The sequence below is a fragment of the Micromonospora sp. NBRC 110037 genome (assembly GCF_001652995.1).
GTDB classification, from domain to species: Bacteria; Actinomycetota; Actinomycetes; order Mycobacteriales; family Micromonosporaceae; genus Micromonospora; species Micromonospora chalcea.
On record NZ_BBVA01000009.1, the window covers coordinates 1 to 57,421 of the forward strand.

52 protein-coding genes (1 of these 52 cut by a window edge) are annotated in these 57,421 nt (G+C 73.0%); 32 read left to right on the forward strand and 20 right to left on the reverse strand.

Translation table 11 applies throughout. From position 1 onward, the window contains the following. The 7 genes from A4R25_RS31245 to A4R25_RS23960 all read right to left on the reverse strand — a co-directional run. Positions 1-639 (reverse strand): helix-turn-helix domain-containing protein (locus A4R25_RS31245; protein WP_197494960.1); only part of this gene is annotated, 639 nt, incomplete at its 3' end. Between the two features lie 175 nt (positions 640-814). Then, the gene (locus A4R25_RS23935; protein WP_064448142.1) at positions 815-1,420 is read right to left on the reverse strand and encodes a hypothetical protein; all 606 of its coding nucleotides are present in this window, start codon (positions 1,418-1,420) and stop codon (positions 815-817) included. 52 nt (positions 1,421-1,472) lie between these two features. Next, positions 1,473-1,775: a metalloregulator ArsR/SmtB family transcription factor gene (locus A4R25_RS23940; protein WP_030503145.1), complete on the reverse strand. Its 303-nt coding sequence runs from the start codon at positions 1,773-1,775 to the stop codon at positions 1,473-1,475. 43 nt (positions 1,776-1,818) lie between these two features. Then, positions 1,819-2,694, reverse strand: coding sequence for a metal ABC transporter permease (locus tag A4R25_RS23945; RefSeq protein ID WP_043329036.1), 876 nt, complete (start codon positions 2,692-2,694; stop codon positions 1,819-1,821). Position 2,695: 1 nt separating this feature from the next. Then, positions 2,696-3,460, reverse strand: a complete 765-nt coding sequence (locus tag A4R25_RS23950) for a metal ABC transporter ATP-binding protein (RefSeq protein WP_064448143.1) — start codon at positions 3,458-3,460, stop codon at positions 2,696-2,698. Continuing rightward, entirely contained in the window at positions 3,457-4,404 is a 948-nt protein-coding gene (locus tag A4R25_RS23955; protein WP_064448144.1) for a metal ABC transporter substrate-binding protein, read from the reverse strand. Before A4R25_RS23955 ends, A4R25_RS23950 begins: the two co-directional genes overlap by 4 nt. 88 nt (positions 4,405-4,492) lie before the next feature. Continuing rightward, positions 4,493-4,756, reverse strand: a complete 264-nt coding sequence (locus A4R25_RS23960; protein ID WP_030503149.1) for a DUF6703 family protein — start codon at positions 4,754-4,756, stop codon at positions 4,493-4,495. 27 nt (positions 4,757-4,783) lie between these two features. Here A4R25_RS23960 and A4R25_RS23965 point away from each other — a divergent pair, with 27 nt between their 5' ends. The 3 genes from A4R25_RS23965 (at position 4,784) to A4R25_RS23975 (ending at position 7,186) form a co-directional block, all read left to right on the forward strand. Continuing rightward, positions 4,784-5,125, forward strand: coding sequence for an antibiotic biosynthesis monooxygenase (locus A4R25_RS23965; protein WP_030503150.1), 342 nt, complete (start codon positions 4,784-4,786; stop codon positions 5,123-5,125). A gap of 94 nt (positions 5,126-5,219) precedes the next feature. Then, a complete protein-coding gene (locus A4R25_RS23970) occupies positions 5,220-5,693 on the forward strand; it encodes a hypothetical protein (RefSeq protein ID WP_043329042.1) in 474 nt (157 codons plus the stop codon). Positions 5,694-5,806: 113 nt separating this feature from the next. Next, positions 5,807-7,186, forward strand: coding sequence for a glycine--tRNA ligase (locus A4R25_RS23975; protein ID WP_064448145.1), 1,380 nt, complete (start codon positions 5,807-5,809; stop codon positions 7,184-7,186). 56 nt (positions 7,187-7,242) lie between these two features. On the opposite strand, the gene A4R25_RS23980 is transcribed toward A4R25_RS23975, so the two are convergent. Further along, positions 7,243-8,214, reverse strand: coding sequence for a type IV toxin-antitoxin system AbiEi family antitoxin domain-containing protein (locus A4R25_RS23980; protein WP_064448146.1), 972 nt, complete (start codon positions 8,212-8,214; stop codon positions 7,243-7,245). A 178-nt stretch (positions 8,215-8,392) separates the two neighbouring features. Between A4R25_RS23980 and dusB the strand changes: the two genes are divergently transcribed. After that, positions 8,393-9,556 (forward strand): tRNA dihydrouridine synthase DusB, encoded by a 1,164-nt coding sequence (dusB, locus tag A4R25_RS23985; protein WP_064448147.1) that lies wholly within the window; start codon positions 8,393-8,395, stop codon positions 9,554-9,556. A 59-nt stretch (positions 9,557-9,615) separates the two neighbouring features. Here dusB and A4R25_RS23990 read toward each other — a convergent pair whose 3' ends face one another. Further along, the gene (locus A4R25_RS23990) at positions 9,616-10,272 is read right to left on the reverse strand and encodes a C39 family peptidase (RefSeq protein WP_064446171.1); all 657 of its coding nucleotides are present in this window, start codon (positions 10,270-10,272) and stop codon (positions 9,616-9,618) included. Positions 10,273-10,992: 720 nt separating this feature from the next. Further along, a complete protein-coding gene (locus tag A4R25_RS23995) occupies positions 10,993-12,753 on the reverse strand; it encodes a beta-N-acetylhexosaminidase (RefSeq protein ID WP_064448148.1) in 1,761 nt (586 codons plus the stop codon). Positions 12,754-13,063: 310 nt separating this feature from the next. On the opposite strand from A4R25_RS23995, the gene ppdK reads away from it, so the two are divergent. The 10 genes from ppdK to A4R25_RS24045 all read left to right on the forward strand — a co-directional run bounded on the left by ppdK (position 13,064) and on the right by A4R25_RS24045 (position 24,782). Beyond that, the gene (ppdK, locus tag A4R25_RS24000; RefSeq protein ID WP_043329053.1) at positions 13,064-15,772 is read left to right on the forward strand and encodes a pyruvate, phosphate dikinase; all 2,709 of its coding nucleotides are present in this window, start codon (positions 13,064-13,066) and stop codon (positions 15,770-15,772) included. 117 nt (positions 15,773-15,889) lie between these two features. Then, the gene (locus A4R25_RS24005; RefSeq protein ID WP_064448149.1) at positions 15,890-16,237 is read left to right on the forward strand and encodes a VOC family protein; all 348 of its coding nucleotides are present in this window, start codon (positions 15,890-15,892) and stop codon (positions 16,235-16,237) included. Then, positions 16,234-17,463: a deoxyguanosinetriphosphate triphosphohydrolase gene (locus tag A4R25_RS24010; protein WP_064448150.1), complete on the forward strand. Its 1,230-nt coding sequence runs from the start codon at positions 16,234-16,236 to the stop codon at positions 17,461-17,463. Before A4R25_RS24005 ends, A4R25_RS24010 begins: the two co-directional genes overlap by 4 nt. 38 nt (positions 17,464-17,501) lie before the next feature. Next, on the forward strand, positions 17,502-18,338 hold the full coding sequence (locus A4R25_RS24015; RefSeq protein ID WP_064448151.1) for a siderophore-interacting protein: 837 nt from the start codon (positions 17,502-17,504) through the stop codon (positions 18,336-18,338). Between the two features lie 172 nt (positions 18,339-18,510). Continuing rightward, positions 18,511-20,145 carry a BCCT family transporter gene (locus A4R25_RS24020; RefSeq protein ID WP_064448152.1) on the forward strand — a complete coding sequence of 545 codons (1,635 nt, stop codon included), beginning with the start codon at positions 18,511-18,513 and terminating at the stop codon, positions 20,143-20,145. A gap of 44 nt (positions 20,146-20,189) precedes the next feature. Continuing rightward, on the forward strand, positions 20,190-21,164 hold the full coding sequence (locus A4R25_RS24025) for an ABC transporter ATP-binding protein (protein WP_064448153.1): 975 nt from the start codon (positions 20,190-20,192) through the stop codon (positions 21,162-21,164). Continuing rightward, on the forward strand, positions 21,161-22,012 hold the full coding sequence (locus A4R25_RS24030) for an ABC transporter permease (protein WP_043329061.1): 852 nt from the start codon (positions 21,161-21,163) through the stop codon (positions 22,010-22,012). The genes A4R25_RS24025 and A4R25_RS24030 overlap by 4 nt, the downstream gene beginning before the upstream one ends. 10 nt (positions 22,013-22,022) lie before the next feature. After that, positions 22,023-22,268: a helix-turn-helix transcriptional regulator gene (locus A4R25_RS24035; protein WP_013287928.1), complete on the forward strand. Its 246-nt coding sequence runs from the start codon at positions 22,023-22,025 to the stop codon at positions 22,266-22,268. A 73-nt stretch (positions 22,269-22,341) separates the two neighbouring features. After that, complete coding sequence (gene dnaG / locus A4R25_RS24040; protein ID WP_043329063.1) at positions 22,342-24,240, forward strand: DNA primase; 1,899 nt, start codon at positions 22,342-22,344, stop codon at positions 24,238-24,240. Continuing rightward, entirely contained in the window at positions 24,240-24,782 is a 543-nt protein-coding gene (locus A4R25_RS24045) for a hypothetical protein (protein ID WP_043329065.1), read from the forward strand. The genes dnaG and A4R25_RS24045 overlap by 1 nt, the downstream gene beginning before the upstream one ends. A gap of 3 nt (positions 24,783-24,785) precedes the next feature. Here A4R25_RS24045 and A4R25_RS32120 read toward each other — a convergent pair whose 3' ends face one another. The 5 genes from A4R25_RS32120 to A4R25_RS24065 form a co-directional block, all read right to left on the reverse strand. Beyond that, positions 24,786-24,878 carry a type II toxin-antitoxin system VapC family toxin gene (locus A4R25_RS32120; protein ID WP_166456724.1) on the reverse strand — a complete coding sequence of 31 codons (93 nt, stop codon included), beginning with the start codon at positions 24,876-24,878 and terminating at the stop codon, positions 24,786-24,788. After that, the gene (locus A4R25_RS24050; protein WP_064448312.1) at positions 24,875-25,102 is read right to left on the reverse strand and encodes a type II toxin-antitoxin system Phd/YefM family antitoxin; all 228 of its coding nucleotides are present in this window, start codon (positions 25,100-25,102) and stop codon (positions 24,875-24,877) included. Before A4R25_RS24050 ends, A4R25_RS32120 begins: the two co-directional genes overlap by 4 nt. Before the next feature lie 62 nt (positions 25,103-25,164). After that, the gene (locus A4R25_RS24055) at positions 25,165-25,716 is read right to left on the reverse strand and encodes a TetR/AcrR family transcriptional regulator (RefSeq protein WP_064448154.1); all 552 of its coding nucleotides are present in this window, start codon (positions 25,714-25,716) and stop codon (positions 25,165-25,167) included. Then, the gene (locus A4R25_RS24060; protein WP_064448155.1) at positions 25,713-26,504 is read right to left on the reverse strand and encodes an ABC transporter permease; all 792 of its coding nucleotides are present in this window, start codon (positions 26,502-26,504) and stop codon (positions 25,713-25,715) included. The genes A4R25_RS24055 and A4R25_RS24060 overlap by 4 nt, the downstream gene beginning before the upstream one ends. 46 nt (positions 26,505-26,550) lie before the next feature. Beyond that, complete coding sequence (locus tag A4R25_RS24065) at positions 26,551-27,474, reverse strand: ABC transporter ATP-binding protein (RefSeq protein ID WP_064448156.1); 924 nt, start codon at positions 27,472-27,474, stop codon at positions 26,551-26,553. 77 nt (positions 27,475-27,551) lie between these two features. Between A4R25_RS24065 and A4R25_RS24070 the strand changes: the two genes are divergently transcribed. Then, positions 27,552-28,091, forward strand: a complete 540-nt coding sequence (locus tag A4R25_RS24070) for a GNAT family N-acetyltransferase (RefSeq protein WP_064448157.1) — start codon at positions 27,552-27,554, stop codon at positions 28,089-28,091. A 16-nt stretch (positions 28,092-28,107) separates the two neighbouring features. On the opposite strand, the gene A4R25_RS24075 is transcribed toward A4R25_RS24070, so the two are convergent. The 5 genes from A4R25_RS24075 to A4R25_RS24095 all read right to left on the reverse strand — a co-directional run bounded on the left by A4R25_RS24075 (position 28,108) and on the right by A4R25_RS24095 (position 35,128). Further along, positions 28,108-29,079: a TAXI family TRAP transporter solute-binding subunit gene (locus A4R25_RS24075; protein WP_064448158.1), complete on the reverse strand. Its 972-nt coding sequence runs from the start codon at positions 29,077-29,079 to the stop codon at positions 28,108-28,110. After that, positions 29,076-29,468, reverse strand: coding sequence for a roadblock/LC7 domain-containing protein (locus A4R25_RS24080; RefSeq protein ID WP_030503989.1), 393 nt, complete (start codon positions 29,466-29,468; stop codon positions 29,076-29,078). Before A4R25_RS24080 ends, A4R25_RS24075 begins: the two co-directional genes overlap by 4 nt. Next, positions 29,465-31,828, reverse strand: a complete 2,364-nt coding sequence (locus A4R25_RS24085; RefSeq protein ID WP_064448159.1) for a nitrate- and nitrite sensing domain-containing protein — start codon at positions 31,826-31,828, stop codon at positions 29,465-29,467. The genes A4R25_RS24080 and A4R25_RS24085 overlap by 4 nt, the downstream gene beginning before the upstream one ends. Before the next feature lie 64 nt (positions 31,829-31,892). Next, on the reverse strand, positions 31,893-32,912 hold the full coding sequence (locus A4R25_RS24090; RefSeq protein ID WP_043329078.1) for a TAXI family TRAP transporter solute-binding subunit: 1,020 nt from the start codon (positions 32,910-32,912) through the stop codon (positions 31,893-31,895). Continuing rightward, complete coding sequence (locus tag A4R25_RS24095; protein ID WP_064448160.1) at positions 32,888-35,128, reverse strand: TRAP transporter fused permease subunit; 2,241 nt, start codon at positions 35,126-35,128, stop codon at positions 32,888-32,890. Before A4R25_RS24095 ends, A4R25_RS24090 begins: the two co-directional genes overlap by 25 nt. A gap of 898 nt (positions 35,129-36,026) precedes the next feature. Between A4R25_RS24095 and A4R25_RS24100 the strand changes: the two genes are divergently transcribed. From A4R25_RS24100 to A4R25_RS24180, 17 genes are all read left to right on the forward strand, one after another. Next, on the forward strand, positions 36,027-37,043 hold the full coding sequence (locus A4R25_RS24100) for a YihY/virulence factor BrkB family protein (RefSeq protein ID WP_043329080.1): 1,017 nt from the start codon (positions 36,027-36,029) through the stop codon (positions 37,041-37,043). Between the two features lie 211 nt (positions 37,044-37,254). Then, complete coding sequence (locus A4R25_RS24105; RefSeq protein WP_064448161.1) at positions 37,255-38,433, forward strand: ROK family protein; 1,179 nt, start codon at positions 37,255-37,257, stop codon at positions 38,431-38,433. Continuing rightward, the gene (locus tag A4R25_RS24110; protein ID WP_064448162.1) at positions 38,430-39,998 is read left to right on the forward strand and encodes a sugar ABC transporter ATP-binding protein; all 1,569 of its coding nucleotides are present in this window, start codon (positions 38,430-38,432) and stop codon (positions 39,996-39,998) included. Before A4R25_RS24105 ends, A4R25_RS24110 begins: the two co-directional genes overlap by 4 nt. Beyond that, a complete protein-coding gene (locus A4R25_RS24115; protein ID WP_064448163.1) occupies positions 39,995-41,083 on the forward strand; it encodes an ABC transporter permease in 1,089 nt (362 codons plus the stop codon). The genes A4R25_RS24110 and A4R25_RS24115 overlap by 4 nt, the downstream gene beginning before the upstream one ends. Positions 41,084-41,176: 93 nt before the next feature. Beyond that, the gene (locus A4R25_RS24120; RefSeq protein WP_043329088.1) at positions 41,177-42,229 is read left to right on the forward strand and encodes a substrate-binding domain-containing protein; all 1,053 of its coding nucleotides are present in this window, start codon (positions 41,177-41,179) and stop codon (positions 42,227-42,229) included. 53 nt (positions 42,230-42,282) lie between these two features. Beyond that, on the forward strand, positions 42,283-43,455 hold the full coding sequence (locus A4R25_RS24125) for a Gfo/Idh/MocA family protein (RefSeq protein WP_373888016.1): 1,173 nt from the start codon (positions 42,283-42,285) through the stop codon (positions 43,453-43,455). 206 nt (positions 43,456-43,661) lie between these two features. Beyond that, positions 43,662-44,810: an inositol-3-phosphate synthase gene (locus A4R25_RS24130; protein WP_064448165.1), complete on the forward strand. Its 1,149-nt coding sequence runs from the start codon at positions 43,662-43,664 to the stop codon at positions 44,808-44,810. Continuing rightward, positions 44,807-45,715 (forward strand): SCO3242 family prenyltransferase, encoded by a 909-nt coding sequence (locus A4R25_RS24135; protein ID WP_064448166.1) that lies wholly within the window; start codon positions 44,807-44,809, stop codon positions 45,713-45,715. The genes A4R25_RS24130 and A4R25_RS24135 overlap by 4 nt, the downstream gene beginning before the upstream one ends. Continuing rightward, entirely contained in the window at positions 45,712-46,587 is an 876-nt protein-coding gene (locus A4R25_RS24140; protein ID WP_064448167.1) for a sugar phosphate isomerase/epimerase, read from the forward strand. Before A4R25_RS24135 ends, A4R25_RS24140 begins: the two co-directional genes overlap by 4 nt. Positions 46,588-46,621: 34 nt before the next feature. Then, positions 46,622-47,227: an EboA domain-containing protein gene (locus tag A4R25_RS24145; protein ID WP_064448168.1), complete on the forward strand. Its 606-nt coding sequence runs from the start codon at positions 46,622-46,624 to the stop codon at positions 47,225-47,227. Position 47,228: 1 nt separating this feature from the next. Next, positions 47,229-48,080, forward strand: coding sequence for a TatD family hydrolase (locus tag A4R25_RS24150; RefSeq protein ID WP_043329100.1), 852 nt, complete (start codon positions 47,229-47,231; stop codon positions 48,078-48,080). Further along, positions 48,080-49,267, forward strand: coding sequence for a metabolite traffic protein EboE (gene eboE / locus A4R25_RS24155; RefSeq protein WP_064448169.1), 1,188 nt, complete (start codon positions 48,080-48,082; stop codon positions 49,265-49,267). Before A4R25_RS24150 ends, eboE begins: the two co-directional genes overlap by 1 nt. 58 nt (positions 49,268-49,325) lie before the next feature. Then, a complete protein-coding gene (locus A4R25_RS24160; RefSeq protein ID WP_064448170.1) occupies positions 49,326-50,720 on the forward strand; it encodes an alkaline phosphatase family protein in 1,395 nt (464 codons plus the stop codon). Further along, positions 50,717-51,784, forward strand: coding sequence for a polyprenyl synthetase family protein (locus A4R25_RS24165; RefSeq protein WP_064448171.1), 1,068 nt, complete (start codon positions 50,717-50,719; stop codon positions 51,782-51,784). Before A4R25_RS24160 ends, A4R25_RS24165 begins: the two co-directional genes overlap by 4 nt. Positions 51,785-52,006: 222 nt before the next feature. Continuing rightward, complete coding sequence (locus A4R25_RS24170; protein ID WP_064448172.1) at positions 52,007-54,841, forward strand: RICIN domain-containing protein; 2,835 nt, start codon at positions 52,007-52,009, stop codon at positions 54,839-54,841. A 20-nt stretch (positions 54,842-54,861) separates the two neighbouring features. Continuing rightward, entirely contained in the window at positions 54,862-56,958 is a 2,097-nt protein-coding gene (locus A4R25_RS24175; protein ID WP_064448173.1) for a ThuA domain-containing protein, read from the forward strand. A gap of 174 nt (positions 56,959-57,132) precedes the next feature. Beyond that, a protein-coding gene (locus tag A4R25_RS24180; protein ID WP_043329109.1) for a sugar phosphate isomerase/epimerase crosses the window boundary here: on the forward strand, positions 57,133-57,421 show its beginning. It continues 719 nt past the right edge of the window; the window shows 289 of its 1,008 coding nt (coding positions 1-289); the start codon lies at positions 57,133-57,135; its stop codon lies beyond the right edge, outside the window.

The window sequence follows — 57,421 nt, forward strand, 5'->3', positions numbered from 1 at the left end:
GGACACGTGCGTGATCTTCGCGGCCCGCTCATCGCCGAGCAGGTCGAAGAACGCGTTGAGGGTCGCCGCGCTCTTGCCGGGCGAGGCCCAGACCAGCCAGCCGGTGTCATGATCGACCACCACGGTCAGGTAGCGGTGGCCCTTCTTGTAGCTGATCTCATCGATGCCGATACGGCGCAGTCCCTCAAGGCGGTCCACCGCGGCACCGGTGTCGGCCCACACCCGCGCCACGATCGCCCCGACGGTGCGCCAACTGATGCGCATCAGCTGCGACACCGCCGACTTCGCGGTATGCACCGCCAACCACGACACCATCTGGTCAAACGCCCGGGTGTGCCCTGCCCCATGCCGAGCCCACGGCACTGCCGCGACCACAACCCCGTGCTCCGGACACGACACCCGCGGCACGTGCGCCTCGATCACCGCTCGCACCACGCCCAGATCCAACGCCCGCCACCGACGACGAACCCCAGCGTCATAGCGGGCACACCGCCGACGACAGTGCGGACACCGCCGCGACGCGCCCTTACGCACCCGCACCCGAGCCACCACCACCGACTCGACCGGATCGAACTCCACGCCCTCGACAACCGCCTGCTCGACCCCGAGCAGCCCAGCCCATACCCTGGCAGAACGCACGCCGTTCTCCCGCCCATCAAGTTCTGACCTTCGACAAGCCAGAACCTAGGCAGGACAACGGCGTGCGCCATCAACGACGCGCCCAACCACCCACAGACACGTCACAAGACCCATAAATATGACTCAGAGGCATAACGCCGAGAAGTGCATCAGCCGGGAGCCGGGAGCCGGGACGTCAGCGGCCGCCGCGCAGCCCCAGCCCGCGCAGCTCCAGCGCGGCGAGCGCGTCGACAGTCGCGTCGTCGCCGCGCCGCCACGCCTCGGCGACGTCCGGCGCGATCCGGTTCAGCTTCGACAGCGGCTGACCGGCCAGCGCGCGCAGCGCCAGCAGGTCCCGGCCGGCCGGCGCGCCGGCCAGGGCCTTCGCCGCGCCGGCCCGGCGCATCCAGCGCACCCGCAGCGGCAGCCAGCCGAACAGCACCAGGCCGAGCGGAAACACCAGCACCGCGATGGTCAACCCGAGCGCCAGCTGCCCGACCAGTTCCTGCTGGTCGCGGCCGGCCTCGGCGACCGCGCGGGCGGCGTCGGCGGCCCGGGTGAACGGCGCGGTCAGCTCGTCGCCGACCAGCGGCACGCGGCCGACCTTGCCGCCGGCGTCGGCCAGGTTGTCGGCGAGGCCACCGCCGGCCCCCTCCAGCTTCTGCCCGGGTACGGCGAGCTTCTCGACCACGTCGTGCAGCCACAGCGCGAAGCGGATCGCCGCGTACACCCAGACGACCACGAGCAGGTCGGTGAGGAACTGGCGGGCGGCGGTGGGAAAGCGGTCGGCGTAAATCTTCACGCCGGACAGCCTGCCACGGCTCGGCCCTGCCGGCACGAGACAGTTTCGCGCCTCAGGAGGGCCCTTCACCGGCGTGGCTGACCGCGTCCGCCACGATGTGCGCGACGTGGTCGTCCACCAGGGCGTACGCGATCTCCCGGCCGCGCCGCGACCCGCGTACCACCCCGGCGCCGCGCAGCACCCGCAGGTGCTGGGAGACCAGCGGCTGTGGCGCGCCGAGCTTCTCGACCAGCTCGTGCACGCAGCGCTCGCCCTCGGCCAGCTCGCTGACGATCGCGAGCCGGATCGGGGCCGAGAGCGCGCGCAGCAGGTCACCCGCGCCCTCGAAGGCGTCGTACCCGTTCGTGCCGGTCACCCTGTAACGGTAACCAATCCCAGCTGCGTCAGCCGGTAGGGCCTCATCCGAGCAGCACCTCGTGCTCGGCGGGCTCGACCGGCGGCGCGGCCCGGTCGCTCCCGCTCCGGCGTCGCAGCGCCCGCACACCGGCCGCGCCGAGCGCGACCAGCAGGAACGAGCCGATCGCCACCAGCACCACCGACGCGCCGGGCGCGGTGTCCGCGGTGGCCGCCACCCAGACCCCGGCGCCGGCGGCGAACAGCCCCAGGGCCATGGCCGCCGCCATGGTGGACCGGAAGCCCCGGGTCACCTGCTGCGCGGTGGCCACCGGCACCACCATCAGCGCGCTGATCAGCAGCACCCCGACCGCCCGCATGGCGATGGTCACCGTGATCGCGGTGCCGACCGCGATGATCAGGTTCAGCGCGCGTACCGGCAGGCCGGAGACGCGCGCGTACTCCTCGTCGTGGCAGACCGCGAACAGCGCCGGGCGCAGCACCAGCATGGTCACCAGCAGCGCCGCGCCGAGCACGCCGATGGTGACCAGGTCGCCCTGCGAGGTGGTGGTCAGCGACCCGAACAGGTACGCGTTGAGCGCCCCGCTGCTGGCGTCGGAGAGCCCGACCAGCACCACGCCACCGGCGATGCCGCCGTAGAACAGCAGCGCCAGCGCCAGGTCGCCGGAGGTGCGCCCGTACGCGCGGACCAGCTCGATGACGATCGCGCCGAGCGTCGCGGCGATCACCGCCACCAGCACGGGGGAGCGGTTGAGCAGCAGGCCCGCGCCGACGCCGGTGAGCGCCACGTGCCCGATCCCGTCGCCGATCAGGGCCAGCCGCCGCTGCACCAGGTAGATGCCGAGCGCCGGCGCGGCCAGCCCGATGATCAGCGCGCCGACCAGGGCGCGGAGCATGAAGTCGTACTGGAAGAGGTCCATCTCAGATGCCTGTCCAGAGCCGGGCGGGCTCCTCGTCGCAGTGCGGGTGCACGTGCTCGTGGTCGGGGTCGGCGTGGTGACCGGCGGGTTCCGGCACGGCGCCGTCGTGGGCGATGCCGCCCTGGTGCACCACCACGGCCCGGCTGATCAGCGGGCGCAGCGGGCCCAGCTCGTGGGCGACGAGCAGCACCGTGCCGCCGCCGTCCCGGAACGAGCGCAGCGCCCCGGCGAACGCCTCCTGGCTGGCCGCGTCCACCCCGGCGGTCGGCTCGTCGAGCACCAGCAGCTCCGGCCCGCCGGCGAGCGCGCGGGCGATCAGGGTGCGCTGCTGCTGGCCGCCGGAGAGCGTGGACACCGGGTCGCCGGCCCGGTCGGCGAGCCCGACCGCGTCCAGCGCCGCCGCCACCGCCTCCCGGTCCGCCCGTCCGGCGGGCCGCAGCACGCCGCGGCGGGCCAGCCGCCCGGACGCCACCACCTCGCGTACGGTGGCGGGCACTCCGCTGCCCGCGCCGAGCCGCTGCGGCACGTACCCGATTCGGTGCCACTGCCGGAAGCGGCGCTGCGGCGCGCCGAACAGGGCGACCGACCCGGCGCCGACCGGCACCAGGCCGAGCGCGGCGCGCACGAGCGTCGACTTGCCGGAGCCGTTGGCGCCGAGCACGGCGACCACCTCGCCGGCGGTCACTGTCAACGAGACGTCACGCAGCACCGGGCGGCCGTCGTAGCCGACTGTGGCGTGCGCGATCTCGATCACGGGTGGGGTCATGAACAGTCCAGAGCGGTTCGCAGGGTCTGCAGGTTGGTACGCATCGCGGAGAGGTAGTCGCCGTCGGCGGGCGGGCCCTCCAGCGGGTCCAGCACCGCCGTCTTCGCGCCCACCTCACGCGCGATCGTCTCGGCGACCTTCGGGCTGACCAGCGTCTCGAAGAAGATCGTGCCGGCCTGGTGCTCCCGGGCCTCCTCGGCGACCTCGGCGAGGCGCTGCGGCGACGGCTCGGACTCCGGGGTGAGCCCGCTGATGCCGATCTGCTCCAGTTGGTAGCGCTCGGTGAGGTAGCCGAACGCGGTGTGGCTGGTGACGATCTCGCGGCGCTTGCAGGTGCGCAGGCCGTCGGCGTACTCGGTGTCCAGCTTCGTCAGCTCGGCGCGCAGCGCGCCCGCGCGGGCGGTGTAGTCGGCGGCGTGCTCCGGGTCGGCCTTGCCGAGGCGCTCGGCGAGCTTGTCGCCGATGGTGGCCAGCCGGGTCGGGTCGAGCCAGACGTGCGGGTCCTTGCCGCCGCTCTCCCCGGAGTGCCCGGCCTCGCCCTCGTGGTCGTGGTCGTGGCCACCGGCGGCGGCGTCGCGCAGCGGTGTCACGCCCGCCACGTCGAACGCGCGGTCGCCGCCGTTCTGCTCCACCGCCTCGTCCACCGCCGGCTGGAAGCCGCTGAGGTAGACGACCACGTCGGCGTCGACGACCTGGCCGACCTGCCGCGGGTTGAGTTCCAGGTCGTGCGGCTCCGCGCCGGGCTTGGTCAGGTTGCTGACCGAGACCGTGTCGCCGCCGATCCGCTCGGACAGGAACTGCAGCGGGTAGAACGCGGCCACCACGCCGACCTTGCCCGGCTCGCTCGCGGCGCCGGTGCCGTCCGCGCAGGCGGTCAGGCCGGCGGCGGCGAGCAGGGCGGTTGCGGTGGCGGTCAGGACACGGCGGGGTGCGCGAACGGTCATGGGCTCAACTGTCCGCGACAACGAAAACTATTGTCAAAAACGCATGATTGCATGTCAGCGCAGGTCAGCTCGGCTCTGCTTCCGTACGTCAGCCGACCATGAGCTTCGCCAGCGCCACCGCGATCAACAGGGTGAGCATCACCAGCCGGAACATCCGGGTCGCCGGCGCCTGCACCGGCCAGGTGACCGACATCAGCCACACCAGGCCGCCGGCCAGCGCCAGCAGCAGGACGCCGCCCGCCGGGCCGGGCGCGAAGAGGCCGACCAGCATCAGGGCCAGTACGGCGAGGAACACCGCCGTCGGGTTGAGCCGTGCCAACCGGGACAGCACGGGACTCTGCGTACGCTGCATGCCACAAACTCTACGAGGAGGAACGCCGTGCTGGTCACCAACCGGTTCGTGGTGGAAGCCGAAACGGTGGACGAGTTCACCCGGGAGGCGCACGCCGCGCTGGCCGCGCTCGCCGCCCGCCCCGGCTACCTGCGCGGTGAGCTGCTGCGGGCGCTCGACGACCCGGACCACTGGTGCCTGCTCACCGAGTGGGAGTCGGTCGGGGCGTACCGGCGGGCGCTCGGCGGGTTCGACGTCAAGGTCACCGCCGTGCCGCTGCTCGCCCGATCGGTGGACGAACCGTCGGCGTACGAGACGCTCGCCAGCGCCGCCCCCGAGGGTGAGATCGTCGTCGTCGCCAGCGATCGGGCCGCAGGTCCTTACCGGTGAGTGCCGGGGCACTACCCTGGCGCGTATGACCGCTCCCGGACCGGCCGCACCACCCCCGTCGTCAGTTCCGCCCGCGCCGCCGGCGGACCCCGGGGTGCCCGCGCCGCCGCAGGGGCCCGGTGCCGCGCCGCCGTTCGCCGCCCCGCCCACCGAGGGCGGGCGGACCCGGCTCTGGCTCGGCCTCGGCGCGGGCGCGCTCGCCGTGCTGATCTGCTGCGGCGGAGGCGGCGCGGCGGTGGTCGGCCTGGCCGTGAGCAACGCCCAGGCGATCGGCGAGCAGGGCCGGGCCGTCACCAGCGACTACTACCAGGCACTGGTCGCCCGGGAGTGGTCCAAGGCGTACGACACGCTCTGCGACGACCTCCGCCGACGCGAACCGCGGCCCGAGTTCGTGCGGCGCGTCGCCACCGAGCCGCAGATCTCCGGCTACCGGGTCGGCGAGGTCGACATCACCACGCTCACCGTCCCGGTGGACGTCACGCTGGCCGGCGGTCGGCGGGAGGCGCAGACCGTGACGCTGGCGCCGGACCAGCAGACGGGCGGCGTGGAGGTCTGCGGGGTGAGCTGACCGGCCCCCGGTATTCTGCTGGGCTCGGGACGAACGCGGTCGTACCGTTGTCCCGAACAGCCCGGTTTTATCCATCTCAACCGCGCCGACCGCCAGCCGGCGTAGGAGGAAACATGCCAGCCGACCGTATCGACGCCGTCACCAGCCTCGCCAAGCGCCGGGGCTTCGTCTTTCCCTCCAGCGAGATCTACGGGGGCACCCGGTCGGCGTGGGACTACGGTCCGCTCGGCGTCGAGCTGAAGGAGAACGTCCGCCGGCAGTGGTGGCGGACCATGGTGCAGCAGCGCGACGACGTCGTCGGCCTCGACTCGGCGGTCATCCTGGCCCGCAAGGTCTGGGAGGCCAGCGGCCACATCGCCGAGTTCGTCGACCCGCTCACCGAGTGCCAGTCCTGCCACAAGCGGTTCCGGGCCGACCACCTGGAAGAGGCGTACGAGGCCAAGCACGGCAATCCGCTGACCTCGCTGACGGAGCTGAACTGCCCCAACTGCGGCAACAAGGGCACCTTCACCGAGCCGAAGATGTTCAACGGCCTGATGAAGACCTACCTGGGCCCGGTGGAGAGCGACGAGGGCATGCACTACCTGCGCCCGGAGACCGCCCAGGGCATCTTCGTCAACTACAAGAACGTCGAGACGGTCGCCCGCAAGAAGCCGCCGTTCGGCATCGCGCAGACCGGCAAGTCGTTCCGCAACGAGATCACCCCCGGCAACTTCATCTTCCGGACCCGCGAGTTCGAGCAGATGGAGATGGAGTTCTTCGTCGAGCCCGGCACCGACGAGCAGTGGCACGAGTACTGGCTCTCCGAGCGCTGGAACTGGTACCTCGACCTCGGCCTGTCCGAGGAGAACCTGCGCTTCTACGAGCACCCCAAGGAGAAGCTCTCCCACTACTCGAAGCGCACCGTCGACATCGAGTACCGGTTCCGGTTCGGCGGCAGCGAGTTCGCCGAGCTGGAGGGCATCGCCAACCGCACCGACTTCGACCTGTCCACGCACAGCAAGCACTCCGGCGTCGACCTGTCGTACTTCGACCAGGGCAAGGGCGAGCGCTGGATGCCGTACGTGATCGAGCCGGCCGCCGGCCTCACCCGCGCGGTGCTGGCGTTCCTGCTCGAGGCGTACGACGAGGACGAGGCGCCGAACACCAAGGGCGGCGTGGACAAGCGCACCGTCATGCGCTTCGACCCGCGGCTGGCCCCGGTCAAGGTCGCCGTGCTGCCGCTGTCGCGTAACGAGGCGCTGTCGCCGAAGGCCAAGCAGCTCGCCACCGACCTGCGCAAGCGCTGGGTGGTCGAGTTCGACGACTCGCAGGCGATCGGCCGCCGCTACCGCCGGCAGGACGAGATCGGTACGCCGTTCTGCGTCACCGTCGACTTCGACACGCTCGACGACAACGCCGTGACGGTCCGGAACCGGGACACCATGGCCCAGGAGCGCGTCTCGCTGGACCAGGTCGAGCGCTACCTGATCGAGCGCCTCCCCGGCTGCTGACCTTGCTGTAAGGAAGGGCCCCTTCTTAACGCCTCGCGTAGAGAAGGGGCCCCTTCTTAACACCCGTCGCCGGGGGAGATCGGCTCCGCCCGTACGCCGGTCGCGGCGCCCACCCCGCGCCTGGCCGCGTACGCGTCCTCGACCGTGCGCCGCACCCGGCCCGGCTCCCTGCGGATCTGCGCCGGCGTGAAGTGCAGGACCAGCACCCCGTACCGGCTCAACTCGTTGTGCCGGTCCAGCGTCCGTGCCCAGTCGGTCGGGCTGAGGTGGTACTCCCGCGAGTCGACCTCCAGCGCCACCGCGCAGTCGGCGAGGTAGCCGTCCGGCGTCGGCAGGCGGGTGCCGTCGGCCGCCGACAGCCGCGGGTTCCACAGGATCCCGCCGAGCACGCCGCTGCCGCCCAGGCACTCCCGCAGCTCGGTCTCCGGCGCGGAGCGTACCCCGTCCGTGATCTCGGCGAACGCCTTCCGGATCAGGGCGGTGCGGCTGCGCCGGGCCCGGCGGATCTCCGCGTCCAGGCTGTCCAGATCGGTGAAGCCGCGCTGCACGGCCTCCGCCACCGTCGCCCGTACCGGCCGCAACTGGCGCAGGTCGCGGGCCGCGTCCACCACCGCCCGCGCCGGCGAGCACACCGGATAGAGCGCGGTCCGCCGGGCCCGCGGATCAAGCTCCAGGGCCCGCGCGATCACCGCGTGACCGGCCGAGCGGCGCCGCACGTGGTGCGGCAGGATCAGGTGTACGTCAGCAGTGCGCGGACTGTGCCGAAAGCCGTACCAGATCAGGGCGGCCAGGCCGGTGAGCTGCGCGTCGGCGCCTGCGTAGAGCGCCGCCGAGATGCGTCGTTGCTCGTCGGTGAGGGTGCCGGTGACGAGCGCGTACGTGGCCGGCAGCACGCGCTGCCACAGGCCGCGCCGAGTCTGCCGGTACAGGTACATGTCGTCGTATCCGACGCCGAGAAGCTGCGTCCGCGTGACGATCTGCTGCTGGCGTTCCGCCAGGTCGCCGAGTTCGGGTGGTTGTTCGGGCATGCCCGGCAGCGTGCGGGCTGCGCCGATCCTTCTGTGGCCCGCTCGCCCGCCCTGTGGACAGCCGGCCCGGCTGTGGAGAGCGTCCGCGAGGCGGGCCGGCTGTGATATGCGCCCTGTTAACAAGGGGCCCCTGCACTACCGGAGACGTTAATAAGGGGCCCTTCCTTACACTTGGTCGGTGACTGCCCCTACGCTGCCCGCGCTGACCATCGGCCCCCATGAGGTGTGGCCGCCGGTGGTGCTCGCGCCGATGGCCGGGATCACCAACGTCGGCTTCCGCCGGCTCTGTCGCGAGCAGGGCGGCGGCATCTACGTCTGCGAGATGATCACCACCCGGGCGCTCGTCGAGCGGAACCCGAAGACGCTGCGCATGATCGCCTTCGGCGCCGAGGAGCAGCCCCGCAGCCTCCAGCTCTACGGCACCGACCCGGAGATCACCGCCGCCGCCGTGCGGATCGTGGTCGAGCGCGACTTGGCCGACCACATCGACCTGAACTTCGGCTGCCCCGTACCCAAGGTCACCCGGCGCGGCGGCGGCTCGGCCCTGCCGTGGCGCCGCCGGCTGTTCGCCCGGCTGGTCAAGGCTGCGGTGGACGCCGCGTCACCCGCCGGGGTGCCGGTCACCGTCAAGATGCGCAAGGGCATCGACGACGACCACCTGACGTACGTCGAGGCGGGGCTGGCGGCCCAGGACGCGGGCGTCGCGGCGGTCGCCCTGCACGGGCGTACGGCCGCGCAGCGCTACTCCGGCACCGCCGACTGGGACGCGATCGCCACGCTCAAGTCGGCGCTCGACGTGCCGGTGCTCGGCAACGGTGACATCTGGGAGGCCGACGACGCGCTGCGGATGGTCGCGCACACCGGCGTGGACGGCGTGGTGATCGGGCGCGGCTGCCTGGGCCGGCCGTGGCTGTTCGCCGACCTGGAGGCCGCGTTCAACGGCAGCCCCGAGCGGCGGCTGCCCTCGCTCGGCGAGGTGGCGGTGACCATGCGCCGGCACGCCGAGCTGCTGGTGGAGCAGTTCGTGGCCGGTGCCCGCAACCCGGCCCGGGGCGAGCGGGACGGCTGCACCGACTTCCGCAAGCACGTCGCCTGGTACCTGAAGGGCTTCCCGATCGGCAGCGAGCTGCGCCGCTCGCTCGCCATGATCGAGAGCTTGGCGCAGCTCGACGACCTGCTGGGCAAGCTCGACCCGGCCGTACCGTTCCCGGTGGAGAACCTCGGCCAGCCGCGCGGCCGCACCAACTCCCCGGGCAAGGTTTTCCTGCCCGACGGGTGGCTGGCCAGCCGCGACGACGACACCCCGCCGGACGGCGCCGAGCTGGACGACTCCGGCGGCTGACAACCCGGGTACGACGAAGGGCCCGACCCCGTGGTGGGGGTCGGGCCCTTCGTCATCGGTCAGGAGCTGTAGCCGCGGCTGGCGATCCAGCGGGCGAGCTCGTCCACGTCCATCCGGTAGGAGGCCTGGTTCGGGTTCGCCGAGTCGGCGATCGTCACGACCTTCCCGCCGTCGCGGTAGCCCACCACGCTGATGTAGTGGCCACCCTCGAAGGAGTGGGCGTTGCCGTCGGTGTCGGTCGCGGTGCCGGCGATGTTGGCCACCACGGCACGGCCGTCGTCGACGGTCTTGACCACGTCGGCGCGCAGCTTGTCGACCTTGTCGCGGTCGCGGGCCTTGTCCACGGGGATCTCGGTGGACTTGTAGACGTCCTTACCGGTCTCCTTGTTCAGCACGGGGGTGATGTCGTTGATGGAGTTGGTGCCGGCTTCGGTGGTGCCCATCTCCTCGGCCATGGCGTGAACGTCGATGTTCTTGCCCTGCACGCTCAGCGCGTTGCGGGCGGCGGCGGGGCCGCAAAAGTAGAAGTTGGGCTGGGCTTCGTAGCGGACGTCGAGTTCCCGCTCGCCGTGGCCCTTGCGGTCGGTGGTGACCTGGGCGGCGGCGCGCTCGGCCGGGGTGGCCTGGGCGGCGACGGCGGGGCCGGCGATCCCACCGGCGGTGGCGACGACACCGGCAGCGGTCAGAACGGTCTTGCGCAGCAGAGTGGTAGCCATGATCAGTTGCCTCTCTGTCGGGGGTACGCGGCGATGGGGGATGCCGCGAAGAAAGATCAGGTGGCCCGGTATGTGCGTCGGGCCGGTGGCTCGCTCGGGCGGCCAGGGGGACGGCCTGCTCCGGCGGCTCGGGGATGTAACGACCGGCGTCCCGGCCTCATTCCCAGCCCGCCGGGGGTGGGGCGGGGTGGTCGGCGGGTGCGGCGCGGTCTGCCATGTACAACGCCCCGCACCCCGCCCCGATTCCAGCCCAGCCGTGGCGCCCACCACCCCGAACCCGGACAATCCACCCAGCGCTCGCCCGGCGTTGATCAAGGAGTTCGTGTCCGACAGACCACCAGAACAGACACAAACCCCTTGATCACCACCCGAGCGCCCAACCCTCGATCGCGATCTTGCGCTTGCGGCCCTTGAGGTGCCCGATTCGCACCTTTTTCCGGGGCGGCAACTGCAAGATCCCGCAAACTCCTTGGTCGACAACGCGCTTGGTGAGGGGTGTTCGCGGCTCCGGCGGGCGTGAGCTGTCCGTTTTCCGGCGCGCTGCCCTGGCCCTGGGTGTGATCAACTCCAGCTCGCCGAAGTGGTGGTGTCGCGGAGCCTCTGATGCCACCACCTCGCCGAGCTGGAGTCGATCAAGCCACGGTGCCCCCAAGACCTCCCGCCAGCAGCGGGCGATCATGAGGTTGGCGGCGGTTTGTGTCCGGTTTGTCGCCGCCAACCTCATGATCGACGAGGGCTGTCCTCCGGGCGGCGGCGCGGGGTGGGGACGGGTGTGGGGGTGGGGGGCCAGGGGATCTCGGGGGAGGGGTGGAAGGTGATGCCGGCGGTGGCCCAGCGCGGGCCGTGGCCGGCGAGGCGGCTACGGAACCGCTGCCAGTCGTGCGTGGCACGCGGTGACCAGCCCAGCTCCGCGACGGCGGGCAGGCGAGGGAAGAGCATGTACTCGACCTCGGCCCGCGTACTCACCGACTCGGTCCACAGCGGCGCCTCCACGCCCAGCACGGCCTCGGCCGGTACGCCCCGCACGTGGGTGCCCGGATCCCACTCGTACGCCCGGCGCACGTCGATGAGACCCGCCCAGTCGTGCCCGATCGGGGTGTCCGGCGCGTACTTCATGTCCAGGTACGCGTGGTTGGCGGGGGAGAGGATCACCCGGGCGCCCCGGCGTACCGCGTCGGCGGTCTCCGGGTCGTCGCCGTTCGTGCCCCACCACTGCAGGACGCGCCCGTCGACGTGCCCGGCCGGGGCGAGCTGGTGCCAGCCGACCACCGTCTTGCCGGTGGCCTCCACCAGTCGCTGCGCCCGTTCCACGAAGGTGCGGTAGCTCTCGGCCGGCACCTTGAACGCCTCGTCGCCGCCGAGGTGCAGCCACGGCCCCGGCGTCAGCGCGGCCACCTCGCCCACCACGTCCGCGACGAAGGCGTACGTCCGCTCGTCGGCGGGGTCGACGTAGCTGAACCCGACCTCGGTGCCGGTGTAGGGCGGTGGCGCGACCTTGTCGGGTGCCAGTTCGGGGTACGCGAGAAGCGCCGCGTTGGTGTGGCCGGGCAGGTCGATCTCGGGCACCACAGTGACGTGCCGGCGGGCCGCGTACGCGACGATGCGCCGGTAGTCGTCCCGGGAGTACCAGCCGCCGGGGCCGCCGCCGACAGCTGTCGCGCCGCCCACCTCGGCGAGCCGGGGCCAGGAGTCGACGGCGATCCGCCAGCCCTGGTCGTCGGTGAGGTGCAGGTGCAGGTGGTTGAGCTTGTACCGGGCCAGGTGGTCGACCACCCGCAGCACGTCCTCGACGGGGAAGAAGTGCCGGGCCACGTCGAGCATGGCGCCCCGATAGGGGAAACGCGGACGGTCGACGATGGTGCCACCGGGCACTGCCCAGCGGGTGGCGACCGGCGTGGGGCTCTCGATCGCCGCCGGCAGGAGCTGCCGTAGCGTCTGCGCGCCGAGGAACAGGCCGGCCGGGGTGGCGGCGGTGATCCGGACGCCGGTGGCGGTCACGTCGAGGTGGTAGCCCTCGCCCTCGAGCCCGTCGACGGCCGGCCCGCCGGAGCCGTCGTCCGTCGCCCGGGTCCCGGGAGCAGCGGCGGCATCCGGGGCGGACGGGGACAGCGTGAGCGTCAGCGGGCCGTCCCCCCGGGCGGGGACGTCGGTGACCGGCAGCGGGAAGCCGGTGGCCGGACGCAGCCAGGCGGCGAGCTGCTCGGCCACGTCCCGCCCGGCGGGGCTGACCCGCAGCGCCGCGTCCGCGCCCAGCGTGAAGTCGCCCGCGGGGTCCGGGAACACCTGCTCGGGCGCGGGCACCACGTCGTCGAGCCGGACCGGCGCCGGTCCGGCGAGCACGTCGGCGGCCCGGCCCGCGGCGACACGCGCCAGCTCGGCGGCAGGCGTCGCCACGCCGGGCAGCAATTCACCCGGCGTGCTGGTGGGACGGGTGTCGGTCGGCTCCGGCCCGGTCTCCGGGGCGGTGGGTGTGGTCGGCACGGCGACGGCTCCGAGGGGTGTATTCGCGCGGGATATGGCAAAGGTGAGGATCCGCGGGACGCAGTCAGTCAAGAGTACGAGGGGAAGCGGAATTGCGTGATCGTGCTCGTGGAAGCGTTCCCAACAACCCGTACGAACGCGCATAGTGGCGACCGTTGTGCCGAAAGTCACCGAACGCTCCCAGGTTTCACGAAACTCGCCTAGCCTTCGGCCCACCGACGCTGACGAGCCGGGATTACCGGTGGTCACTCCCGGGGTATGTCCGAACTAAACCTTCGTTAAGTGTCAATGGCGCGCGTTGGAGGCTCTGGTGGAAGCGCAGGAATCGGGCGAGCACAAGTACGTGTACGACTTCGCCGAGGGCAACAAGGATTTGAAGGATCTGCTCGGCGGCAAGGGGGCCAACCTGGCCGAGATGACCAACCTCGGCCTGCCGGTTCCGCCCGGCTTCACGATCACCACCGAGGCCTGCAAGGCGTACCTGACGACCGGGCGTGAGCCCGACGGCCTGGCCGCGCAGATCGAGGCGCACCTGGAGTCCCTGGAGCGCGAGATGGGCCGCCGCCTCGGCGACCCGGACGACCCGCTGCTGGTCTCGGTACGCTCCGGCGCCAAGTTCTCCATGCCCGGCATGATGGAGACCGTCCTCAACGTGGGTCTCAACGACCGCAGCGTGGTCGGCCTCAGCAACCAGGCGGGTGGGAACGACAGGTTCGCCTGGGACTCGTACCGCCGGCTGATCCAGATGTTCGGCAAGACCGTCTGCGAGGTGCCGGGCGAGGAGTTCGAGCACGCGCTGGACGAGATCAAGAGCGCCAAGGGCACCCACAACGACCTCGACCTGGACGCCGACGACCTGCGGGGGCTGGTCGACGCGTACAAGAAGATCTTCGCCAAGCACACCGGCCGCGAGTTCCCGCAGGAGCCGCGCGAGCAGCTCGACCTCGCCATCCGCGCGGTCTTCGACTCGTGGAACGCGGAGCGGGCGATCCTCTACCGCCGCCAGGAGCGCATCCCGGCCGACCTGGGCACCGCCGTCAACGTGGTGGCGATGGTCTTCGGCAACCTCGGCCCCGACTCGGGCACCGGCGTCGCGTTCACCCGCGACCCGGGCAGCGGCGCGCAGGGCATCTACGGCGACTACCTGGCCAACGCCCAGGGCGAGGACGTGGTCGCGGGCATCCGCAACACCGTGCCGTTGCAGGAGCTGGAGCAGCTCGACAAGACCTCCTACGACCAGCTGCTCGGCATCATGGCCCGGCTGGAGGAGCACTACAAGGACCTCTGCGACATCGAGTTCACCATCGAGCGCGGCAAGCTCTGGATGCTGCAGACCCGGGTCGGCAAGCGCACCGCCGCCGCCGCGTTCGTCATCGCCGGGCAGCTCGTCGACGAGGGCCTGATCGACCTGGACGAGGCGCTGCACCGGGTCAACGGCGCGCAGCTCGCCCAGCTGATGTTCCCGCGCTTCCAGCTCGACCACGAGTTCGAGGCGGTCGCCAAGGGCATCGGCGCCTCCCCGGGCGCCGCGTCCGGCAAGGTCGTCTTCACCTCGGCCCGGGCGGTCGAGCTGGCCGCCGAGGGCGAGGCGGTCATCCTGGTCCGCCGGGAGACCAACCCGGACGACCTCAACGGCATGATCGCCGCCAAGGGCATCCTGACCTCCCGGGGCGGCAAGACCAGCCACGCCGCGGTGGTGGCCCGCGGCATGGGCAAGACCTGCGTCTCCGGCGCCGACGAGCTGGACGTGAACGTGCCGGCGAAGAGGTTCACAGTGGGCGACCACGTGGTGAACGAGGGCGACGTGGTCTCGATCGACGGCACCACCGGCAAGGTGTACCTCGGCGAGGTGCCGGTCATGCCGTCCGAGGTGGTGCAGTACTTCGAGGGCGAACTCGACCCGGAGAACACCGACGACGCGCTGGTCCGCTCCGTACACCGGATCATGACGCACGCCGACGCGGCGCGGCGGCTGCGCGTGCGCACGAACGCCGACACCGGCGCGGACGCGGCCCGGGCCCGGCGCTTCGGTGCCGAGGGCATCGGCCTGTGCCGCACCGAGCACATGTTCCTCGGTGACCGGCGCGAGCTGGTCGAGCGGCTCATCCTGGCCTCCGGCGCGCGGGAGCGGGAGGACGCGCTCGCGGCGCTGCTGCCGCTGCAGCGGGCCGACTTCATCGAGATCTTCCGGGAGATGGACGGCCTGCCGGTCACCGTGCGGCTGATCGACCCGCCGCTGCACGAGTTCCTGCCCCCGCTGGAGCAGCTCGCGGTGAACGTCGCGGTCGCGCAGGAGCGCGGTGAGGACGTCGCGAAGGAGGAGGCGCTGCTCGCCGCCGTCCGGCGGATGCACGAGGAGAACCCGATGCTGGGCCTGCGCGGCGTCCGGCTCGGCCTGGTCATCCCGGGCCTGTTCGCCATGCAGGTCCGCGCGATCGCCGAGGCCGCCGTGGCGGTCGTCCGCGACGGCGGCAAGGCCTGCCCGGAGATCATGGTGCCGCTCGTCGGGGCCGTGCAGGAGCTGGAGACGGTACGCGCCGAGGCCGAGCGGATCATCGCCGAGGTGGTCGGGGACAGCGGCGTCGAGGTGCTGATCGGCACGATGATCGAGGTGCCCCGGGCGGCGCTGACCGCCGGGCAGATCGCCGAGGCGGCCGAGTTCTTCTCCTTCGGCACCAACGACCTGACCCAGATGGGCTGGGGCTTCTCTCGCGACGACGTGGAGGGCGCGTTCTTCTGGCGCTACCTGGAGCTGGGCATCTTCGGCATCTCGCCGTTCGAGTCGATCGACACCGACGGCGTCGGCCGGCTGGTCCGCATCGCCGCCGAGGAGGGCCGGGCGGCCCGCCCGGGCCTGAAGCTGGGCGTCTGCGGCGAGCACGGCGGTGACCCGGACTCGGTGCACTTCTTCCACGAGGTCGGCCTGGACTACGTCTCCTGCTCGCCGTTCCGGGTGCCGGTGGCGCGCCTGGAGGCCGGCCGGGCGGCGATCACCACCACCGGCTCCGACTCCCGCTGACGCCGACGCGGGGCCGCCGGTGTTCATCGACGGCCCCGCGTACCGCCTGGCGCGCCTTTCCGGCCTCCTCGGCGTAACCTGAGCTTCCGCCACGTGTCGATCAGGAGGGGTGGGCGCATGACCGCCGTCTGGGAGAACCTGACCATCGACGCCCGGGACCCGTCCCGGCTCGCCAGTTGGTGGGCGGAGGCGCTCGGTTATCAGGTGGTCACCGACAAGCCGGACGAGGTGGAGATCCGCCGCACCCCCGACACGCTGCCCGGTCTCGTCTTCGTCCCGGTCGCCGGGCCGAAGGAGGGGAAGAACCGGCTGCACATCGACCTGCGCCCGGCCGACCTGGAGGCCGAGGTCGAGCGCCTGGTCGACATGGGCGCGCGGCACGTCGACATCGGCCAGGGAGACGTGGAGTGGACGGTGCTCGCCGACCCGGAGGGCAACGAGTTCTGCGTTCTCCGGGGGAAGTGAGCGGCGACGCGGCGCGGCTGGTCGACGAGGCGCCGAAGGACACCGGGTACGGCCGGTCGCCGTTCGAGCGGGACCGCGCCCGGGTGCTGCACTCGGCGGCGTTCCGGCGGCTCGCCGCGAAGACGCAGGTGCACACCGCCGGCACCGACGACTTCCTGCGTACCCGGCTGACCCACTCGCTGGAGGTCGCGCAGATCGCCCGCGAGATGGGCGCCCGGCTCGGCTGCGACCCGGACGTGGTGGACACCGCCGGGCTGGCCCACGACCTGGGTCACCCGCCGTTCGGGCACAACGGCGAGTACGCGCTGGACGAGCTGGCCGCCGCCTGCGGCGGGTTCGAGGGCAACGCGCAGACGCTGCGGGTGCTCACCCGGCTGGAGGCCAAGGTGCTCACAGCGGACGGGCGTTCGGCCGGGCTGAACCTGACCCGGGCCGCGCTGGACGCGGTGAGCAAGTACCCGTGGCCGCGCCGGCCCGGTGAGCGCAAGTTCGGCGTGTACGCCGACGACCGCCCGGTCTTCGACTGGCTGCGCGAGGGCGCGCCGCCCGGCACCCGGCGCTGCCTGGAGGCCCAGGTGATGGACTGGGCCGACGACGTGGCGTACTCGGTGCACGACGTCGAGGACGGCATCCACGGCGGGTACGTCGACCTGCGCCCGCTGCTGGCCGACCCGGACGAACGGCGGGCGCTCTGCGCCGACGTGTCCGCCACGTACTCGGGTGAGGCGCCGGAGGACCTGGGCGAGGTGCTCGCCGACCTGCTCGCCGACCCGGTGCTCGCCCCGCTGGCCGCGTACGACGGCAGCCACCGTGCGCTCGCCGCGCTGAAGGCCACCACGAGCGTGCTCACCGGCCGGTTCGTCTCCCGCGTGGTGGCCGCCACGCAGCAGCGCCACGGGCCCGGCCCGCACCGCCGCTACGCCGCCGACCTGGAGGTGCCGCGCCGGACCCGGGCGCAGTGCGCGCTGCTCAAGGGCATCGCGCTGCGGTACGTGATGCGCCGCCCCGGTGCCGAGGGCCGGTACGCGCGGCAGCGCGACGTCCTGGCCGGGCTGGTGACGGCGCTGCTGGACCGGGCGCCGGACGCGCTCGACCCGGTGTTCGCGCCGTTGTGGCGGGAGGCGGCGGACGACGCCGGACGGCTGCGCGTGGTGATCGACCAGGTCGCCTCGCTCACCGATCCGGCCGCGCTGGCCTGGCACGCCCGCCTGGTGTCGCCGAGCTGACCGGATCAACCCGGCGAGCTTAGGCTAGCCTAAGTGGCATGACGGACCGCCCGAAGAAGCTCACCGCCGCCACGGTCGTCCGGACCACGCGGCCCACCCCGCACCTGATCCGCCTGGTCCTGGGCGGTCCCGAGCTGGCCGGGCTGCCGGTGGGCGCGTACACCGACCACTACGTGAAGTTCCTCTTCCCGCCGGCCGGGGTGACCTACCCGTACCCGGTCGACCTGGCGACGATCAAGCGGGAGTTCCCGGCGGAGCAGTGGCCGCGTCTGCGCGCGTACACGGTGCGGGCCTGGGACGCCGCGGCGGGTGAGATGACGGTGGACGTGGTGCACCACGGCGACGAAGGGCTGGCCGGGCCGTGGGCGGCGGCACTGCGTCCCGGCGACCGGGTGCTGTTCACCGGGCCGGGCGGCGCGTACGCGCCGGACCCGGCCGCCGACTGGCACCTGCTGGCGGGCGACGAGAGCGCGCTGCCGGCCATCGCCGCCGCCCTGGAGCGGCTGCCGGCGGGCGCGCGGGTGAAGGTGTACGTCGAGGTCGGCGGCCCGGCCGACGAGCTGTCGCTGACCAGTGCGGGCGCTGTCGAGGTGTGCTGGCTGCACCGCGACGGCCGCCCGTACGGCGAGCCGCTGGTCGAGGCGGTACGGGCGCTGGAGTTCCCGCCCGGCCGGGTGCACGCGTTCGTGCACGGCGAGGCCGGCGCGGTGAAGGAGCTGCGGCGGCTGCTGCGGGTCGAGCGCGGCGTGCCCCGGGGCGACCTGTCCATCTCCGGCTACTGGCGGCAGGGCCTGGACGACGAGGGCTGGCGATCCACCAAGCCGGCCTGGAACGCCGCGGTGGAGGCCGAGGAGGCCGCCACCGTCCCCTCCTGACCGCCCTCGCCGCTCGCCGCCCGCCGCCCCCGCTCCCGACGCCGATCTTGGAGTTGTGGCGCCTCTGATACCGGCGTGAAGCGGGCATCCTGGGCGCCACAACTCCGTGATCGACGGAGGCGGAGTGGGCGTTTCGTCCTACCCGGGCGGCTGCGCTGCCCAGGATGGGGTCATGGGGGAAGACGTGGGGGAGCGGGCCGGGACGCAGCCGGCCGACCGGGTGGTGCTCGGGGTCGGCGTGGCCGGGGTGCTGGCCGTGGTGGCCTGGGGCGTGTTCGCGCGTGGTTCCCTGGCGTCGTTCGGCGCGGCCGGGCTGAGTTGGACCGTGAGCACGTTCGGCTGGTTCTTCGTGCTCGCGGCGGACGCCTTCCTGGTGCTGGCGGTCGTCGTGGCCGCCTCCCGGTTCGGCCGGATCCGGCTGGGCGCCGACGACGACGAGCCGGAGTTCGACACGCTGGCCTGGGTCGCCATGATGTTCAGCGCCGGCATGGGAATCGGCCTGGTGTTCTTCGCCGTGGCCGAACCGATCCAGCACTACGCGACGCCGCCTCCCGCCTCCGGCGTCGCGCCGCAGACCGGGGCCGCCGCCGCGACCGCCATGCAGTACACGCTCTTCCACTGGACGCTGCATCCGTGGGGCATCTACGCGATCGCGGCGCTGGCCCTGGCGTACTCGACGTTCCGCAAGGGGCGGGGCAACCGCATCTCGTCCGCGTTCACGCCGCTGCTCGGCGACCGGACCGACGGCCCGCTCGGCCGCGCGATCGACCTGCTCGCCGTCTTCGCCACCGTGTTCGGCTCCGCGACCAGTCTCGGGCTGGGCGCGCTCCAGGTGGCGGCCGGCCTCGACCTGGTGGCCGGCGTGCCGGACGGCCGGGCCGTCGAGCTGACGATCATCGGCGCGCTCACGCTCGCCTTCGTCGTCTCCGCCTTCTCCGGACTGCACCGGGGCGTCAAGTGGCTGTCCACCACGAACGTGCTGATCGCCGTCGTACTGATGCTGTTCGTGTTCGTGGTCGGTCCGACCGTCTACACGCTGGAGGTGTTGCCGGCCTCGGTCGGTGACTACCTGAGCGGCCTGGTGCGCATGTCGACGCGTACCGGGGCGTTCTCCGATCCGGCCTGGCTGGGCTCGTGGACCATCTTCTACTGGGCGTGGTGGATCTCCTGGGCGCCGTTCGTGGGCACGTTCATCGCCCGCATCTCACGCGGCCGTACGGTCCGCCAGTTCCTGATCGGGGTGCTGCTGATACCCAGCGGCGCGAGCACCGTCTGGTTCGCGGTGATGGGCGGGACCGCCCTGCGTACGCAGACCACCGGCACCCGGGACCTGGTGGCCGACGTGGAAGCCGGGTCCGAGCAGGCGCTGTTCGGGCTGCTCGACGCGCTGCCGCTGGCCACGCTGACGAGCGTGCTCGCCATGGTGCTGATCGCGCTCTACTTCGTCACCAGCGCGGATTCGGCGTCGCTGGTGCTCGGCTCGCTCAGCTCGCGCGGCGCGCTGCGGCCGCACCGCGGGGTGGTGGTGCTCTGGGGCGTGCTGATCGGCGCGGTCGCGGCGGCGTTGCTGCTGGCCGGCGGCCTGGCCGCGCTGCAACAGGCGACCATCCTGGTCGCGTTGCCGTTCGTCGTGGTGATGCTGGGCCTGGCCGTCGCGGTGCTCCGGGAGATGGCCGCCGATCCGGTGCTGCGCGCCGGGCCCCGGCCCCGACGCTCCGGCCTGGCCGCCGCGGTGAACGCGGCCCGGTCGTACGAGGAGGAGGAGCCGGCCCCCGTCACCCGCTGGTTCCACAGTCGGCGCTGCTGAGTGGGGGTACCTCGCCTTGTAGCATAGGTGCTACATTTCGAGGCATGACTGCGGTCGAACTTCCTGGGGCCGTCGCGTCCCCCCGACCGCCCGACGAGGATCTCGTCCTCGACGTGCGGGATCTGCGTATGCGCTACGGCGCCGTCGACGTGCTGCACGGCGTCGACCTGACCGCCCGGCGGGGCGAGGTGGTGGCGCTGCTCGGGCCCAACGGCGCCGGCAAGACCACCACCATCGAGATCCTCGAAGGCTTCCGGCTGCCCTCGGCCGGCACGGTGCGCGTGCTCGGCAGCGACCCGGCCCGCGGCGACGAGCGGTGGCGCGCGCGGCTGGGCGTGGTGCTCCAGTCCTGGCGCGACCACGGCAAGTGGCGGGTACGGGAGCTGCTCGCCCACCTCGGCGACTTCTACGCGCCGTACGGCACCGACCGGATCCCGCGCCCGTGGCCGGTCGACGAGCTGCTGGAGACGGTGGGCCTGACCGCGCACGCCGGCAGCCGGGTGTCGCGGCTCTCCGGCGGTCAGCGCCGCCGGCTGGACGTGGCTGTCGGCATCGTCGGCCGCCCGGAGCTGCTGTTCCTGGACGAGCCCACTGTCGGCTTCGACCCGGCCGCCCGGCGCGAGTTCCACGAACTGGTGCACCGCCTGGCCGACCTGGACGAGACCACGATCGTGCTGACCACGCACGACCTGGCCGAGGCGGAGAAGCTGGCCGACCGCATCCTCATCCTGGCCGGCGGCCGGATCATCGCCGAGGGGTCGCCCGACCAGCTCGCCCGGCGCGTCGCGGGGGACGCCGAGGTGCGCTGGACCCGCGACGGCGAGCGGTACGTGCACGCCACCGCCGACGCCACCGCGTTCCTGCGCGACCTGCTCCGCGAGCACGGCGACCGGATAGGCGAGCTGGAGGTGCGCCGGGCCAGCCTGGAGGACGCGTACCTGGCGCTGGTGCACGAGGAGGAGACCGGCATCCGTACCGGCCGGGCCGAGCGGGTGTGGCAGCAGGAGGCGGACCGATGAACCCGACCACCAACGCGCTACGGGCCGGGCTGCGGCGCGGCGTGATCGAGCTGCGCGCGACGTTCACAAACGGCCAGGATCTCTGGACCTACTTCTTCCCCACCGTGGTGCTGCTGATCGCGGTGTTCTGGATGCGCGGCTCGACGGTGCCGGGCACCGACTTCTCGCTCGGCGCCCGTACGCTGCCCAGCGCGCTCGGGATGGGCCTGCTCTTCGGCGGCCTGCTCGGGCTGGCCAACCAGCTCGTCATCGACCGGGAGGACGGCACGCTGCTGCGCGCCAAGGCAATCCCGGACGGCATGCTCGGCTACCTGGTCGGCAAGATCGTGCTGGTCTCGGCGGTCGCGCTGATCGGCGTGGTCATCCAGCTCACGCCCGGGCTGTTCTTCCTGGACGGGCTGCGGCTCGGCGACCCGGGCGCCTGGCTCACGCTGGCCTGGGTGGTGCCGCTCGGGCTGGTGGCGACGCTGCCGCTGGGCGCGGTGATCGGCTCGCTGATCGAGAACCCGCGCAACATGGGCCTGGTGGTGATGCCGATCTTCGGCCTGATCGCGCTGTCCGGCATCTTCTATCCGATCAACGGCCTGCCCGGCTGGCTGCAGGGCGTCGCCCAGGTGTTCCCGCTCTACTGGCTAGGCTTGGGCATGCGCTCGGCGCTGCTCCCCGGCGACCTGGCAGCAGTCGAACTCGGCGGCTCCTGGCGGCACCTGGAGACGGTCGGCGTGCTCGGCGCCTGGGCGGTGCTCGGGCTCGTGCTGGCCCCGGTGGTGCTGCGCCGGATGGCCCGCCGGGAGTCCGGCTCGCGGGTCGCGGCCCGGCGGGAGCGGGCCATGCAGCGGGTCGGATGAGAGGGCGTCGATGAGCGAGACCGTGCACAACCGGATCGCGGTGCTGCGCGCCGAACGGGGCATCTCCCGGCGGCAGCTCGCCGACGCGCTCGGTGTGCACTACCAGACCGTCGGTTACCTGGAGCGCGGCGAGTTCCGGCCCAGCCTGCACCTGGCGCTGCGCATCGCCGCGTACTTCGAGGTGCCGGTCGAGGTGGTCTTCTCCATCGAGCCGTTCCCGCGTATCGGCGACCCCGCGGCGGCCCGCTCGGCCTGAGCCGGCGGGGACGGGCGTGGTCGGCCACACGCCCGTCCCCCCGGCCGCCGGATCGTCGGTCCGGCAGGGCAGGATGTACGCCGAGGGGGTGGCGGTCATGGCGGGGCGGATCCGGGACGAGGACATCGCGCTGGTCCGCGAGCGCACCGCCATCGCGGACGTCATCTCCGAGGTGGTGACGCTCAAGTCGGCCGGTGGCGGCAACCTCAAGGGGCTCTGCCCGTTCCACGACGAGAAGAGCCCGTCGTTCAACGTCTCGCCCGCCCGCAACGTGTTCTACTGCTTCGGCTGCGGGGTCGGCGGCGACGCGATCAAGTTCCTGATGGACGCCGAGCACCTCAGCTTCGTCGAGTCCGTCGAGCGGCTGGCCGCCCGCGCCGGCATCCAGTTGCGCTACGTCGAGGACGACAGGTCCGCGCCGCGTCCCCGCCCGCAGCAGGGGCAGCGGCAGCGCCTGGTGGCGGCGCACGCCGCCGCCGTCGACTTCTACCGGTCCCAGCTCACCACCGCTGGCGCGCGCCCGGCCCGCGAGTTCCTCGCCGGGCGCGGCTTCGACCGGTCCGCCGCCGAGCGGTACGGCTGCGGCTTCGCCCCCGACGGGTGGGACCTGCTCACCAAGCACCTGCGCCAGCAGGGCTTCACCCACGACGAGCTGGTCACCGCCGGGCTGTCCCGCCCGGCCCGCTCCGGTTCGCTGATCGACAGGTTCCGCCGCCGCCTGATGTGGCCGATCCGGGACATCACCGGTGACGTGATCGGCTTCGGCGCCCGCAAGCTGTTCGACGACGACGACGGCCCGAAATACCTGAACACCCCCGAGACGCCGATCTACAAGAAGTCGCACGTGCTCTACGGCATCGACCAGGCCAAGCGGGAGATCGCCAAGCAGGGCAAGGTGGTGGTGGTCGAGGGCTACACCGACGTGATGGCCTGTCACCTCGCCGACGTGCCGACGGCGGTGGCGACCTGCGGCACGGCGTTCGGCGGCGACCACATCTCGGTGCTGCGCCGGGTGCTGTTCGACAGCGACGAACGGGCCGGCGAGATCATCTTCACCTTCGACGGTGACGCCGCCGGGCAGAAGGCCGCGTTGCGCGCGTTCGAGGACGACCAGCGCTTCGTCGGTCGTACCTTCATCGCGGTCAGCCCCGACAACATGGACCCGTGCGAGCTGCGCCTGGCAAAGGGCGACCTGGCCGTGCGCGACCTGGTGGCCCGCCGCGAGCCGCTGGTCGACTTCGCGCTCCGGCACGTGATCAGCCGGTTCGACCTGGACACCGTCGACGGCCGGGTCGAGGCCATGCGCCGCGCCGCGCCGCTCGTGGCGAAAATCAAGGACCGGGAGAAGCGCCCGGAGTACGTGCGCAAGCTCGCCGGCGACCTCGGCATGGAGATCGAGCCGGTGCAGCGCGCGGTGCTCAACGCGGCACACGGGCCGCAGGCCGGCGGCGCCGCGCCCGCCGCCCCGGCCCGCCCCGGCCGGGCCACGCCCGCTGTGGACAGTCCGCGTTCCATGGTGGAGCGGGAGGCGCTCAAGCTGGCGTTGCAGGAGCCGGTGCTGGCCGGTCCGATGTTCGACGCGGTCGAGGTGACCGACTACCAGCACCCGGTGCACGTCGCGGTACGCGCCGCCGTGGCGGCGGCCGGCGGCGCGTCCACTGCCACCGGCGGCGCGGTCTGGATCGAACGGGTCCGCGACGCCTGCGACGACCTGGCCGGGCAGGCGCTCATCGGCGAGCTGGCGGTGGAGCCGCTGCGCATCGACGGCGAGCCGGACCCGAGGTACGTCTCGATCACCATGGCCCGGCTCCAGTGGAGTTCGGTCACCGGCCGCATCCGTGACCTCAAGTCGAAGATCCAGCGGGTCAACCCGGTGAGCAACAAGGACGAGTACTTCGCCCTGTTCGGGGAACTGCTGTCGCTGGAACAGCACGCACGGGCACTGCGCGAGCAGGCCGCCGGAGGATTGTGATGGGACTGTTCAACCGCCGGCCGAAACTGCCGTCCGCCGACCGGCCGCCGCTGGCCGCCGACGAGCGGGTGCTCGCCTGGGCCGCCGCCGGGACCGGCGAGGGCGGCAACGACGGCGTGCTGGTCGCCAGCAACCGTGGCCTCTGGCTGCCCGGCCGGGTGGAGCGCCTTGGCTGGCACGACATCCTCAAGGCGGTCTGGTCCGGCCGCGAGCTGACTGTCACCCCGGCCGAGCCGGTGGCCGAGCGCGACGGCTACCTGGTGGTGGCGGACGGCCTGCCCGAGACGTACCTGCTCGTCGACCCGGGTGACCTGCCGCACCAGGTCCGGGACCGGGTCACCGGCTCGGTGGCGTACACCTCGCACCACGAGATGCCCGGCGGCTCCGGGCGGATCGCCGCCCGGCGGGTGCCCGGCGTCGACGGGCTGACCTGGACGGTCCGCTACGACCCGGGGACGCCCACCGACGACGAGGACGTGGCCGCCGAGACCGCCCGGCTGGTCGCGGCGGCGCGGGCCGCCACCACCCCCGCCGACGTCTGAGGTCTACACCTTGAGGACGTCGACCTCGTAGAGCGGGATGGAGGCGTCGCCGGTGATGGCCCAGAGCGCGACGTGGGTGTCCAGCAGCAGGGTCATGCGCCGATCCCGAAGTCGGCGGCGATCTCGGCGTTGGTCTGTGGCGAATCCCAGTCACCCGAGAGGTCCACCTGCCCCGCGAGGGAGCCGATCGCCGTGCGGTCGGTCCGGCGCACCAGCGGTACGACCTTCGCCACGGGGGTGCCCGCCCGGTCGATGATGATCTCTTCGCCGCGTTCCACCCGCTCGATGATGCGCGACAGGTGGGTCTTGGCATCATGCATGTTGTAGTGCACAGCCTCAGCCGACGTGGCGCGCGCCCTCCTCGGTTAGCTAAGTTCTTAGTTTAGGCACGTGGGCGGGCGCCGTCGAGGAAGAGCGCGACGACCCGGGCGGGGCCGGTCTCGTCGGTGAGGTCGGCCGCACGGGCCAGGTGCAGGAACGCGTTCATCAGGAACTCCGGTTCGCCGGTGACCGCGCCCTCGGCGCGGGCGTCGGCGAAGAACCGGGTGACCGGGGCCAGCATCAGGGCGACGTAGAGGCCCGAGACGTGCTCGCTGGTCTCGGCGGAGACGAGCGGCAGCGTGTCGTAGATGCGCTGTTCGAACGTGATCGCGTCGCCGTGCTGCCCGGCGGCGACGGTGGCGAGCGCGTGCAGCCGGTGCGGCACGTCGCCGGGGCCGGCCAGCGCCGCCGAGATCCTGCCGCCGACGTCCCGGATGTACCGCTCCGCCACCGCGATGTAGAGGTCCTCCTTGCCGCCCGGGAAGTGGTGGTAGATGGACGGCTTCTGGATGCCGACGCTGCGTCCCACGCCGACCAGGGAGATGCCCTGGTAGCCGGTCGCGGCGAGCTGTTCGGCGAAGGCGTCCATGATCTGGGTGCGGGTGTCGCTCATCGGTTCTTCCTGGCGTGGTGGAGGGCGAGGGCGCAGGCGGCGGTTCCGGCGACGGTGAGGGCGGCGAGCGCCGCGACGCCGATCGGGGCCGCGGCGAGCGGCGTGCCGCCGCCGAGCTGCCGGGCGGTGTCGACGATATAGGTGAGCGGGTTGACCGTGGCGATCACCCGCATCCAGCCGGCGAGTTCGTCGACCGGCGCGAACACGCCGGTGAAGAACGACAGGCCGAACACGACGAGCGTGACCAGGTTGGTGGTGGACGCCGAGCCCGACCGGATGGCGAGCGCCGTGCTCAGCAGCGCGACGCCGAGTCCGAGCGCGAGCATCAGCAGGAGCATTCCGGCGACGCCGGACCAGCTCGCCGGCCGGTAGCCGATCGCGACGGCCCCGGCGACGGTCACCACCATCTGGAGTATGACAGCGAGCAGCGCGGCGACGACCGGGCCGACGAGGAACGGCGTCGTGGTCCCGTGGGCGAGCCGGAGGCGGTCCAGGTATCCGCTGGTGATGTCGCCCAGCACGAGCGTGCCGGCCGCGCCCGCGCCGGTGGCGACGCCGGTGAGCAGGATCAGCGGCAGCAGGAACGCGATGAAGCTCGTCCCGCCCAGATAGGTGCTGCCCACGGCGTCGAGCTGCCCGGCGTAGACGAGCAGGAAGAACAGGGACTGGGCGACCGGGGCCACGAGCAGCGCCGGGGTACGGAGCACGGCCCGGGTCGAGCGTCTGATCGCCGCGAGGACGACCGGGGCCGAAGAGCGGCGGGGCGGGGTGAGCGCGAGCGGGAGCACGGTGTCGGGCCTTTCGGGGTGCGGTGGGGGCGCGCCTCAGCGCGCCTCAGCGGGCGGCGAGGGCGACGAAGACGTCGTCGAGGGAGGGCTCGGTGAGATGGAGCCGGGTGATGTCGGCGGCGATCGCGCCGGCTTCGTGCAGGGCAGCGGTCAGCGCGCGGGGGTCGTCGGGGACGCTGAGGCGTACCCGGTCCGGGTGGTCGGGGTCGGCGCGGAACCCGGCTTCGGACGCGGCGACGAGCGCGGTCGCGGCGGCGGCGTCGGACAGGTCGAGCGTGAGCGTTCGGGCGCCGACGCGCCCCTTGAGCGACGCCGGTGGGCCCTGGGCGACCACCCGGCCGTCCCGTAGCACGGCGATCTCCGTGGCCAGCACGTCGGCCTCGTGCAGGTCCTGGGTCGAGATGAGCAGCGAGGTGCCGCTGTGGTTGAGGCGGGTCAGCTCGGTCCAGAAGTCGATGCGTGCGAGCGGGTCCAGGCCGGTGGTCGGCTCGTCCAGGATCACCACCGCCGGCTCGGCGACGAGCGCCACCGCCAGGTCCAGCTTGCGGCGGGTGCCGCCGGAGAGCTTGGCCACCCGGGACGAGCGGTGCTCGCCCAGCCCGAACAGGTCGACGAGTTCCCGCGTGCGGCGGGCCCGCTGCCGGCGGCCGAGCCCGAGCGCCACGCCGTGGAAGTCGAGCACCTCCGCCGGGGTGGCGAGGGGGTCCAGCGCGTTGGACTGCGGCGCCAGGCCGATCAGCCGCCGTGCGTCCCGCGCCTGGGTCACGGTGTCGAAGCCGCCGACGCGCACCGAGCCCGAGGTCGGGGTGCGCAGGGTGGCGATGATCTCCAGCAGCGTGGACTTGCCGGCGCCGTTGTGGCCGAGCACGACGAACCGGCTGCCCGGCGCGACGGCGAGGTCGAGCGCGCGCAGGGCGTCGCGTGTCCCGTAGGTCTTGGTCAGGGCGGAGGCGAGGACGAGCGGGGTCATGCCGCCACCCTACCGACCGGTCGGTAGGGTGGCCAAATCCGGTTGTCGACCTGCCCTGCCGCCGCTAGCGTCGCGGCATGTTCGCCACCGAGCGCGTACGGCTGCGCCCGCCCACCCCCGACGACGCGCCGGACCTGTTCCGCCTGCACAGCGACCCGGAGCTGCATCTGATCACCGACGACGAGCCGTTCCTGCCGCACCACGTCGGGCAGGTCCGGGCCCGGCTGGAGAAGCGCGCCGCCGAGCAGCCGGAAGCCGGCGCTCCGGTGTCACTGCTGGCCGAGACCGTCGCCGACGGCACGTTCCTCGGCACCGGCGTGCTGTGGGGGATCAACACCTTCAACGGGTACGCCCACCTCGGCATCACGCTGCTGCCCGAGGCGCGCGGCCAGGGCTACGGCACCGAGGTGATCCGGCTGCTCTGCCGGTACGGCTTCCGCAACCGCAACCTGCGGCGCCTGGAGATCGAGACGCTGGCCGGCAACACGGCGATGCGGCGTACCGCCGAGCGGTGCGGCTTCGTCCACGAGGGCACCCAGCGCGACCGCGAGTACGACGGCGACGGCTTCGCCGACATGGCGCTCTACGGTCTGCTGCGGCGCGACTGGACGCCGTAGCGGGGCCGCGCCGCGCTCAGCCGCCGTCGCGGTAGAACCGGGCCGCGCCCGGGTGCAGCGGGATCGGGCCGGTCGCGGCCGCGCTGGCCCGGTTGAAGTTCGCCGCCTCCGGATGCACCTGGATCAGATCGCCCTGCCAGGTGAAGAGCACCCGGGTCAGGTCGTACGCGAGCTGCTCCGGCATGTCCGCCGCCACCAGGATCACGTTCGCCACCGTGATGGTGGGCGTCGGCTCGGCCGTGCCGTAGACCTCCTTCGGCAGCGTGGCGGTGGTGTAGACGCCGCCGAACCGGGCGCTCAACGGCTCGATCAGGTCGTTCAGCGGCAGCAGCCGGAACTTCCCGGGCGCGGAGGAGAGCAGGTCCTTCACGCCGGGCGTGGGCAGGCCGCCGGAGAAGAACATGGCGTCCAGCGTGTTCGCCCGCATCCGCTTGACCGTCTCCGGCAACGACAGGTTGAGCCGCTGGATGCCGGCGTTCGGGTCGATGCCGCCGGCGGTGAGCAGACGCCCGGCGATGATGTCGGTCCCGGACTTCGGCGAACCGGTCGAGACGCGCTTGCCGCGCAGGTCGGCGAAGCTGTTGATCTTGCCGTCGCTGCGGACGATCACGTGCGTGTAGTTGCTGTAGACGCGGGCCAGCGCACGTACCGGCTGCGGTTGCTTGTCGAACGCCCCGCGGCCGTCGACCGCGTCCGCCGCCGTGTCGGCCAGGCTGAACGCGATCTCCATGTCGCCGCCGGCCACCCGGGTGATGTTCTCCACCGACGCGCCGGTCGGCTCCGCGCGCGCCTCGTACCCGGGCACGTGCCGGGTGATCAGATCGGCGTACCCGCCGCCGAGCTGGTAGTAGACGCCTGTGGTGTTGCCGGTGGCCAGGAAGATCCGCCCGCCGTGCCACGCCTGCCCAGTGGTGTCCTCGGCGCCGCAACCGGCCACCAGCACCGTCGCCAGCAGCGCCGCCACCAGCCGCGCCGGGCGGCCGCTCACCGGCGGACCGCCGGTTCCAGCGCCTCCGCCACCCGCTGCACCAGCGTCGCCGTCTCGTAACCGATCTGGCCCAGGTCGCAGCCGGGCGCGGCCAGCACGCCGAGCAGCGCCCGTTCCCCGACCGCCATCACCAGCATCACACCGCCGTCCATGTCGACGATCTGCTGGCGTACCCGGCCGGCGGACATCAGCCGGGCCGCGCCCACGGTAAGGCTCGCCAAGCCGCTGATCACCGCTGAGAGCTGGTCGACCTGGTCCGGGGAGAGATCCGGCGAGGACGCCAGCCGCAGTCCGTCCTCGGAGACCGCGAGCGCGTGCGAGACGTCCGGCACCTGCTCGGCGAAGTTCGCCAGCAGCCAGTCGAGCCCGGTGGAAGCGGGTGGATTCATGGTCTTCTCCCGTTGGGTGGTGTGGTGTTCGGGGCACGGCGCGTCGCGCTGGCCACCCCCTCGGCGAGGGCGGACAGCCGGGCGCGTACCACTTCGGGGTCGAGCAGGTCGGTCGCGGGCGGCGGCGCGGTGACGGCGGGCATCGGTCCCGGCAGATGCCCGCCCACCGGCCGCCGGGGCAGCCCGGCGGCGGTGGTCGACACCGGCGCCGGTGGCACGCTCACCGGCCGGATCCGCGCCGCGCTCGGCGCCAGCAGCGCGCCGCCCGGCGCCCGGACCGTGGCCACGCCGCGCGCCGGCCCGCCGGCCGTCGGGGCGCTGGTGACCAGGTCGCGGGAACCGCCCTGCGGCCGCAGGACGGGCGCGTTCTTGAACCACGGCGCGCCGCGCCCGTGCGGGCGCCGCTCGGCCGGCGGCCGGGACGCCACCGACTCGACCCGGGTCAGCACCGACTCCGGTACGTCCACCTGCGCCACCGTGCCGGTGCCGGGGTTGTGCAACTGCACCCGGATCCCGTGCCGGGCGGCCAGGTGGGCCACCACGTGCAGGCCCATGCTGCCGGCGGCGGCGCTGGACAGGGTGGCCGGCGCGGCGAGCCGTTCGTTGATCTCGGCCAGCCGGCTCTCGCTGATGCCGATGCCCTGGTCGTGCACGCGCAGCACCAGCCCGTCGACGGTGCGCCGGCCGTCCACCAGCACCCGGGCCTCCGGCGGCGAGTAGACGGTGGCGTTCTCCAGCAACTCGGCCAGCAGATGCACCAGGTTGCCGGCCGCAGCGCCGTGCACCGCCGCGGTCGGCACGTCGATCTCCACCCGCGGATAGTCCTCGATCTCGGAGGCCGCCGCCCGTGCCACGTCGTCCAGCAGCAACGCGCCCTCGTGCCCCCGGCCCGGCTCGCCACCGGCGAGGACCAGCAGGTTCTCCCCGTTGCGCCGCAGCCGGGCGGCCAGGTGGTCCAGCGCGAAGAGCCGGGCCAGCGCGTCCGGATCGGTCTCCTCGCGTTCGAAGTCGTCGAGCAGCCGCAACTGCCGGGTGATCAGCGTCCGGATGCGCCGGGCCAGCGCCTCCGCCATCCGGGTCACGTCCAGCCGCAACTCCGCCTGCTGCCCGGCGAGCCGCAGCGCGGCCCGGTTCACCGTGTCGAACGCCTCGGCGACCTGCGCCACCTCGTCCCGACCGCGCCGGATCCCGTCCGTCATCCGGGTCGCCGGACCCTCCGCGGGCGCCCGTTCGCCCGCCGCGATCGCGGTGATCCGCTCCGGCAGCTCCCGGTTCGCCATGGTCAGCGCGGCCACCCGCAGCCGGCGCAACCGGCGGCTGGTCCGTACCGCCAGCAGCACGGCGGTGACGAGCGAGCCGAGCGCGACGGTGCTCGTCGCCCCGGCGGTCAGCACCGCGCGCAGCCGGGCCGCGGCGGCCAGGTCGGCCGCGTCCCGGTCCAGCCCGTCGGACAGATCCCGGCCGAGCAGGTTGTACCGGCGGATCGCGCCGCTCTGCGCCACGTACCAGGCGTCGCCGTCGGTCTTCAGCGCGTCCGGCGCGCCGTCGGTGTCGAGCATCGCGTCGCGCATCCGCCGGGCCGTGGTCACGTCGGCGCCGTCGACCAGCCGGTACCAGGCAGCGTTCGCCGGGGCGGAGGCGATCCGCAGGAACTCGGCCTGCCGCTGCTCCCGGGCGCCCCGCAGCCGGCCCAGCCGGGCCAGCTCGCCGCGTTCCAGTCCGCCTCTGACGAACACCGCCCGCAGCAGGTCGCGCTCCAGCGCGGACAGGTGCTCCTGGGCGGCCACCGAGGCCACCTCACGGGCCTGGTTGGCCAGGTCGGCGTCCCGGAGTTGACTGGGCAGCGCGTCCGCGACCGCGAGCAGCGACTCCACGAGCGACACGTACGCCGGGTCGCCGCGATCACCGGCCAGCGCCAGGTCCCGGGTCGGCGCGAGTTGCTCCAAGCGCCCGCGCGCGTCGTCCAGCACCCCCGCCAGGTCCGGGGCGGCCCGGCGCGCGTCACCCTGCGCCGAGCGGTAGCGCTCCACGGCCGTGTCGACCCGGCGGCGCTGCGCGTCCACGAGCGGGCGGCCGGACGTACCGCCGCGCTGGCGCAACGCGGCCGTCTCGCCCAGTTCGCGTTCCAGCTCGTGCACCAGACGTACGGTCGCGGTGGCGGTGCCGGCCAGCACGCGCGCCCGGTCGGCGTCGGCGGACGCGTCCAGCGCGGCGTTGGTCTGCGCCGCCCCCAGCACGACCAGCCCGGCCGTGGCGACCAGGATCGGGGCCAGCAGTTGGACGCGGACCGAGCGCAGGCGTCCGGTGCGGTCCGCGGAGCGGTGGTGCCGGCGTACGCGAGCCGGGTGGGGCAGCGGCACGGTGGTCTCCGGTCGGGTCGGGCGGGCCGGGCCCGGACGCGCGTCCGGACCCGGCCCGTTCAGGTCAGCTCGCGCCGAGGTCGCTCAGTGCCCGCTCCGCGCCGCGGTGCAGCGGCACCGGGTCGGTCTTGCGGGCGTTGCCCAGCTCGATGCCCTTCGCCGCCGGGTTCGCCTGGGCCAGGGCGTCCTTGGACTCGAACACCGTCCGGGTGATCGCGCAGGCCACGTCGGCGTCGAGGTTGTCCCGCACCAGCAGCACGTTCGGCACCACGATGGTGGGCACGTCGGCCGGGGTCCGGTAGATGTCCTTGCCGATGGTGCCCGCCTGGTACGCCGGGTTCAGCTCGGCCATCTTCGGCAGCAGCGGAGTGATGTCGACGAACTTCACCTTGTCGCCGGACGTGGTGAACAGGTCGGTGACGCCGCCGGTCGGTACGCCGCCGGACCAGAAGAAGCCGTCGATGCTGCCGTCCTTCATGCCGTCGACGGTCTTGGTGAGGTCCAGCCGCTGCGCCTGGACGTCCTTCGCCGGGTCCAGCCCGGCGGCGGTGAGCAGCCGGTTGGCGATGACCTCTGTGCCGGACTTCGGTGAGCCGGTGGAGATCTTCTTGCCCTTCATGTCGGCCACCGACGTGATGCCCGCGTCGGCCCGTACGACCACCTGGGTGTAGTTGTCGTAGATCCGGGCCAGCGCCTTGACCGGCTGCGGCGCGGTGAAGCTCCCCTTGCCCTGCACCGCGTTGACAGCGGTGTCGAACAGGGAGAACGCCACGTCGTACTGGCCGGCGACGAGCTGTTCGACGTTCTGCACCGAGGCGCCGGTCTCGGCGGCCGTCCCGGTGAGCTTGCCGTCGGTGGTCTTGCTCAGCTCACCGGCGAGCGCGTTGCCGACCACGTAGTAGACGCCGGTGGCGTTGCCGGTGGCGATACCGACCCGGGTGTCCTTGGTGACCTTGCAGCTGACCTCGCGGGCGGCGTCGTCCTTCGCCGCGCCGTCCTGACGGCCCCCGCAGCCGGCGGCACCGGCGGCGACCAGGACAAGCGCCCCGACACCCGCCACTATCCTCGCGTCGATCCGTCCCACTCTCTCTCCTCCCCAAGATCCACGGATTCTTCGACCGCCGGGCGGCCGGGGTGCCCGGCGGCGCCACGTCGGACGTACACGCCCGCGACCGTGAGCGCGGCGAGCGCCGCGCCGATCGCCATGGGCAGCGGTTCCAGCCAGAGCAGGACCAGCCCGGCGATCGCGCCGAGGATCCGCTCCGGCGCGCCGGCCGGGCCCACGCCCGGCAGCCAGCCGCCGGCCGCGACCGCCAGCACCGCCACGCCGAGCGCGGAGACCAGGCCGGCCGTCACGATCCGCCCGGGCCCGCCGATGCCGAGCAGTCCGAGGCCGGTCGGCGTGATCACGAAGGCCAGCGGGATCAGGTACGCCGGCAGCGCGTACCGCAGGGTCTGCCACATGGTCGGCACCAGGCGGCCGCCGGTGACCGCGGCGGCGGCGACCGCGGCGAGCGCGGTCGGCGGCGAGACCTCGGACAGCACCGCGAAGTAGAAGACGAACATGGCCGCGGCGGGCGCCTCGACACCCAGGTTCAGCAGCGCCGGGCCGATGATCACCCAGCCGATGACGAAGGACGCGGTGACCGGCACGGCGAGGCCCAGCAGGCTGAGCGCGACGGCGGCGAGCACCGCGGTCAGCGCCAGCACCACGGCGGGCTCCGAGCTGACCGCCTGCGCGCCGCTGATCAGCAGCGAGGCGGCCTGCGGCCCGAGCCCGGTCTTCGTGGTGGTGGCGGTGATGATGCCGGCCGCGGCGCACACGGCGCTCACCGCGAGCACCCCGCGTACGCCGTCGCGCAGCGCCGCCACCAGCCGGGCCGGCGTGAGGCGGTGCCGCCGGTCCAGGAAGGACAGCGCCGCCGCGATCACGGTGGCGACGACCACCGCCCGCATCGCCGACGCGCCGAGCGCCAGCACCACGATGATCACGAGGAGCGAGAGGAAGTGGTAGCCGAAACGGGCCAGCAGCCGCCAGGCCGAGCCGCTGTCGATGACCACCGGACGGACCCCGGAACGCCGCGCGTCGATCTCGACCGAGAACAGGATGCCCAGGTAGTAGAGGATCGTGGGCACCGTGGCCCAGCCGAGCACCTGCAGGTAGGACACGCCCAGGTACTCGGCGATGATGAACGCCGCCGCGCCGAGCGTGGGCGGGGACAGGATCGCCCCGACACCGGCGGCGGCCAGCATGCCGCCCGCGCGCTCGGCCGGGTAGCCGGCGCGGCGCAGGATCGGCCAGGTCACCGCGCCGATGCTGACGGTGGTGGCGGCGCCGGAGCCGGAGACCGTGCCGAGCAGGAAACCCGAGGCGACGGCGGTGCGCCCGGCGGCGGTACGGGAGCGGCGGAACGCGGCGGCGGACAGCTCCACGAAGAACCGGCCCGCGCCGGACAGGTCGAGCACCGCGCCGTAGATGGTGAACAGCACGATGTAGGAGGCGGCGACGTCCAGCGGCGTGCCGTAGAAGCCGCTGTCGGAGTTGTAGAACGCGTCGACCAGCTGCGCGAAGTCGAGCCCCGCGTGCGCCACCGGCCAGGACTGCGGCAGCAGCCCGCCGTAGTAGCCGTACCCGAGGAACAGCACGCAGACCGCCGGCAGGATCCACCCGGTGGTACGCCGGCACGCCTCCAACAGCAGGAGCAGGAGCCCGGTGCCGAACGCCACGTCCAGCGGATCCAGCAGGCCCTGCCGGTCCAGGAAGGCGTCGTACCCGCCGCCGCCCGCACCGACGGCGACCGGCAGCACCGGGTAGAGGCAGACCACGAGCGCCGCGAGCGCCAGCAGCCAGTCCACGGGCGTCGGTCCGCGCCGGTCGTCCACGTCGACCGCGTCGGCCTTGGTGCGTCGCAGCCGCACCCCCGAGGGGTACGCGAGGAACACCATCGGCAGGACGCCGGCGAGGAAGAAGATGAGGTAGTACTTGCTGCCCTGGGCCAGCGGGAAGAACACCTGCCAGAGCGTCAGCAGCCCGACCGCGACGGTGACGCCGGTGAACAGGAAGCCGACTCCGCCGGCGAGGACCCGTCCCGGCTTCTCCTCCTCGAACCGGGCGGCCAGTTCCCGGGCGTCCTGCTGGGCCTGATCCGGGGCGTCGTGCGTCTCGGCCGGAGTGTGGTCCTCGGTGTGGTGCGGCACGGCCCGGCTGTGGTGGTGCGTCTCGCCCGGCCCGTCGTCGGACCACTCCGGACCGGCGACGACGCCCTGGTCCGGCGGGAGCGGCACCACCTCGGCGTCCACATCGGACCCCGGTCGTCCGCCGGACGGCGGCCGGGGTTTCGGGGGAGTCGCGTCGGAGGGGCGAACGGGCGGCACGAGGGGGCACGATACGCGAATTGCGCGCGCGTTGGGAACATTGCTTAACGTGATTGCAATGAGTGACGGTAATTGGGGTGACGCGCTCCGGCGGACGCTTCTTGAATCTCTTTCGTAATTGCGCGATCAAGGACTTCGGCAATGCCTTCCGGTGGTCGACCGGGCGCCTTTCCAACGATGAATGGCGAGTCACGGGAGCCGGTGGCGGTTACGGATAGTGCAGCGCGACCGACTGCTGTCGCAGGCCCTGTCGGCCCTCGGCGGTGCCGGCGCCGACCGGCGTCGGCAGTACGTGCTCCGGTGCCCGGAAGGCCCATGATCGAATTCATTCCGCCGAGGTCGCGGGCTCCTTCGTCATGACGACGCCGCCACTGCGGCACGGTGGCTGTGCCGGGTGCCGCCGCCGATTCCACCGCGCGCCCGCCGCCGGCGGATCGGACGGGTGGAACGCCATGGGTGTCTCCGCCCCCGTTTGGCACCCATGACGTTCCACTCGTCGTGACGGTTGTCGAGATCTTGGGCGAGTTGTTGTCCGCTCCGGGCGGCGGGCGCCGAGATCTCCGGTCGAGTGCGTCGCGCTGTCGTGACGGGGTGCGGCGCCGGCGGGCTTTGCTCTGCAGCCACCCGCGCGGCAGACACGCTGCGTAACCGTGTGCGCCGATGGATGCAGAGCGAGGCGGCGGGAAACGCGGACGGCCGCGATGGGCGTGAGTGGCCGCCTCGGGGGCAGGGGCGTCGGGCGGGTCTGCCGTTTTCGCGGGTGGTGGTTATGGCCGCCGTCGTCAGGGCATGTCGTCTGACGACGCGACGACGAGGAGGTGCCATGGCCGCCGACGAGGCTCCCGCCCGTGACGGGCGCGACCGCACGGAGCCGGTGGGCCCGGACGACGGTCCGGACAGCCCGACCGACCTGACCGCGACGGGCTGGATGGCGACGCTCAAGCGGACCGTCCGGGAGTTCCAGGACGACAGCCTGACCGACTGGGCCGCCGCGCTCACCTACTACGGCGTGCTCTCCATCTTCCCCGGCGTGCTGGTGCTGATCTCGCTGCTCGGCCTGCTCGGTGACCGGGCCACGGAGGGGGTCCGGGACACCGTCGGCCAGGCGGTGCCGGAGGAGAACATCCGCAAGATCATCGAGAGCGCGATCGACCAGGCCGGCCAGTCCGGCGGGCTGGCCAGCATCGCGGCCGTCATCGGTCTGGTCGCGGCCTTCTGGTCCGCCTCCGGCTACATCGCCGCGTTCATGCGCGCCTCGAACAGCATCTACGACGTGCCGGAGGGGCGGCCGATCTGGAAGACGCTGCCGGTACGCCTCGGCGTGACCGCGGTGATCGGCGTGATGCTGCTGATCAGCGCCGTGATCGTGGTGTTCACCGGCGGCCTGGCCGAGCAGGCCGGAAACGCGATCGGGCTCGGCTCGACCGCCGTCACGGTGTGGAACATCGCCAAGTGGCCGGTGTTGCTGGTGCTGGTGAGCCTGATGTTCGCGATCCTCTACTGGGCCTCGCCGAACGCCCGGCACGGCGGCTTCCGCTGGGTCAGCCCCGGCGGCGTGCTCGCGGTGGTGCTCTGGCTCGTGGTGTCCGGCCTCTTCGCGCTCTACGTCAGCAACTTCGGCTCGTACAACAAGACGTACGGCGCGGTGGCCGGCGTGATCATCTTCCTGGTCTGGCTCTGGCTGAGCAACGTGGCCATCCTGCTCGGCGCGGAGTTCGACGCCGAGCTGGAGCGCAGCCGGGCCATCGCGGCCGGCCACCCGGCCGACGAGGAGCCCTACGTGGAGTTGCGCGACGACCGCAAGCTGCGCAAGAAGGGCAATGCCTCCTCCCACCACTGACCGCTGACCGCACCTCGCCGCCCCGCCCGGATGCGCCCGGGCGGGGCGGCGCGTTTTTCTGGCCCGGCACCTCTTTTGTTCGTATGGACAAAAGTTTGCATCAGGCGTGCCGAAGCTATGGACATGCGACCCGGAAGGCTCCTACTGTGTCGGACACAACACACATCGCCACGGTCGATGTGACGGACTTCCGATGCGGAGGTGACTGCCGGTGCGGACGGTCGACCCCCTGCACGTACGGCTCCTGCGGCTGCTCCGGGACGAGGGCGCGGTGTCCCGCGCCGAACTCGGCGACCGCCTCCAGATGCCCCGCCCGCGCCTGCTCGCCGAGCTGGAACGGCTCGTCTCCCTCGGGTACGTGGCCGAGGCCGGGCTGGCCGCCTCCCGGGGCGGGCGGCGCTCCACCCTGGTCGAGCTGAGCCCGCACCTGCGGTTCGCCGCCGTCGACCTGGGCGCCAGCTCGATCGACGTGGAGGTGGTCAACGGCCGGCTGGAGCCGGTGGCCGCCTACACCGAGACCGCCGACATCCGCTCCGGCCCGAAGGTGACGCTCCAGCGCGTCAACGAGCTGCTGCACAAGGCCAAGGTGGACGGCGCGTACGAGCGGCTCGACGCGGTCGGCATCGGCGTACCGGGGCCGGTGAGCTTCCGCGACGGCGTGCCGGTCTCCCCGCCGATCATGCCGGGGTGGGACCGGTTCCCGGTCCGCGAGCTGCTGACCCGGGAGCACGGCTGCCCGGCGGTGGTGGACAACGACGTCAACATCATGGCGATCGGGGAGCGGCACGGCGGCGTGGCCCACTCGGTCGACGACTTCCTGTTCATCAAGATCGGCACCGGCATCGGCTGTGGCATCTACCTGCACGGCGAGGTCTACCGGGGCACCGACGGCTGCGCCGGGGACATCGGCCACATCCAGGTCGACCCGAACGGCCCGATGTGTTCCTGCGGCAACGTCGGCTGTCTGGAGGCGGTGTTCAGCGGCGCCGCGCTGGCCCGCGAGGCGACTGTCGCGGCCCGCACCGAGGTCTCCCCGGCGCTGGCCGAGCGGTTCGCCGTCCGGGGTGTGGTGAGCGCGCTGGACGTGGCGCAGGGGGCGATCGAGGGGGACGTCTCCTGCATCCAGCTCATCCGGGACGGCGGCCGGCGGGTCGGCAGCGTACTGGCCGGGCTGGTCAGCTTCACCAACCCGTCGATGATCGTGATCGGCGGCGGACTGGCCCAGCTCGGCCACATCCTGCTCGCCGAGATCCGCAGCGTGGTCTACCGCCGTTCGCTGCCGCTGGCCACCGGCAACCTGCCGGTCGTCCTGTCCGAACTGGGCCCGCGCGCCGGCGTCGCCGGCGCCGCCGTGCTCGCCAGCGACCTCGCGTTCGGAGAAGCAGCATGAGCGACACCGGGAAACCACTGGTCGAGGCGCCCGCGGACGCCGTCGCGGGCGAGGTGGTCCTGCGCCTCACCGACGTCGTCAAGACGTTCCCGGGGGTACGCGCGCTCGACGGCGTGCAACTGGAGGTACGCGCCGGCGAGGTGCACTGCCTGCTGGGGCAGAACGGCGCCGGCAAGTCCACGCTGATCAAGGTGCTGGCCGGGGTGCATCGGCCGGACTCCGGCGAGGTCGTGTGGCGGGGCGAGCCGGCGTCGTTCGCCAACCCGCAGGCCGCCATGCGCGCCGGCATCGCCACGATCTACCAGGAACTCGATCTGGTCGACGACCTGTCGGTGGCGGAGAACGCGTTCCTCGGCCACGAGCCGCGCCGGTTCGGCTTCGTCCGGCGGGGGCACATGGCCCGGCGTACCCGGCAGATCCTGGCCCGGCTCGGCCACCCGGAGATCCCGCCGGGGCGGCTGGTGCGGCACCTGCCCGCCGCCGGCAAGCAGATCGTCAGCATGGCGCGGGCGCTCTCCCACGAGGCCCGGCTGATCATCATGGACGAGCCGAGCGCGGTGCTGGCCCACGACGAGGTGGCGAACCTGTTCCGGATCATCCGGGAACTCACCGCGCAGGGCATCGCTGTCATCTACATCTCGCACCGGCTGGAGGAGATCCGCGAGATCGGCGACCGGGTCACCGTACTCAAGGACGGCCGGACCACCGCGGCGAGCCTGCCGGCCCGCGAGACGCCGACCCGCGACCTGGTCGCCCGGATGACGGGCCGGACCATCGAGTACGTCTTCCCGCAGCGCCCGGCCGACCACGTGGGTGGCGCGGAGCTGCTGCGGGTGGACGGGCTGACCCGGCCCGGCGAGTTCGCCGACGTCTCGCTCCGGGTCCGGGCGGGAGAGATCGTCGGCATCGCCGGGCTGGTCGGCTCGGGCCGGTCGGAGCTGCTGGAGACCGTCTTCGGCGCGCGCCGGGCGCACGCCGGGACGGTCCGGGTGAACGGCCGGACGCTGCGTCCCGGCAGTGTGGGCGCGGCGGTACGGGCCGGGATGGGCATGGCGCCGGAGGAGCGCAAGAGCCAGGCGCTGCTGCTCGGTGAACCGATCTACCGCAACGTCACGCTCGCCACGTTCGGCAGGTACGCCCGCCTCGGGTTCACCGACGCCGGGCGGGAACGCGCCGAGGCGGACCGGATCGCCGAGTCGCTGGAGCTGCGGCCCCGCGACGTACGGCGGCCGGTGCGCACGCTGTCCGGCGGCAACCAGCAGAAGGTGGTGGTCGGCCGGTGGCTGCTCGGTGACACCCGGCTGCTGCTGCTCGACGAGCCGACCCGGGGCGTGGACGTGGGCGCCCGCGCCGAGCTTTACCAGGTGATCCGCGATCTGGCCGCCCGGGGCGTCGGGGTGCTGCTGGTCTCCAGCGAGGTGCCCGAGGTGCTGGGCCTGGCCGACCGGGTGCTGGTGATGCGGGAGGGCCGGGTGGTCCGCGAGGCGCCGGCCGGCGAACTGGACGAGAACACCGTGCTCGACCTCGTCATGGCGGGGTCCCTCATGGAAGGCGCACCGGCATGAGCGATGTCAGAGAATCCGCCCTGCCCGCGCAGTCGCCGCCGGTGGAGCGGGCGGAGACCGCCAAGGTCGACGCGCCGGCGAAGCTCTCCTGGTGGCGCGGCGACGGCGGGGAGGGCGTCAAGCGCAACCTCGGCCTGCTCGCCACGCTCGTCGTGCTGGTGGTCATCGGCATCCTGACCCGCCCCGACCTCTACGGCGACCCGAACTGGGTGTGGGGCAACACGCTCACCATTCTCAAGCTCGCCTCGGTGGTCGGCGTGGTCACCGTCGGCATGACCTTCGTGATCATCGGCGGCGGCATCGACCTGTCGGTCGGCGCGATCGTCGCGCTGGCCGGGGTCTGGTGCACCACTGTCGCCACGCAGAGCTACGGCGCGGGCGGCATGATCTTCACCGCGCTGACCGTCGGGCTCGCCGTCGGCGTGGTGAACGGGCTGCTCGTGTCGTACGGGCGGCTGGTGCCGTTCATCGCCACGCTGGCGATGCTCGTCGCCGCCCGAGGGCTGGCGGCGGAGATCTCCGACAAGCAGACCCAGGTGTCGGGCAACACGTTCATCAACGGCATCGCCAGCACGAACGTGCTCGGCATCCCGCTGCTGGTCTACATCCTGGTGGCGGTGGTGGCGGCCGGCTGGGTGCTGTTGAACCGGACCACGTTCGGCCGCCGTACGGTGGCGGTCGGCGGCAACCCGGAGGCGGCCCGGCTCGCCGGCATCAACGTGCGCCGGCACACCGTGCTCCTCTACGCGCTGTCCGGCCTGTGCTGCGGCATCGCCGCGGTCATGCTGACCGCGCAGGCCACCTCCGCACAGGCGGCGATGGCCAACCTCTACGAGCTGGACGCGATCGCCGCCGCGATCATCGGCGGCACGCTGCTCAGCGGCGGGCGGGGCACGATCATCGGCTCCCTGCTCGGGGTGATCATCTTCTCCACGATCACCAACCTGTTCGCCATCAACAACCTCTCCGCCGAGGCCCAGAACATGGTCAAGGGCGGCATCATCGTCGCCGCCGTCCTGGTCCAGCAGGTGCAGTTCGGCAGCCTCACCCAGTTCCTCGCCCGCAACCGGGCCACCACCACCTGACCCCACCCGCGCACACCCCGGCTGCCGTCGTACCGACTGCGGTCCGGCCCGCCACACCCGAAACCACCCCACCACCTCATCCCAGGAGGCGTCATGAGAACACCGCGCCATGACCTGTCCCGCCGCCGGCTGCTCTTCGGCGGGGCCGCGGTCTCCGCCGGGGTGCTGCTCGCCGGCTGCACCAGCAACGAGCAGAGCCCGACCGAGGCACAGACCAAGGCGGCCGGTTCCGGCGCCAACACCGAGCCGGGCAAGAAGGTGACCATCGGCTTCTCCGCCCCGGCCGCCGACCACGGCTGGATCGCCGCCATCACGAACAACGCCAAGGCGCAGGCCGGGGCGTACCAGGACGTGGAGCTGAAGTCGGTCGAGGCCGGCGCGGACGCGGCGGCCCAGCGGGCGGCGCTGTCCACGTTGATCTCGCAGAAGCCCGACGTGATCGTGCTGCTGCCGCACGACGGCAAGGAACTCAACGCGTTCGGCCTGGAGGCGATGAAGGCCGGCATCCCGGTGGTGAACCTGGACCGGGCCTTCCCGGACGCGCGCGCCTACCGGTGCCAGATCAAGGGCGACAACTACGGCATGGGGGTGGCCGCCGCCACGTACATCGCCGAGCAGCTCAAGACCAAGGGCGTGAGCAACCCGGTGATCGGCGAGATCCCCGGCATCGAGTCGCTTGAGCTGACCCAGGAACGGTCCAAGGGGTTCGCCGACACGCTCGCCTCGTACGGGTTCAAGGTCGCCAACCGGCGCCCCGCCGAGTTCACAGTCGACTCCGGGCAGCAGGCCGCCACCGGCCTGTTCCAGGCACTGCCGAAGATCGACGCGGTCTGGAACCACGACGACGACCAGGGCATCGGCGTGCTCGCGGCCGTCAACCAGGCCAACCGCAAGGAATTCATCATGGTCGGCGGCGCCGGCTCCAAGAAGGCCATGGAGGACATCGCCGCCGACAACACGGTCCTCAAGGCCACAGTCACCTACAGCCCGTCGATGGCCTCCTCGGCCATCTCCCTGGCCCGCCTGATCGGCCAGGGCAAGGGCATGTCCGACCTGGTCGAACTCCAGGTACCGAAGGAGATCGTGCTCGCCTCCGAGACGATCACCAAGGAGAACGCGAGCGACTACCTGAAGCTCGGGTTCTGACACACGGGGGGAGACCCACCTTGTCCAGTCACGACAGCATCCTGCGGGTCGGCATGGTCGGCTACGCGTTCATGGGCGCCGCGCACTCCCAGGCGTGGCGCACCGTGAACCGGGTGTTCGACCTGCCGTCCCGGGTACGGATGGCGCTCGTCTGCGGCCGGGACGAGCCGAAGGTGGCCGAGGCCGCCGACCGGCTCGGCTGGGACGGCTACACCACCGACTGGCGGCGGCTCGTCGAGTCCGAGGAGATCGACGTGGTCGACATCTGCACGCCGGGGGACAGCCACCGCGAGATCGCGCTCGCCGCGCTCGCCGCGGGCAAGCACGTGCTGTGCGAGAAGCCGCTGGCGAACAGCGTCGCCGAGGCCCGCGAGATGACCGGGGCCGCGGCCCGGGCCCGCGAGTCCGGGGTACGCGCGATGTGCGGCTTCAACTACCGGCGGGTGCCCGCTGTCGCCCTGATGCGGCAGCTGGTGGCCGACGGGCGGATCGGCGAGATCCGGCACGTCCGGGCGGTCTACCTCCAGGACTGGATCGTCGACCCGCAGTTCCCGCTGGTGTGGCGGTTGCAGAAGGACAGGGCGGGCTCCGGCGCGCTCGGTGACATCGGCGCGCACATCATCGACCTGACCCAGTACGTCACCGGTCAGCTCGTCAGCGGGGTCAGCGCGCTGACCGAGACGTTCGTCCGCCAGCGGCCACTCGTCGCCGGGTCGAGCGGCCTGGCCGCGCAGGCCGACGGTAACGGCAGCGCCATGGGCCAGGTGACGGTGGACGACGCGGCGGTGTTCGTGGCCCGGCTCGACGGGGGAGCGCTCGCCACGTACGAGGCGACCCGGTTCGCCACCGGCCGCAAGAACGCCCTGCGCGTCGAGATCAACGGCTCGCGTGGCAGCGTCGTGTTCGACCTGGAACGCCTCAACGAGCTGGAGTTCCTGGACGCCACCCGGCCCGCCGCCGAGCAGGGCTTCAGCCGGATCCTGGTGACCGAGCCGGACCATCCGTACCTGGGTGCGTGGTGGCCGCCCGGCCACATCATCGGCTACGAGCACTCCTTCACCCACCAGGCGCGCGACTTCGTCGAGGCGGTCGCCACCGGCGCCGACCCGGCCCCGTCGTTCGCCGACGCGCTGCAGGTCCAGCTCGTGCTCGACGCGGTGACCCGCTCGGCCGAGCGGGCCGCCTGGACGGAGGTGGAGCCCGCGCTGGCCGAAGCTTCCGCCTGATCCGAGGCGGGCCAGGCCCGCCCGACACTCACCGGCGCCGGCCGGCGAGGGCCCGCCGCGGTTGCGCCCCGCGGCGGGGACGAGGCCGGCTCCGGGGAGCGTGCCGCCGGTGTCCGCCGGCACGACCAGCACGGCCCTCCGGTGCGGCCGGACCGGGATTCCCCGGCCGCACCGGCGGACCGGCCTTACCTGGGGAGGTAGCGCGAATGCGTACGGGTGTGTGGCTGGTGGGTGCGCGCGGCTCGGTCGCCACCACCGCCGTGGTCGGCGGGCTGGCCCTGCGGGCCGGGCTCACCGCGCCGACCGGATGCGTGACCGAGCTGCCCGACCTGCGCGGGCCCGCCCTGCCGGGCTTCGCCGATCTCGTCTTCGGCGGCCACGACGTGGTCGCCACCCCGCTCACCAAACGCGCCGAGGCGCTCGCCGCCGCCGGCGTGCTGCCCGCCCGGCTGGCCGACGCCGTCGCGCCGGACCTGGCCGCCGTCGAGGCGGCGCTGCGACCCGCGCCGGCCGAGGGCGACCAGGGCGAGCGGATCGCCGCCGTGGTGCGCGACCTGACCGGGTTCCGCACCCGGCACGGGCTGGACCGGGTGGTGGTGGTGAACGTCGCCGCCACCGAGCCGGCGCCCGCACCGCACCCGGCCCACCACGACCTGGCCACGCTGCGCGACGCGCTGACCGGCCCGGCCGGCGTGCTGCCGCCCAGCTCTGCCTACGCGTACGCGGCGTTCACCGCCGGCTGCCCGTACGTGGACTTCACCCCGTCCACCGGCGCCCGCCTGCCGGCCCTGGCCGCGCTCGCCGCCGAACGCGGGCTGCCGTACGCCGGGCACGACGGCAAGACCGGCGAGACGCTGCTCAAGTCGGTGCTCGCGCCGATGTTCGCGATGCGGCACCTGGCCGTGCGCTCCTGGTCCGGCACGAACCTGCTCGGCGGCGGCGACGGCGTTACGCTCGCCGACCCGGCCGCCAACGCCGCCAAGGTCGGCAGCAAGCAGCGGGTGCTCGCCGAGACGCTCGGCTACCTGCCCCAGGGCGGCACCCGGATCGAGTACGTCGAGGAACTGGGCGACTTCAAGACCGCCTGGGACCTGATCACGTTCGCCGGTTTCCTCGGCACCGGCATGCGGATGGAGTTCACCTGGCACGGCTGCGACTCGGCGCTCGCCGCGCCGCTCGTGCTGGACCTGGCTCGGCTCACCGCCGCCGCGCACGCCGCCGGCCGCCACGGCCCGCTGACCGAACTGGCGTTCTTCTTCAAGGACCCGCTCGGCGCGACCGGCCACGCGCTCGGCGAGCAGTGGACGGTGCTGCGGGACTTCGCCGCCGGCCTGCACGCCCGGGTGACGTCGTGACCCGCCTGGCCGACCTGGCCGAACTGGTCCGGGCGCCGGCCGCGCTCTCCGTACCCGGGGACGTGCTGTCCGGCGCCGCAGCGGCCGGGGCGCTGGGCCGCCGGACGCCCGCCCTGGCCGGCGCGTCGGTGCTGCTCTACTGGGCCGGAATGGCCGCCAACGACTGGGCCGACCGGCGGCTGGACGCTGTCGAACGGCCGGAGCGGCCGATCCCGTCCGGCCGGGTGCGCCCGGCCGTCGCGCTCGGCGTCGCGTCCGGCCTCACCGCCGCCGGGCTCGCGGTCGCCACCGCCGCCGGGGGCCGCCGGGCGGCGGCTGTCGCGCTGCCACTCGCGGCCACGATCTGGGGGTACGACCTGCGCGCGAAGAACACCGCCGCCGGCCCGGCGGTGATGGCCGCGTGCCGAGGGCTGGACGTGCTGCTCGGCGCGTCCGGCGGCCGGGTGGTCCGGGCGCTGCCCGCAGCGCTCACCGTCGCCGCGCACACCTGGACGGTGACCGCGCTGTCCCGCCGCGAGGTGACCGGCGCGGACCGGCGTCTGCCGGGCCTCACGCTGGCCGGCACCGCGCTGATCGCGTTCACCACCCCGGCCCGGCCCACCGTGTTAAGAGGGGCCCCCTCCTCTACCGGATGCGTTAAGAGGGGGCCCTTCCTTCGGCTCGGGGAGCTGGTGCCGGCGGTGCTCGCGGCCGGGTACGCCGCCCGGTACGGCCGGGCGCAGGCCCGGGTGCTCGCCGATCCGTCACCGGCCCGGGTACGCGCCGCCGTAGGGGCCGGGATCACCGGGCTGCCCGCCTTGCAGGGTTCGCTCACCGCCCGCGCCGGGGCGCGGCTGCTCGGCCTCGCCGTGGCCGGCGCCGCCCCGCTCGGCCGCCGCCTGGCCCGACTGATCTCCCCGACATGACCGCCGCCGACCCGCTGCCCGGCCCGGGCGCGCTGCGTTTCGGGTACGGCACCAACGGCTTCGCCAACCACCGCCTCGGCGACGCGCTGGCGGTCCTCGCCGACCTCGGCTACCAGGGCGTCGCGCTCACCCTGGACCACGACCACCTGGACCCGTTCGCCCCCGGGCTGATGCGCCGGGTGACCGCCGTGCGCCGCCGGCTGGACGCGCTCGGGCTGGCGGTGGTGGTCGAGACCGGCGCCCGCTACCTGCTCGACCCCTGGCACAAGCACGCGCCGACGCTGCTGCACGACGACCCGTCCCGGCGGGTGGAGTTCCTGCGCCGGGCCGTGCGGATCGGCGCCGAGCTGGGCGCGGAGGCGGTCTCCTTCTGGGCCGGCGTACGCCCGCCCGGCGTACCGCCCGGCGTCGCCGCCGACCGCCTGGTGGCCGGCTGCGCGACGGTGTGCGCCGAGGCGGCGGAGGCGGGCGTGCCGCTGGGTTTCGAGCCCGAGCCGGGCATGTTCGTCGAGGACATCGCCGGGTGGCGGCGGCTGCGCGAGGCGCTCGGCGCGCCGCCCGGCTTCGGCATCACGCTCGACATCGGGCACTGCCGGTGCCTGGAGCCGCTGCCGGTGCCGCGGTGCGTGTCCGAGGTCGCCGCGCACCTGGTCAATGTGCAGATCGACGACATGCGCCGGGGCGTGCACGAGCACCTGGAGTTCGGCGTCGGCGAGATCGACTTCCCGCCGGTGCTGCGTGCCCTGGCCGACGCCGGCTACCGCGGGCTGGTGGCGGTGGAGCTGCCCCGGCACTCGCACGCGGCCCCGGCCGTCGCCGCCCGCTCACTGGACTTCCTGCGCGCCGCCGCCTCGCGCGGCGAGGGGCGGTGACCCACCACCTTCCACCCGGCAGAGGGGAGACGGCATGACACCCGACCGACTGCGCGCCGCGCTTCGGGGCGTACCCGACCCGCAGTGGCTGGACGCGGCGCTGCGCCGCGTCGCGACCGAACCCACGGCGATCGAACGGTTCTTCGCCACCGCCGCCCGGCGGTGCGGTCGCGGGCCGCTGCCCGACCCGCCCGGCTGGACGGCCGACGACGCGGCGCGGGCGCTGCTGCTGACCGCGCTGCCGAACGGCCACGCCGCCGCGGCCGAGACCCTCTACCGGCAGGGCGACGCCGCCGAGAAACGCGCCGTGCTGCGCGCGCTGCCGCTGCTGCCCATCGGCGCGGAGTGCGTGCCGCTGCTGCACGACGCGATCCGCACAAACGACACCCGGCTGGTCGCCGCGGCGCTCGGCCCGTACGCCCGGCACCTGGAGCAGCCGGCCTGGCGGCAGGCGGTGCTCAAGTGCGTGTTCACCGGCGTGCCCCTGGCGGTGGTCGACGACCTGCCGGAGCGGGCCGACGGCGAGCTGGCCCGGATGCTCGCCGCGTACGCCGCCGAGCGGCACGCCGCCGGCCGGACCATGCCCGACGACGCGGCCGACCTGCTGCGCCGGCTGACCATCCCCACCCCGGAGGCGTGACATGCGCATCTTCGACCCGCACATCCACATGACGTCCCGCACCACCGACGACTACGAGCGGATGGCCGCCGCCGGGGTCCGCGCGCTGGTCGAGCCGGCGTTCTGGCTGGGCCAGCCGCGCACCAGCGTGGACAGCTTCGTGGACTACTTCGACTCGCTGATCGGCTGGGAGCCGTTCCGGGCCGGGCAGTTCGGCATCCGGCACCACGCCACAGTGGCGCTCAACCCGAAGGAGGCGAACGACCCGCGCTGCCGCCCGGTGCTCGACCTGCTGCCCCGCTACCTGGACAAGGACGGCGTGGTGGCCGTCGGTGAGATCGGCTACGACGCGATGACGCCGCCCGAGGACGCCGCGCTGGCCGGGCAGCTCGCCCTGGCCGTCGCGTACGACCTGCCCGCGCTGGTGCACACGCCGCACCGGGACAAGGCACGCGGCGTACGGCGCACGCTCGACGTGGTCGCCGAGTCGGACATCGCGCCGGAACGGGTGCTCGTCGACCACCTCAACGAGGTGACTGTGGGGCTGGTCCGGGACACCGGCTGCTGGCTGGGCTTCTCCATCTATCCGGAGACGAAGATGTCGCCGCCGCGCATGGTCGAGCTGCTGAAGCGGTACGGGACCGAGCGGATGCTGGTCAACTCGGCCGCCGACTGGGGGCGGTCGGACCCGCTGCTGACCCGGGCCACCGGGGAGGCGATGCAGCTGGCCGGGTTCAGCGCCGACGACGTGGACCGGGTGCTGTGGCGCAACCCGGTCGAGTTCTACGGCCAGTCCGGCCGGCTCGACCTGACCGCCCTGGAGGCGAGCGACCCCACCTTCGCCGGCAACTCGATCCTGCGCGGAGGCGAATGATGCGGCTGCGCCACGCCGACGGCACGACCGTCCATCTCGGCTACTGCACGAACGTCCACCCGGCCGAGGACCTGCCCGGCATCGTCGCCCAGCTCGACACGTACGCGGTAGCGGTGCGCCGGGCGCTCGGCGCCGACCTGCTCGGGCTCGGGCTCTGGCTGGCCGCGCCGGTGGCCGCCGCGCTCGCCGCCGACCCGGCGGCCCGCCGCCGGCTGCGTCACGAGCTGACCGTACGGGGCCTGGAGGTGGTCACGCTCAACGGCTTCCCGTACGCCGCGTTCCAGGCCCCGGTGGTCAAGGGCGCGGTGTACCACCCGGACTGGACCACGCCGCAGCGCTCGGCGTACACGCTGGACCTGGCCCGGGTGCTGGCCGACCTGCTGCCCGACGACGCGGTCCACGGGTCGGTCTCGACGCTGCCGCTGGCCTGGCGTACGCCGTGGGACACCGCGCGCGCCGCGACCGCCCGGCGCCGGCTCGACGCGCTGGCCGACGGGCTGGCCGCGGTGCAGCGGGAGACCGGCCGGGTGATCCGGGTCGGCTTCGAGCCGGAACCCGGCTGCCTGGTGGAGTCGACGGGACAAGCACGCGAGGTATTCTCAGCCATGGATACCGACCGGCTCGGGATCTGCCTGGACCTCGCACACCTGGCGTGCGCCTGGGAGCAGCCGGCGGATGCCCTGGCCGGGCTGCGTGCCGCCGGTCTCCCCGTGGTGAAGGTCCAGGTGTCCGCCGCCGTCGAGGCGCCCGATCCGGTCGGGGCGGGCGCGGCGTTGCGCCGCTTCGTCGAGCCGAGGTTCCTGCACCAGACCCGCGCGGCCGGTTGCGCCGGCGCCGCCGATCCGGCCGATCCGGCGTACGCGGCCGACGACCTCGACGCCGCGCTCGACGCGGGGCTGCCCGGTGCCTGGCGGGTGCACTACCACGTGCCGCTGCACGCCCCGCCCGAACCGCCGCTGCGCTCCACGGTGCCGGTGCTGCGGGAGGCGCTCGCCGCGCTGTTCGCCGGTCCGGCCGCCGGCTGCGACCACCTCGACGTCGAGACGTACACCTGGGGGGTGCTGCCGGAGGCGCGGCGGCCGCGCGGCGACGCGGAGCTGGCCGCCGGCATCGCCGCCGAGCTGGCCTTCGCCCGCGACGAGCTGACCGCGCTCGGGCTGGCGCCGACGGCGGTGATGTCCTCGTGAGCGCGAGGAGTGAGCCGGTCCTGCGAGCCCCGCAGTCGCGAACGAAGGCCGGCACCGCATGAGCCGGCGGCTGGTGGTGCTCGACGTGGTCGGGCTGACCCCGCGGCTGCTGGCGCACATGCCCCGGCTGCGCGCGGTGGCCGACGCCGGGTTCGCCGCCGAGCTGGGCACCGTGCTGCCGGCGGTGACCTGCTCGGCGCAGTCCACGTTCCTCACCGGCGAGCTGCCCGCCGGGCACGGCGTGGTGGGCAACGGCTGGTACTTCCGCGACCTGGGCGAGGTGCTGCTCTGGCGGCAGCACAACGCGCTGGTCGGCGGCGAGAAGGTGTGGCAGGCGGCCCGCCGCGTCGAGCCGGGCTACCGGGTCGCGAACGTCTGCTGGTGGTACGCGATGGGCGCGGACGTGGACTGGACGGTCACGCCGCGCCCGGTCTACCACGCCGACGGGCGCAAGGAGCCGGACTGCTGGACCGACCCGCCGCGGCTGCGGGACACGCTCACCGACGCGCTCGGCACGTTCCCGCTGTTCAGCTACTGGGGGCCGGGCGCGGGGCTGCCGTCGTCGGCGTGGATCAGCCGGGCCGCGCAGCGGATCCTGGCCGACCACGCCCCCGACCTGACCCTTGTCTACCTGCCGCATCTGGACTACGACCTGCAACGCTTCGGTCCGTCCGGGCCGGAGGCCGCCACCGCGGCGGCGGAGCTGGACACCGTGCTCGGCCCGCTGCTGGACGCGGCCCGTGATCGGGACGCTACTGTGGTGGCGTTGTCCGAGTACGGCATCACCGACGTGTCCCGCCCGGTGGACGTGAACCGGCTGCTGCGCGCCGAAGGATTGCTGCGGGTCTACACCCAGGCCGGGATGGAATACCTCGACCCGTGGACGTCACGGGCGTTCGCGGTGGCCGACCACCAGGTGGCGCACGTCTACGTCCGGGATCCGGCGGACGTGCCGGCGGTGGCGAAGCTCTGCGCGGCGCTGCCCGGCGTGGCCGAGGTGCTGGACGCCGCCGGGCAGGCCGGGTACGGCCTGGACCATCCCCGCTCGGGCGAGTTGGTGCTGGTGGCCGAGCCGGACTCCTGGTTCACCTACTACTACTGGCTGGACGACGCGCGGGCACCCGACTTCGCGCGGCTGGTGGAGATCCACCGTAAGCCGGGCTACGACCCGGCCGAGCTGTTCTTCGATCCGGCCGCTCCGGGCGCGGCGAAACGTCGTGCGGCGGTGGCGCTGGCGCGCAAGAAGCTCGGTCTGCGCTATCTGATGAACGTGGTCGGGCTGGACGCCGGGGCGCGGGCGGTGCGTGGTTCGCACGGGCGCCTGCCGGCCGATCCGGCGGACGGCCCGGTGCTGCTCTGCTCCGACCCGGCCGCGATCCGGCCCCGGGTGGAGGCGACCGATGTGAAGGCGTTGTTGCTGGAACTCGCCGGATTGGCCTGGGAGGCACCATGACCGTGACCGTCGCACCGACCGACCCGGCCCTGCTTCGGGGCCGTTTCGACGCCGAGCTCGCCGCGTTCCTGGACGCGAGAGGGCCGGGTCGGCCGGACGACGGTACGGGGACTGTTCACTCCGCTTTGCGCCGGTTCGTGCTGGCCGGCGGGAAGCGGCTGCGGCCGCTGTTCTGCTACTGGGGCTGGCGGGGTTTCGGCGGCCCGGACGAGCGGCCGATCGTGGTGGCCGCGGCGTCGCTGGAGCTGTTCCACGCGTTCGCGCTGATCCACGACGACATCGTGGACCGCAGTGACCGCCGCCGGGGCGCGCCCACGCTGCACCGCTTCTTCGCCGACCTGCACGAGCGGTCCGGCTGGCGCGGCGACCCGGCGGCGTACGGCCGGCAGGCGGCGGTGCTCTGCGGGGACCTCTGCGCCACCTGGTCGGCGCAGATGTTCCACGGCTGCGGGTTGCCGCCCGAGCGGCTGCGCGGCGGGCAGGTCCTGCTGGCCCGGATGCGCTCGGAGGTGATCGCGGGGGAGTACCTGGACGTGGTCGCGGCGGCCGGGGACGGTTCGGTGGCGAGCGCGCTCGCCGTGGTGCGGCTGAAGACGGCCCGTTACACGGTGACCCGTCCGGTGCAGATCGGCGCCGCGCTGGCCGGCGCGACGCCGGCGGAGGTGGCGGCGCTGGCCGGGTTCGGCGATCCCCTCGGGGACGCGTTCCAGCTCCGCGACGACGTCCTCGGCGTCTTCGGCGATCCGGCGGTGACCGGAAAGTCCAATCTGGACGACCTGCGCGAGGGCAAGCCGACGGTGCTGCTGGCGCTGGCCCGGGCGTCCGCCTCCCCGGCCGGGGTGGCCCGGCTGCGCGAGCTGGTCGGCGATCCGGCGCTGGATCAGGCGGGCGCCGCCGAGGTGCGGGGCATCATCGAGGAGTCCGGCGCCCGGGAGGCGGTGGAGCGGATGATCCGTACCCGGGCCGACGCGGCAGTGGTCGCGCTGGACGCGGCGGGGCTCGCGGAGCCGGCCCGGCGGGTGCTCGCCGCGCTCGTGGAGCGGGCTGTCGACCGCCGCGAGTGACACCTACTTTTGTCGCGTGGCGGCGAAAGTGTAAGCCGATCGATCAGAAGCTATGGACAGGCTGATCGAAAGGTTTTAATGTCGTGCACAGTACCTAGCTGACCCGACGAGGCGATCCGCCCCCGTACCGCCCGCCTCGCCGAGGCGCAGCATCCCCCGCTCGGCATCCGGCGCGACGCGCGCCCGGTCCTGGCTGCGCGCGTCAGGAAGGGACAGCACAGCATGTCCAGCCACCACCACCCCCGTGCCCGACGACCGTTCGCCGCTGCCGCAGCGCTGCTGCTCGCGGCCACCGCCGGCACCGTCACAGCGGCCGCGGCGCCCGTCCCGGCGTCCGCCCACCCGATCACGGCGAGCGACTTCCAGCAGGTCGAACTCGCCCGCGGCGTCGCCGAGACCGGCGAACCGATGTCCCTGGCGGTGCTGCCCGACCGGTCGGTCCTGCACACCGCCCGCAACGGCACGCTGCGCCGCACCGACGCGGCCGGCGCCACCACAGTCATCGGCACGCTGCCGGTCTACACCCACGACGAGGAGGGGCTGCAGGGCGTCGGCGTCGACCCCGGCTTCGCCTCCAACCGGCACATCTACCTCTACTACGCGCCGCCGCTGTCCACCCCCGCCGGCGACGCGCCCGCCACCGGCACCGACTTCTCCGCCTGGCAGGGCGTCAACCGGCTGTCCCGGTTCACGCTCAACGCCGACTTCACGCTCAACCAGGCCAGCAAGGTCGACGTGCTCGACGTACCGGCCGACCGGGGGCTGTGCTGCCACGTCGGCGGTGACATCGACTTCGACGCCGCCGGCAACCTCTACCTGTCCACCGGCGACGACACCAACCCGTTCGACTCGGCCGGATACGCGCCGATCGACGAGCGCACCAACCGCAACCCCGGGTACGACGCGCAGCGCAGCGCCGGCAACACCAACGACCTGCGGGGCAAGATCCTGCGGATCAAGGTGAACGCCAACGGCACGTACTCGATCCCGGCCGGCAACCTCTTCGCGCCCGGCACCGCGCGGACCCGCCCGGAGATCTACGCGATGGGCTTCCGCAACCCGTTCCGGATCAGCGTCGACAAGGCCACCGGCGTCGTCTACGTGGGCGACTACGGGCCGGACGCCGGCACCACCACCGCCCGCGGCCCGTCCGGGCAGGTCGAGTTCAACCGGGTCACCGGGCCCGGCAACTACGGCTGGCCGTACTGCACCGGCACCAACACGGCCGCCGAGACGTACGCCGAATGGGACTTCGCCACCGGCACCGCCGGACCGAAGTACAACTGCACGGGCGGGCCGACGAACAACTCGTTCCGCAACACCGGCCTGACCACGCTGCCGGCGGCGAAGCCGTCCTGGATCCGCTACGCCGGTGACGCGGGCAGCCCGCCCGAGTTCGGCGGCGGCTCCGAGTCGCCGATGGGCGGCCCGGTCTACCGGTACGACGCGGCGAACCCGTCCACCACCAAGTTCCCGCAGTCGTTCGACGGGCAGTTCTTCGCCACCGAGTTCGGCCGGGGCTGGATCAAGCCGATCCACGTCAACGCGGACGGCTCACCCGGCACCATCGACAGCTTCCCGTGGACCGGCAAGCAGGTGATGGACTCCGCGTTCGGCCCGGACGGGGCGTACTACGTGCTCGACTACGGCACCGGCTACTTCAACGGCGACGCCAACTCGGCGCTGTACCGCTTCGACTACCTGGGCGGCGCCAACCGCGCCCCGGTGGCCCGCGCCGCCGCCGACCGGACCTCCGGCGCCGCGCCGCTCGCGGTGGCCTTCTCCTCGGCCGGCTCGTCCGACCCGGAGGGCGGCGCGCTCACGTACGCCTGGACGTTCGGCGACGGCGGCACCTCCACCGCGGCGAACCCCTCGCACACCTACACCGCCAACGGCAGGTACACCGCCACGCTCACCGTGCGCGACCCGCAGGGCGCCACCGGCACCGCCAGCGTGACGATCACCGTCGGCAACACCGCCCCGACAGTGGTCATCGAGACACCCGGCAACGGCAAGCTGTTCTCCTTCGGCGACACCGTGCCGTTCCGGATCACCGTCACCGACCCGGAGGACGCCACCATCGACTGCACGAAGGTCAAGATGACCTACGTGCTCGGCCACGACCAGCACGGCCACCAGATCACCTCGGCGACCGGCTGCACCGGCTCGATCGCCGTACCCGTCGACGGTGAGCACGACGACGCGGCGAACATCTTCGCGGTCTTCGACGCCGAGTACACCGACTCCGGCGGCCTCACCACGCACACCCAGCACACGCTCCAGCCCCGGCACCGGCAGGCCGAGCACTTCAAGACCTCGTCCGGAATCAACACGTTCGACAAGGCCACCGCCGAAGGCGGCAAGACCGTCGGCGACATCCACAACGGAGACTGGATCGCGTTCCAGCCGTACCTGCTCGCCGACGCCACCGGGTTCACCGCCCGGGTGTCGTCCGCCGGGGCCGGCGGCACGCTCCAGGTACGGGCCGGCTCGGCCACCGGCGCCGTGCTCGGCTCGGCCACCGTCCCGGTCACCGGCGCCTGGGACACGTTCACCACAGTCACCGGCACGATCGCCAATCCGCCGGCCGGCACCACCACGCTCTACCTGACGTTCGCCGGTGGCACCGGGGCGCTCTACGACCTGGACGCGTTCACGCTCACCACGTCGGCCGTGCGCACCGGCCCGGTGAAGGGCCTGGCCGGCAAGTGCCTGGACGTGCGCAACGCCGCCACCGCCGACGGCACCCAGATCCAGCTCTACACCTGCAACGGCACGACGGCGCAGTCGTGGACCGTGACGCCGAACGCCACGGTGAAGGCGCTCGGCAAGTGCCTGGACGTGTCCGGCGGGGCCAGCGCGGACGGCACGAAGATCCAGCTCTACGCGTGCAACGGCACCGGCGCGCAGAACTGGTCCGCGCAGGCCGACGGGACGCTGCGCAACCCGCAGTCGGGCAAGTGCCTGGACGTGTCCGGCAACAACTCGGCCGACGGCACGGCGGTGCACCTGTGGACCTGCACGGGTGCGGCCAACCAGAAGTGGACGCTGCCGTGAGGTGGGAAGGAAGAACGCCGATGAGACTCCTCCGTATCGCGCTGGTCGCGGTGACCGCCGTGGCCGCCACCAGCGCCGCCGCCCCGGCGAGCGCCGCCGACGCCCCCTACGACGTGCTCGTCTTCTCCAAGACCGCCGGCTTCCGCCACGACTCCATCGCGGTCGGCACGCAGGCCGTGCGGGAGCTTGGCGCGGCGAACAACTTCACGGTCACCGCGACCGAGGACGCCGCCCAGTTCACCACCGCCAACCTGGCCCGTTTCGAGGCGGTGATCTTCCTCAACACCACCGGGGACGTCCTGAACGCCACCCAGCAGTCGGCGTTCGAGGCGTACATCGGCGCCGGGGGCGGGTACGTCGGCGTGCACTCAGCCGCCGACACCGAGTACGACTGGCCGTTCTACGGCAACCTCGTCGGCGCGTGGTTCGCGTCCCACCCGGCCATCCAGCCGGCCACCGTCAAGGTGGAGGACCGGGCGCACGCGGCCACCGCGCACCTGCCGCAGCAGTGGAACCGCACCGACGAGTGGTACGACTACCGCTCCAACGCCCGCTCCACCGCGCACGTGCTGGCCAGTCTCGACGAGTCCTCGTACTCGGGAGGCTCGATGGGCGGCGACCACCCGCACGCCTGGTGCAAGACGTACAGCGGTGGCCGGTCCTTCTACACCGGCGGCGGCCACACCCAGGCCTCCTACGCCGACGCGGCGTTCCGCAACCACCTGCTCGGCGGCATCCGCTACGCGGCCGGGCGCACGAAGGCCGACTGCCGGCCGGAAACCGGCTACACCGCGCTCTACAACGGCGGCACCACCGGCTGGTCGCAGGCCGGGCCGGGCAGCTTCACCAACACCGACGCCACGCTCACCTCGGTCGGCGGCATGGGCCTGTACTGGTACAGCGCGAAGCAGTTCACCAACTACTCGCTGAAGCTGGACTGGCGGCTGGCCGGTGACGACAACTCGGGCGTGTTCGTCGGCTTCCCGCCGTCGAGCGACCCGAACTCGGCGGTGGACAACGGCTACGAGGTCCAGATCGACCCCACCGACGCCGCCGACCGGACCACCGGCGCGATCTACGGCTTCAAGTCCGCCGACCTGGCGGCCCGGGACGCGGCGCTGAACCCGGCGGGGGAGTGGAACACCTACGAGATCCTGGTCGAAGGGGAACGGCTGCAGGTGTTCCTCAACGGCGTACGCATCAACGACTTCACAAACACCGATCCGGTGCGGTCGCTCGCCGGGCACGTCGGCATCCAGAACCACGGCACCGGCGACGACGTGTCGTTCCGCAACATCCGGATCAAGGAGCTGGGCGGGACGCCGCCGCCGACCGGCAACACCACGGTCCAGGCCGAGGCGTTCGGTTCGGCCAGCGGCGTCAGCGCGTACCCCAAGGCCGGTGCCAACGGCGGCCAGACCCTGGGGTACGTGGATCCGGGCGACTGGGCCGCGTACCCGGGGCTGGACCTGACCGGTGTGACGTCGCTGCGCGCCCGGGTGGTCTCCGGCGGCCCCGGCGGCACGCTCCAGGTGCGGACCGGCTCGCCGACCGGACCGTTGCTCGGCCAGGTGGCGGTGCCGAACACCGGGAGCTGGACCACGTTCGCCGACGTGTCCACCGCGCTCACCGGCGTGCCGTCCGGTACGCAGACCGTGCACCTGACGTTCGCCGGCAGCGGCACCGGCCTGTTCGACGTGGACGACTTCACGCTGGTCCGCGGCACCGCAAGCGGCGGCACCGGCCCGATCAAGGGGCTGGCCGGCAAGTGCCTGGACGTGCGGAACGCCTCGTCGGCCGACGGCACCCAGATCCAGCTCTACACCTGCAACGGCTCGACGGCGCAGACGTGGACGGTGACGCCGAACGGGCCGGTGAAGGCGCTGGGCAAGTGCCTGGACGTCTCCGGCGGCGGCAACGCGAACGGCACGAAGATCCAGTTGTGGTCGTGCAACGGCACCGGCGCGCAGACCTGGTCGGCGCAGGCGGACGGGACGCTGCGCAACCCGTCGTCGGGCAAGTGCCTGGACGTGTCCGGCAACAACTCGGCCGACGGCACGGCGGTGCACCTGTGGACGTGCACGGGCGCGGCGAACCAGCGCTGGACCCTGCCCTGAGGTAGGCCATAGAGTGGAGGCGGCGACCGCGAGGTGGCCGGTGACCCGGCGGGAGGCGCAACCCGCCCGGGAGGCAGACGCTCCGGCGTCCACCGGTGCCCTCAGGCCGCCGCCTCCGGTCGTCCTCGCCCCGGTCCGCGACGGAATCCCCCATCACCACAGGGGAGAAGGACAATGGCGCGACCCATCACGCTCTTCACCGGCCAGTGGGCCGACCTTCCGTTCGACGAGGTCTGCCGGCTCGCCGCCGAGTGGGGCTACGACGGGCTGGAGATCGCCTGCTGGGGCGACCACTTCGAGGTGGACAAGGCGCTCGCCGACGACTCGTACGTCGAGCGCAAGCGGGCCACCCTGGCCAAGCACAACCTTCAGGTGTTCGCCATCTCCAACCACCTGGTCGGGCAGGCCGTCTGCGACCACCCGATCGACGAGCGGCACCAGGACATCCTGCCGGCCCGGATCT

Excerpts from the sequence above, each read along its gene's own strand:
- eboE (WP_064448169.1), top strand. The coding sequence starts at position 48,080 with ATGCGGCTGCGCCACGCCGACGGCACGACCGTCCATCTCGGCTACTGC.
- A4R25_RS24115 (WP_064448163.1), top strand. The coding sequence starts at position 39,995 with ATGAGCGATGTCAGAGAATCCGCCCTGCCCGCGCAGTCGCCGCCGGTG.
- A4R25_RS24055 (WP_064448154.1), bottom strand. The coding sequence starts at position 25,716 with ATGAGCGACACCCGCACCCAGATCATGGACGCCTTCGCCGAACAGCTC.
- A4R25_RS23960 (WP_030503149.1), bottom strand. The coding sequence starts at position 4,756 with ATGCAGCGTACGCAGAGTCCCGTGCTGTCCCGGTTGGCACGGCTCAAC.
- A4R25_RS24020 (WP_064448152.1), top strand. The coding sequence starts at position 18,511 with ATGGGGGAAGACGTGGGGGAGCGGGCCGGGACGCAGCCGGCCGACCGG.
- A4R25_RS24130 (WP_064448165.1), top strand. The coding sequence starts at position 43,662 with ATGCGTACGGGTGTGTGGCTGGTGGGTGCGCGCGGCTCGGTCGCCACC.
- A4R25_RS24160 (WP_064448170.1), top strand. The coding sequence starts at position 49,326 with ATGAGCCGGCGGCTGGTGGTGCTCGACGTGGTCGGGCTGACCCCGCGG.
- A4R25_RS24050 (WP_064448312.1), bottom strand. The coding sequence starts at position 25,102 with ATGCATGATGCCAAGACCCACCTGTCGCGCATCATCGAGCGGGTGGAA.
- A4R25_RS23950 (WP_064448143.1), bottom strand. The coding sequence starts at position 3,460 with ATGACCCCACCCGTGATCGAGATCGCGCACGCCACAGTCGGCTACGAC.
- A4R25_RS24145 (WP_064448168.1), top strand. The coding sequence starts at position 46,622 with ATGACACCCGACCGACTGCGCGCCGCGCTTCGGGGCGTACCCGACCCG.
- A4R25_RS24100 (WP_043329080.1), top strand. The coding sequence starts at position 36,027 with ATGGCCGCCGACGAGGCTCCCGCCCGTGACGGGCGCGACCGCACGGAG.
- A4R25_RS24150 (WP_043329100.1), top strand. The coding sequence starts at position 47,229 with ATGCGCATCTTCGACCCGCACATCCACATGACGTCCCGCACCACCGAC.
- A4R25_RS24120 (WP_043329088.1), top strand. The coding sequence starts at position 41,177 with ATGAGAACACCGCGCCATGACCTGTCCCGCCGCCGGCTGCTCTTCGGC.
- A4R25_RS23990 (WP_064446171.1), bottom strand. The coding sequence starts at position 10,272 with ATGGCTACCACTCTGCTGCGCAAGACCGTTCTGACCGCTGCCGGTGTC.
- A4R25_RS23945 (WP_043329036.1), bottom strand. The coding sequence starts at position 2,694 with ATGGACCTCTTCCAGTACGACTTCATGCTCCGCGCCCTGGTCGGCGCG.
- A4R25_RS32120 (WP_166456724.1), bottom strand. The coding sequence starts at position 24,878 with ATGACCCTGCTGCTGGACACCCACGTCGCGCTCTGGGCCATCACCGGC.
- A4R25_RS23975 (WP_064448145.1), top strand. The coding sequence starts at position 5,807 with ATGCCAGCCGACCGTATCGACGCCGTCACCAGCCTCGCCAAGCGCCGG.
- A4R25_RS24140 (WP_064448167.1), top strand. The coding sequence starts at position 45,712 with ATGACCGCCGCCGACCCGCTGCCCGGCCCGGGCGCGCTGCGTTTCGGG.
- A4R25_RS24110 (WP_064448162.1), top strand. The coding sequence starts at position 38,430 with ATGAGCGACACCGGGAAACCACTGGTCGAGGCGCCCGCGGACGCCGTC.
- A4R25_RS24080 (WP_030503989.1), bottom strand. The coding sequence starts at position 29,468 with ATGAATCCACCCGCTTCCACCGGGCTCGACTGGCTGCTGGCGAACTTC.
- A4R25_RS24015 (WP_064448151.1), top strand. The coding sequence starts at position 17,502 with ATGACGGACCGCCCGAAGAAGCTCACCGCCGCCACGGTCGTCCGGACC.
- A4R25_RS23955 (WP_064448144.1), bottom strand. The coding sequence starts at position 4,404 with ATGACCGTTCGCGCACCCCGCCGTGTCCTGACCGCCACCGCAACCGCC.
- A4R25_RS24035 (WP_013287928.1), top strand. The coding sequence starts at position 22,023 with ATGAGCGAGACCGTGCACAACCGGATCGCGGTGCTGCGCGCCGAACGG.
- A4R25_RS24045 (WP_043329065.1), top strand. The coding sequence starts at position 24,240 with ATGGGACTGTTCAACCGCCGGCCGAAACTGCCGTCCGCCGACCGGCCG.
- A4R25_RS24170 (WP_064448172.1), top strand. The coding sequence starts at position 52,007 with ATGTCCAGCCACCACCACCCCCGTGCCCGACGACCGTTCGCCGCTGCC.
- A4R25_RS24030 (WP_043329061.1), top strand. The coding sequence starts at position 21,161 with ATGAACCCGACCACCAACGCGCTACGGGCCGGGCTGCGGCGCGGCGTG.
- A4R25_RS24070 (WP_064448157.1), top strand. The coding sequence starts at position 27,552 with ATGTTCGCCACCGAGCGCGTACGGCTGCGCCCGCCCACCCCCGACGAC.
- dnaG (WP_043329063.1), top strand. The coding sequence starts at position 22,342 with ATGTACGCCGAGGGGGTGGCGGTCATGGCGGGGCGGATCCGGGACGAG.
- A4R25_RS23980 (WP_064448146.1), bottom strand. The coding sequence starts at position 8,214 with ATGCCCGAACAACCACCCGAACTCGGCGACCTGGCGGAACGCCAGCAG.
- A4R25_RS24065 (WP_064448156.1), bottom strand. The coding sequence starts at position 27,474 with ATGACCCCGCTCGTCCTCGCCTCCGCCCTGACCAAGACCTACGGGACA.
- A4R25_RS24175 (WP_064448173.1), top strand. The coding sequence starts at position 54,862 with ATGAGACTCCTCCGTATCGCGCTGGTCGCGGTGACCGCCGTGGCCGCC.
- A4R25_RS24125 (WP_373888016.1), top strand. The coding sequence starts at position 42,283 with ATGGTCGGCTACGCGTTCATGGGCGCCGCGCACTCCCAGGCGTGGCGC.
- A4R25_RS24165 (WP_064448171.1), top strand. The coding sequence starts at position 50,717 with ATGACCGTGACCGTCGCACCGACCGACCCGGCCCTGCTTCGGGGCCGT.
- A4R25_RS24005 (WP_064448149.1), top strand. The coding sequence starts at position 15,890 with ATGACCGCCGTCTGGGAGAACCTGACCATCGACGCCCGGGACCCGTCC.
- A4R25_RS24025 (WP_064448153.1), top strand. The coding sequence starts at position 20,190 with ATGACTGCGGTCGAACTTCCTGGGGCCGTCGCGTCCCCCCGACCGCCC.